The organism is Paenibacillus sp. J31P13 (assembly GCF_056269295.1).
This window is the reverse complement of record NZ_JBWDNR010000005.1, coordinates 288,357-346,027: the sequence shown is the minus strand read 5'-3', so window position 1 is coordinate 346,027 and position 57,671 is coordinate 288,357. Positions and strand designations below refer to the sequence as shown.

Here is a 57,671-nt window from a genome sequence, read left to right as displayed (position 1 = left end):
CCTCGGATTGATACGGAATCAAACATCGAACGCATGGCCGACGTTGCTGCTCCATCCGCACTATTTTTATCGCCTCTCCCCATCCAAGGAGCGGATGCGAGTGCCGCTAGCTCCGTTACACGCACAAGCTCTAATGCCAATTCTCTCTCCATTATTCAGTCTCCCTATAAACTCTTATTACGGAATAGTTGATTAGCGTACATCGTTGAGGTCATTTCCGTTATTTAATATGTATCATATATTTATATATGTCGCAATATATAATTGTCGTTTTTCATTAATTCATCATTAATCAACTCATTCAATCATCATATTGGATGTTTTGATCATTTATATGCAATAGAACGTCAAAGAGCGCTCCGCACAGGATAGGACCCGTTATGGAACGCTCATAGGATTCGTTATAGAAAAATGTGTACGCTATTGCGTTTATTCATAAATCTCAATTTCAAATAACGACGGTCCGTAAGGCGGAAGGCCTTTTTCGGTAACTAAAATACGCACGTATCTAGCAGAGGCACTGCTATCCAATATGATTTTTTCTTCCAGCTTGCCCCCCACCGTCAATTCTCTATTCAGAGCATGCACCGTCTTCCAATCTTCACTTGCATCTGAGAGATCACTGTCCGCTCCCGCCACTTGGATGTCAACTGCTTTTCCATAGGCGGTTTCCCACGTCAAAACAAGTCTGCTAATAGATTTGACACCAGTCAAATCTATGTACACCCATTCTGCTAAGTATGGAGACGTATTATTAATCGTCCAATTCGCAGACCATCTAGTATCCTTATTGCCATCAGTCAACAAGCTAGATGTAAAAACCCCGTCGAAACTTGATGCAAAAGCATTCTTATTCAGCGCCAAATTTAGCGTTTCCGGCTCTGGATGCGGGTTCGGATCAGGTCCTGATCCGGGGTCCGTGCCACCTCCGCCACCGCTGACCCATGTGCCGTAAGCCTCAAACTCCCATAAGGAATAACCGTAATTCGTACCTCTTCCTGTTCCATACATCCGAATATGTCTAGCCTCTTCCCCATTCAAATTAATACTGTCGATTCCACCGTTTCCGGCAGTTTCCGTGAACACATCCGTCCAATCATTGTCTCCTGGCAGCTCGACAGAAGATATCTGCAGCTTATAGGCTTTACCGAAGGCTCCCTCCCAATTGAGAACGACATGCTCCAGCTTATAAATGCCTCCTAAGTCAATGGCAATCCATTGCGGATCAGCTGCTGCCGACTCCCATCTTGTGCCGTTTACCCCATCAACCGCATTTGCCGCAGGTTGTGAGCCCGTTGAAGCCGTTGCTGTCTTATGAAGCGCAACATTCGCAGCAGCCGTCTTCACCTGCTGCTGTACTTGGCTAATCCCATAGCCAGTTGATGTGATCGCAATCGCATACGTTTTAATAGACGTAAATAAAGCCGCATCCAGCTTGATTTTACCCGCTTCTACCGTATAGCTGCTGTTAGGGATGGCTACGCCGTCAATGGTAAGCCCAGTGATAGCGTTACGCCATGTAGGCTGATCGGCAAAGGTCAGCTCAATCAGCTGCCCGATTTTATTTTCTGTCGTATCTGCCGTTAGCGCTGGCGGAGCCGCTACTTCACGAATGGAAACATTGTCGATAAAGATCGTATGCTCACCGTCTGGTGTGACAAATGCGCCATTCACAACATTGCCAAGTAAAAACTTCAATGTCAGATTAGCGTTGCTTGTCGGAAACAAGCTGCTCTTATAACTGGCTTCTGAATTTCCTGTAACATTAAAATGCACCGTTGACGTATTGTTGTAGCCCGTAAGCTCCACTGCAATGGGACGATCAACGGTAGACCATGCATTGAAGCTAAGCTCATAGGCTTTACCTGCTTCCAGCTTTATGCCGCTTTGATTTAATTGCGTGGACCAGCCGACAGGAACATTCCATTGCGGGTGCATGCCGCCGTTATAATAAATATCAATGCGAGCAACTCCGTCTTTTGCCTCGTATTTCGAATCACCGCCATCGCCAAACCAATGCTCCCAGCTAGCAGAACCATTCGTCATTCCGCCGTTCAACACAAGATTACCATCAGCAGAGAACATCAATTGTTTAACGCTTGCATTCCCAAAACCTGATGCCAGTACTTGTATCGCAAAGAGCTGATCACTTGTAAATACACTCTCATCAATAATAATGCCGCCTGCTTGAACGGAGTACTGTTCAACCGTCAATGACGCACCATTAACAGTGACCGTATGAATAGCTCTTCTCCAAGCTTCATTGTCTACGAACTGAATGTGGACGTCCTGACCTACAACATTTTGCGACGAATCCGGTATTAAGGTAGGCGGCCGCAGCACCGGTGCATCCTTCACCTCCAGCACGACATTATCGATGAAAATATCATGCGGGCTAGACACGCTTTTTACGGTTTTGCCCAGCAAAAATTTGAGTGCCAGACTATCATCAGCCGTCATTTTGAACGTAAATGCAAAATGCTGCATCGTTGATTCCAGCATCAAAGATCCCGAATAAAAACGTCTAGCATAAGTGGCATTTTCAAGAGCAACCTCAATATCGCGTGCTACCGTTGAACGGGCGTCAAAGGAAAGCTCATAAGTCATCCCTTTCGTTAAGTTCAGGGAAGACTGATTAAACATCACATTCCAGGCTTCGCCACCTGCATTCGTTACCGCTATTTTGGCGGCGCCATCCGTTTCAGTGAAGACTGCTGCTCCTCCCTGTGTGAAGGGCTCCCAGCCGTTTAGGCCATAAGAGAAGTCGCCATTTTTGAGCGGAAATAAATCGACACCTGTGAAATCTACATTCAGATTCGTCGTGCGAATAAGCTTGATATTATCCATTTGCACAGCCGCTTTATTTCCACCCAGCAGAATTTCTAGCTGCGCCTCCACATCCGTCACATTTTCCGGCATCGTAAAGGAAATTTTATAAGACTCTTCAGCTGTTGTTAAATTGATTGCATGCGGTCCTGAATATCTCGTTGAACCATCCTTACTAATGAGTTGTATCATTATCATACGGGCTGCCGACGCCTTCGCATCAAATGTCAGCTCATAGGAATCTCTTTGCAGCAGGTTGATCCCCTTCTGAATTAATCGTATCGACGCCTCGTTTGCTCCCCCATTTGAAATGACAGCATTTAGCTTTCTCGTCAGTGGATCAACGCTAATTTCAGCCCCAGCTGTATCCTGCACATCCGTATTCCAATAAAGCAGCCGATCCATCGTGCCGAGATCAAATCCGCCGTTAAAAATGTGATTACCATTATCGAGCGGTACTTTGGCAGCGTTCGGTTCATGTAGCTCCTCAATTTCTTCTAAGTGAACATTTCCGATCCACACATCATTTAGATTTTGACCAAGATTGAACTCTACTCTTGCAAGAGGATTGGTGTCAGCAGTCATCAGAAACCGATACTCATAATGGCCGACATCCTCCTTCAAGGAAGCCTCAAAGTTGTCGGAATAAATGCCCCAGCCGCTATTTGCGTCGCCGCCAAACTTAATACTCATGCTGCGCGGAGCAGATGCTTTTGCATCAAAGCTGATTTTATAAGCCTGCCCCTTCACAAGCGTCACATATTGAATAAGCTGCAGAGAATACGGCACATTGCCACCATTGGAAATATCAATTTTGGCATATGGCGCTCCATCACTTGTAACAACAGATACCTCACCTGCTCCGCCAAACTCAGCGCCGTGAACAAAGTTCCAATAGCTTAGATCGAGCACATTGTTGCTGGCAGTAATGTTCTTCACACCTTGCGAGTAGGAAGGGTCATAGATGAAATTACCGTTCACCGCCGCCTTACCGCCTTCTGGGAACATATCCTTCACGAGCGTTGGCTCGATAGGCAGCTTATATGGTCTGCCTGTCAGCTCATATGCGCGGACATAGTCGACTTCCATCTCTGCTGAGAGCATAGAAGCGTCAGGTTTGATGCCGCCATCGTAATTGCCGCCAACCGCTAAATTAAGAATGATGTAAAATTCCTTATCAAAAGGAGCAGGAAAGGCATATTTATCGGGTTGATCCGCTCCCCAGCTATGCCAATCCGTTAACGTCTGGAACAAATTCCCGTCAACATACCAGCGCATCTCACCAGGTTCCCATTCAACGGAGTAGGTGTGAAAGCCTGTAATATCTTCACCCTCAGGAAAATGATACTGTGAGCCTGTTATCTTGTTATTGGGAGCATTTTTCCCGTAATGAATCGTACCGTCAATCTCATTCAATACACGACCGCGAGCTTCCATAATATCGATTTCGCCCGAGGATGCCCAGCCGCCGTACTCGCTGTCCTTTGGCATCATCCAGAACGCCGGCCATAATCCATTGCCAGCAGGCAACTTTATCCTTGCCTCGAATTTCCCAAATGCTTTGCTGAAGGTTGGACTGGTCCAAAGTCGACCCGATGTATAATCCTTCCCGCCAAATGCGTCTTTCTTCGCTTCAATAACGAGTTTGCCGTTTTCAACCTTAATATTGTCTTTTTTATAATATTGCAGTTCGTTATTTCCCCAGTTGGCTACGCCATATTCACTGCCATTGCCAAGCTGATAGGCCCATTTATCAAGATTAACCCCATTTGTATCCAGATTCCCTCCGCTCTCATCAAATTCATCGGACCATACCAAACTCCACATGATTTCCGACTCCATATCTTGGGTAACTTGAGCGTTCTCATAACCTGTTGATTTAATGACAATGTTGTAGCGTTTGGCCGTTATAAATAAAGACTTATCAATTGTGAGCTTTCCTGAACCAAGGAGATAAGTATCCTCTGAAAGCTTTATCCCATCCACGAGCACAGCCGTTATCGCATTCCTCCATGCTTCATTTTCGGCGAACGCAATGTCGATGTCTTGGCCGATTGCATTGTCAGACGCATCTGGAGACAATACTGGAGGCATAGGAAGTGTTATGTTATTTTTGCTGCTAGCCTTCTCACCGCTCGCTTCCTTCGCTCCCTTAAGTTCCAAGCGAACATTATCAATGAATATGTCATGCGCTGTAGTCGGTGTACCCGTTTGTTTCCCCAAGAGCATTTTAAAGGTTGCTTCATCGTCCTTATCCATCGTAAATTCGAAGCTGTATGTTTGCGTTACATCATCAAGCTGCACACCTTCATTTAAGAAACGGAAATAGCTGCTATTCTCGACAATAGCCTCTATTCTTCGCGGTGTACTCGCTCTTGCTGTAAAGGATGCGATATACGTCTTGCCCTTCTTCAGAGCAAATGAGCCCTGCTGCAAAACAATATCCCAAGGGTTCACGCCCGTATTGGCGATAGCCGCTTTTAAAGCACCGTTATCCTCTGTAAACGCTGCGCTTGATGGTCCATCATAAACACCTTGAACGTGGGTGCTCCAATTCCCCATCTCATTATCAAAGTAACCATTTTTCAGCAGGAATGCTTTACTGCGCGCATCCTTAAGCTCTACACGAATATTATCAACATAAATATCATGCGCGCCCAGTGCAGCTGCTCCATCCAACTTGCCAAGCAGCAGCTTAAATGAAGCTGTACTATCATTCTGAATTGGCAGCTCGTAGCTGAACGTTTGCATGGTTGTCGTCAGCTGTACCTTCTCTGATAAATAACGGTTGTTATTCGCATCGATAACGATTTCCATATCCCGATTTTTGGATGAGCGTATGTCCAGTGAAACCGTGTAGGTATTTCCTTTGAATAGTTCAAAATCGGTTTGCATCAGCATGACGTCCCATGGATTATTGCCTTCATTAGCTATTGCCAGCTTCAGCTCATCATCCTGCACCATAAACTCAGCGCTTGAGCCCCAGCCGTCATAGCGCCCCTGCACATGCTCGCTCCAGCTTGTTTTCCCATTCGAGAAATCGCCGTTTTTCACTGGGAATTGATTAGCAAGCGCTAATTCGCCCATATTATTATTCGTTAAGCGAACCATCCGAATGTCATCCAAATACACATCTGTCTGCTGGCCGCCTAGCTTAAATACAAGCTGACCATTCACATCAGTAGGCTTCTCCATATTAAATAATAGCGTATACTCCTTCATCTCTGAGGTAAGGGCAATCGTTTCTGTATCAGAATAGGCCGCTCCATCCAGCTTTTGAACGCCAATTCCAATCCTTGCTGAGGATGCTGCTCTAGCTTTGAATGTCACCTTATACTCATTGCCTTCAATGAGGTTCATGCCATATTGCGATAGCTTAACTGCTTCTAGCTGACCACCGACATTATTAATAGAAACTTTGAGCTCTCGTTTCGTTTCATCTACTGAGGCAGTTGCGCTGCTGCCATCTAAATTCCAATAAGTCATTCGGTCTATACGACCGATATCGAACGTGCCGTTATAGACATGATTGCCGTTAAGCGGTTCCTTTGGATCATTATCATGTAATGAATCTGGCGCTTTGGTTTCTTCCACTCTTACATTTCCAAGCCAGATTGGATTGGTGCTAAGCCCGAGGTTGAACTCCAGCCTAGCGAGCGTATCCGTCTCCATTCCCATTTGGAATACCATTTCATAGGATTGAAGTGTATTTGAAAGTTTTGACTCTAATATATCTGAATAAGTGGTCCAACCGCGATTTTCTCCGCCGCCGAACTTGACCGTCATGTTTCGATTGGCATTTGATTTGGCGTCAAAAGTGAGCTTATACCATCTTCCTTTGCCGAGCGTCACATTCTGTATCAGTTGAACCGCATGTACGGCATTACCGCCTGCTGTAATATCTGCTTTTGCAAATTTCATTCCGTTTAAGGGTTCAACAGAAATATTTCCATTTCCTTGGAATGTACTTACATGAACAAAATTCCAATATTTTGTATCCAGCACTTGGTCAGGCTCTGCAATCGTTGTAAACAGCTCATTGTAGCCCATATCATGAACGAAGTTGCCATCAATTGGCGCCTTATAGGAATCAGGGTACGGCTCTGAATCAATAGTTGGCTCTGTCGGCGTTCTATAAGGCCTGCTCTCAAGATCATAAACACGAACGTAATCCACTTCCATTTTCACAGGCAGAATGTTTGGATCTGGTTTCCGTCCTCCGTCAAAATTACCGCCTACTGCTAAATTCAGTATCATATAAAACGGCTTATCGAAAGGAGCAGGGAAGGCATATTTAGCTGGTTGATCAGCTCCCCAGCTATCCCAATTATTTAGCTTTTGATAGAGTATGCCATCCACATACCAGCGAATTTCACCTGGCTCCCACTCAACGCCATACGTATGAAAATCCGTAATATCCGTTCCTTCTTCAAATTGATAGGAATCACCTGTCGATTTATTATTCGGCCAATTTCTGCCGTAATGTATCGTTCCGCCAACCTCTTTCGGCAAGCGGCCGCGCGCCTCCATAATATCAAGCTCTCCAGATGCCGCCCATACACCGTACTCACTATCCTTCGGCATCATCCAGAATGCAGGCCATATACCGTCGCCAACAGGCAAACTCATCCTTGCTTCGAACTTACCGTAAGTCTTGTCAAAGGTTGGTTCCGTATACAGCCTTCCTGATGTGTAGGACTTGCCTCCAAAACCATCATCTTTAGCTGTAATCGTTAATTTTCCGTTTGCAACGGAAATATTTTCAGCGCGGTAATATTGCTCCTCGTTATTTCCCCAGCCCTCCAGTCCATATTGTGAACCTGTACCCAACTGATAAGCCCACTTATCTAGATTGACTCCGTTAAAGTCAATATTATCGCCGCTTCCGTCAAACTCGTCATTCCATATTAGCTTCCATTTGTCCTCAGGCTGCTCTGGCCCATTCGTTGGCTCCGGAGTTGGTGTTGGTGTTGGTGTTGGTGTTGGTGTTGGTGTCGGTGTCGGTGTTGAATCTGGCGTCGATATCGGAGTTGAACCACCGCCTTGACCTGAGGATGAAGACTGTCCATTCGTCACAATACCGTGTTGAACAGAGGCAGTGGCACCCATTCCTAATTTGAACTCATTTAAAAGCGTATCAGAGCCTTTATTTTCGATTTGCCGTACGGTTCCTTTTACATTAAGCTTTGTCCCTGTTGCACCTGCCTCCACCTCTACCAAATCAACATTAGCATCCCCCTCAATATCGAGATCAGCTCCTGTTTCAATTGTTACCCCCTTCGTTTCTGTTTTTCCTGAAAATACGACGCGTACCTTGCCGAAAGCTTTATTTACCACAACCTTGTTAAGCTTCGTATTATGGAGATGGATGCTGTTCACGCCGCCTCCATTGATGTACACCGTTCCTTTTACATCCCCATCTGTTAAATAAACATCTCCTTCACCGATTCCCTGCGTTAGGAACAAATCTCCAGCGATAACGATGTCTTTCATTTTGACATCCGCCGTATTGACGACTACATTTCCGCCAATGTTCCATTTATCGTAGTTGCCCGCTGTATTCACTACCTCAGCTGCTAAGCGATCTAACAAAGCAATAGCTTCGGCACGTGTAATCGGGTTACGAGGTCTTAACGTTCCATCGGGATATCCGTTTATGTAATGGCCAGCCAACAACTGCTCAAGCGGCACCTTCGCAAAATCTTGTACCTTGTCATAATCCTTAAAGCTCGACAGTTCATTTTGGTCTGCGGATCGAAGCTTGAACAGCTCCGCTGTCATTTTCGCAGCTTCGCCTCTCGTAATCGGCGTATTGGGCTTAAACGTTCCATCAGGATAACCCGAAATAATACCAGATTCCTTCACTGCCGAAATATCCTTGCTGTACCATGCACCAGATGATACATCCGAAAATGACTGGTCCGTTTTCGCATCGAACTGAAAAACTGCATTAATCAGCTTCGTAAATTCAGCTCGCGTTACTTGACGATCTGGTGCTATGCTGCCATCTGGATAGCCTCCCAGCATGCCCTTTTCAATCCACTTTCGCAGTGTTTTCTCCCCCCAATGGGTCGAAGTATCTTCTGCACTTGCCGCCTCTGCGCTGACAACTGATAAGCTGCTTGTCAGCATCATGAAGACTAAAACCATGGAGATCAATCGTTTATTCATCCTCTTCAACTTCCTTTCTGAATGAGTATCCATATTGGTAACGCTTTCTTTAAGGTTAAAAAAATAGCCTGCCCCTTACAGCTCAATACTACAACTGCAACGCGACAGGCTATTAATTAGGTCATTTTTGCTATGACCTTCTTTGGATCACTTCTGATAATCATTATTTTACGCTGTTATACCAATCATTAACTTCCTTCGTAATTTGCTCGCCGCCCGACTTCTTCCAGTTCGTAACCATCGTGTCGAAGGATTCTACTGGTTGTTGTCCGTAAACGATTTTGTTAAATGTTTCGTTTAGCAGCTTGTTAAGAAGCTCATTTTTACTTTGCATCGTTTCAGTCAAAGGACCCATGTAGTAGTTTTTCATGCGAATTGAATTTTGGTCCATAACAACCTTCATCGCATCCGTATTTTCTTTAAGTCGTGTATTGAACTCTTGCTTCTCATATGGTGTAACCGGAGCTGCGCCGCCAGCAAGCTTAACATGTGTTTCAGCATACAAGGTCGGAATACGTGCGCCTTCATAAGTAAGCGTGTAGTATAGCGGCGGTGCTGTTTGATCCTTCAAGCCTGGGAAAAGATCTGGGTATTTAGCAATATCTGCTGTAATCGATCCATCTGGAAGTGTTGCGTAATCATAGCCTTCCGCGAAGCCCTTCTCAAATTCACTGCCAGGTTGCGGGTTAGCCATATTGTCGAAGAACCAGTTATAGTAGTGCAAAATAGCTTCTGGGTTTTTTGCTTTTTTGTTTACGAATACATAACCGTTTGCTGGCGGGTTGCCGCCTGCTGAACCGATTTTGCCATCAGGACCTGCAGGAATCGGATAAGCTTTATATTTTGCAGTAGGTACATTGTTCAGAAGGTCTGGGAAAGGCCATGCTGGAAGCCAGTTAGGACCAAACATAATGCCTGCCTCACCTTTTGTGAACAGCTCTGAGCCTGTTGATTCGTCAAGTAAAGCGGAGTCTTGTGAAATGTAACCTTTGTCCAGCCATTCTTTTAATTTTGAGAGCGCATCTTTTGCAGCTGGATTAATTGAACCATGCTCCAATGTACCTTCTGAAGTCAGATTCCATTGACCAGGCATTGTCCCGTGAGCACCGAATACGAAGCCGATGTCCGTCATCCAGTTAGCAAATCCATTTTTGAAGCCCGTTGCAAGACCAATTGTGTTCGCCTTATTGTCACCGTCTGGATCATTTTTAACGAATGCCTCCATAACCGCTTCCATCTCAGCAAGTGTCGTTGGCGCTTTCAAGTTAAGCTTTTGCAGCCAATCCTCACGAACCCACATCACGTGATCCGCATTGTAAGCGTAATCTAGAATCGGCAATGCCATTTTTTCGCCGTTGCGGCTAATTGGCAGCCATATTGTTGGATCTAGATCCAAGCCTGCTTTGTAAGTATCATTTGCATATTTGTCTACTAGATCGCCAATCGGCATAAATTGCCCGGAGTCGATCAGCATATTAACCGTTTCCATATCTCCGCGGTATGTTACAACATCAGGCATATCCTCGCCGGATGACAACATCAAGCGCAGCTTTGTTTTGTAAGCGTCATTTGTGTTCGTTACAACCCAATTGTATTTAATATCGATGCCGAGTCTTTCTTTGATCAAACGAGTGTGAACATTATCTTCAATGGATTCGCCTTCTTTGAAGATCGATCCGTTTTGGTTAAGTCCCCAAACCGTTGTTAATGTAATAGGTGTTGTATACTTCCCATTCTCGAAGCCATCCTTGCTCCCTTCTTCAACCTTAGCAGGCTCATTGCTCGCTTTGTTTGTTGCTGCAGGACTGCCTGTTTCTTTGTTGCCATTGTTTCCAGAGCATGCTGCGATTGTGAGCATAAATGATATTACCATTAAGATTGAAAGCCACTTTTTCATGCTTTTACCCCCGTAAGTTATATTTTGTAATTATTTACGATATTTGTTATATCGCTTGTTTCCAATATACAGCCCGTTTTCAAGCTTCGAAAGACCATAATTTTGTTATTGATACCTTTTTCTCGCTCTATTCCTTAACGGCTCCAAGAATAATACCCTTTACAAAATACCGCTGTAGAAAAGGATATACGAGTAAAATCGGCAATGTACCAATAAAGATTTGCGCTGATTTTACCGTCCGCTGCGAAATATGTTTTAGCTCATTCACATCCGGATTTATTTTATTAAAATCCTGTTGAACAATAATCGTTTGTAAGAAGGTTGATAACGGATATTTTCTATAATCTGTAATATATAACAATCCATCAAACCAAGAATTCCAATGTGTAACCATTGTAAATAATGAAATGGTTGCTAATGCCGGCATCGATATCGGCAAAAATATACTCCATAATGTTCGAAATTGTCCAGCACCGTCAATTAATGATGCTTCTTCCAGCTCTTTTGGCACTGCCCGGAAAAAATTCATGAGCAATACCATATTGAAAACGTTGATAGCACCTGGAAGAACAAGCGCCCAAATGGAGTTCATTAAATCCAAATTACGAATAAGCATGTACGAAGGAACAATACCACCACTGAACAGCATCGTAAAGAGGAAATACCACGTATAGATCGAACGGCTTTTAAATACCCGTCCATCCTTCGACAATGCATAGCCTGCCAAAATCATCAATGTCATACCGACTAGTGTACCAAGTGCCGTACGTTGAAGCCCTACGAGCAGAGCATTATGAAAATTATCATTATTCAACGTTTTCGCATAGGCATCGAAGTTTAGGCCGATAGGCCAAAGCTTAACCAAATTGGCGTTAGCCGGTGAGCTTGCACTTAAGCTGACTGCAAGAATATGCACGAGTGGAATAATGCAGGATATACAAATGACCGCCAGCAGGATGTAATTAAATATTGAAAAAGCTTTATAGCCTGATGTTTTATGATACATGCGCCTTCTCCTTCCTCTATTTCCTAGAAAATTCTATATCCTGCGTACTTGTAAGCCATCCGATAAGAGAACACGATCATAACCAAGCCGATAATAGATTTAAATAATCCAACGGCCGTACCGAAGCTATATTGACCATTCAAAATAGCAGTTCGATACACGAACGTATCGATAATATCGCCTTTGTCATAAACGAGTGCATTGTAAAGGTTGAAGATTTGATCGAAACCGCCGTTCAAAATATTGCCGAGCGATAGTGTTCCTACGACGACAGCAATTGGAATCATAGACGGTACCGTAATATGCATCGTCTGCTTCCAGCGCGTTGCTCCATCCACCTCCGCCGCTTCATAGAGAGAAGGATTTACACCTGAAAGGGCAGCGAGAAACACGATCGTGTTAAAGCCGAAGTTTTGCCAAATATCACTGACAACAACAGTAAAACGGAACCAATTTCCCTCGCCAAGCCAAAATACCGATTCTAGCCCAAGGGTGTTGAGCAATTGATTGACTATCCCCTTGCTGCCAAGCATGTCCGTAAGAATAGCCCCCAAGATTACCCATGAAATAAAGTGAGGAAGGTATACGAGAGTCTGAACGACTCGCTTGAACAATACTTTTCGAACCTCATTCAGCAAGATTGCGAACGTAAATGGAACGACTAAGCCGAACACAATTTTTAAACCCGAAATGATTAAAGTGTTCAAAATGACCTGCTTGCTGTCTGGATACTCGAACATAAAGCGAAAATGCTCAAGTCCTACGAGCTTAGAATGAAACATGCCATCATAGGGCTTAAAATCTTGAAAAGCCATGATCAGTCCGCTCATCGGCACATAAGCAAATATAAAGGTGATAATAGCCGCTGGAAGCAGCATTAGATGCAAGGGCCAAGTGCGACTAAGTACTTCTCTCGCTCTATTTTCCTTTTTTGGTTTTTGTTTATCGTCTTGCTGCAGCGGTTTTTTTAGCGCACTTTCCACTGTTCTGCCCCTTTCCAAACAAAATTTGATTTAAGTTTTATCAGCTCTCCTGTATGATTAATTTTATCAGCACTCTCTCCTGTTCTATAGACCACGATCTTTGGAAGCATGCCACTTTGTAGACTTATGTCTCCCTATTTTCAAAAAAAGAGAGGATATTAGCATGCGCTTACGCGAAAATACGTTTGCCAAAATGATTACGATCATCATCTTGTTACTCATTCCAATCATCATTTTGTATACGCTTTCTATTCGGACGAGCATTGATGTCATTACAGAGGAAATGAAATCTCTAAAGCAGAAGGACATTACTTTTCTAGCAAGCGAAATTGATAAGAGCGTCACCACACTGTCAACGCTAGGCTTTTTACTAAGCGAGGATATCCATATCCAGCAGCTGCAAAATCTCCATCTCATCGAGAGTGCTTACCAGCGAAATGACGAGAAGCTGCGAATTCTTGAGCGGCTTCGTCTGCTCAATGTCGCTCAGCGCTGGGATACACAATATAGCATCACAGCTCCAGCTAGCAAACAGCTCGTATCTACCAATACCTATCTATCCTATGATCTGGAATCGATCAAAAAAATACTTACACCGTCATGGAAATACGAGGAAATGACGATACAAAACATGAAACAGAATAGATTCGTACGCCACATCGTCAAGCCAAGAAGCAAGATTACCGATATAGAGAAAGCCGGAATTATCGTTGAAATTTCCTTCCCAGAGGAGCATTTGATCAAAGATTTGGACACATTCAAACTTGCTGGAAAGGGCGACCCCTTTCTCGTTCATTCCGATGGGCGCATGATTAAGAACAAGTCAGCCGACAAGGAAATGACCGCCAGTATAAAAACTTTACTTGAAAAAGTAACGGTTCAAGAGTCATCCAATCAAATTGTCACCATAAAAGGCAATGATTTTCTCGTCACCTCCGCCCATGTCAAAACACTTGATTGGTATTTGATTGACTATGTCCCGCTTGCTGATATTTTGAAGCCCATCGTCACGAGTCAAAACTTATTTTACGGTTCTGTCGGCTTGCTCCTTATAATGAGTTTGCTGGCTGGATATTTGCTTTACCGAAATGTTCAGCGTCCAATCGGCTTATTAATCCGAAGCGTTAAGCGGCTGCAGGAGGGCAACTATTCGGCAAGGATAACAGCAAACCCCAAAAATGAATTTACCTATTTATTTCAGCGCTTTAACGATATGGCTGCCAATACCGAGCAGCTCATCCAGAAGGTTTATGTTGAGGAACTTCGACGGCGCGAAGCAAATGTGAAGCAGCTGCAATCGCAAATCAACCCGCATTTCTTATATAACTGCTTTGCACTTATTCGCAGTCTCGCAAGACTCGATAAGAAGGAATCAGTCATGCGCATTGCCATGCATTTATCTACCTATTATCGCTATACGACAAGAGTTGAGAAGCTAACAGCAACGGTCAAGGAGGAACTGCAGCTGGTCGAAAGCTATTTAGAAATCCAGCAATTCCATATCCAGCATCTTTCCTATGAGATCCATGTGCCCGATTCCATGCTAAACGCTGAAATTCCACGTCTGCTGCTTCAGCCTATCGTAGAAAACGCGGTACTTCATGGCATTGAGCGATTTGACGGAGATGGGCTCATTACCATTACCGGAGAGAGCAATGACCGCTATCATACGATTATCGTGGAAGATAACGGGATAGGCATGACTGAGGAAATGCTGCGAAAGCTTGAGCTGAAAATCATCAATCCTCCTGATGAAACGAGCGGCTGTGCGTTATGGAATATCCGTCAGCGTATGCTGTTTCAATTTGGTCCGGAAGCGTCGATCAGCTTCCGTATTCGGGCAAAGGGCGGCGTTGCCGTTCATCTGTCATGGCCGCATGAAAACTATTCCAACTAGACTGAGCTATAGGAGCTGTTCGCTATGTATCAATTATTAATCGTTGACGATCAACCTGATCTTGTAGAGGATCTAGCAAGTAACTTACCTTGGCATACGGTTGGCATTGATTCCGTTTATCAAGCCCATTCTGGGCATGAGGCGCTCGAGATCATGAATACCACCCCCATTGATATTGTCATAACAGATATCCATATGCCCGGACTCTCCGGGCTCGATCTGATTGAGCAAATCCGAGCTTCTTGGAGCAATGTGAAATGTATTTTACTATCGGGATATAATGATTTTGAATATGCCAAAAAAGCGATGCAGCATCAAGCCAGCGACTATTTGCTTAAGCCTGCTGAGGACGAAGAGCTGCTGCAAGCGGTCAAGAAAGCTGCCCTGCAGCTGGAGGAGCATTGGAAGGCTATCAGCTCCCATCAAAGTGCCCTCATCTCTATGAGAGATAATCTGCCTATTCTTCAAAATCATCTGCTGCTGTCTCTTCTTCAAGGCCAGGTCTATAGCGAAGAAAAGCTATCGGAGAAGCTTGAGATGCTTAATCTTTCCTTTCGTCCGCAAGCACCCTACTGCCTCATGCTGCTGCGAATGGAAGATTACTTCAATGAGCAATCCGAGCGAGACATCTCCTTGCTTCAATACGCCGTTTGCAATATAGCAGATGAGATATTTTCTGATGAATACAAGCTTTGGCATACAAAGGACGAGCATGGCTACTTTGTCTTTCTTATAATGAGTAAGGCAGAACATGATCAAGACCGTTCCTCGATGCTTCATGTCATTGAACAAAAGGCAGCTCAGCTGCAACACTATGTGAAGCTATATTTGAAAGGTACGGTATCGCTTGTTCTTACGATGCAGGATGCATTCCCGCATGATGTGAGAGAGACCTATGATTTCTCTCTTATCAGCTTTAGACAGCGAATTGGAGGTGAAAGAGGGTTTTTATTGACGCTAACGGAGGAAGCACAGGCTGGGGAAGCAAATTCCTTGTCTCATTTATACAATCCTCCGCTGCTCATTCATTTGCTGGAGGCGGGACAATGGGACGCTATCGATACGAAGCTGAGCAATGTATTCGAGGAGCTGGAGCTGAAATGGGGAGAGTCGCATGAGCATATTTTGGAAACCTATTTCATGATCGTAAGCTCACTCAGCTTCTCCATACACAAAAACAAGTATTGGATGGCAGAAGTGATGGGCAATGAATTCAATCAACTGCTCAGCGGCCCTCATTTTCATACGATAGCACAGCTGCGATCATGGACAACGGATGTGTTGTCAACTTACAGAAATCACCTAAGCAGTAAAGTGCAGCACTCGCGTTCAAGCATGGTACAGAAGGTTCAAGAATATGTGTCAAACCACTTGGAGGATGCATCACTGCAATCCATCGCTACCCATGTGTTTCTTAATCCCTCTTACCTTTCGAAAATCTATAAGCTTGAAACCGGCGAAGGCATAAGCGATTATTTGTCACGACTCAAGATGGAGACAGCCGCGCATATGCTTCGAACGACGCCGGACAAAATATACGAAATTGCAGCCAAGGTCGGCTATTTGAAAACAAGCTATTTTATTAAAGTATTCAAGGATCGCTATGGCATAACGCCGCAGGAATTTAGAGACAGCTAGCCTTTGACTGGATAGTAGTAATAAACGCCATCAATAATCTTTGAAGAAATGCGACCGTTATTTTCCAAATAAAGAAGATGAGCAAGCGTCTCCGACATACCAAACCGTAAATTATGGGGATTACTTCTGAGTCGGCTTCCAAACTGAGTCTCGCACATGTTGAAAGCGGTGCGAGACTCCTCCTCTAGCCAAGCAACCATCCGGTCCAGCCTTCGCTCATGATGCTGCTGCAGTTCTATCAACCGATCAGTAAATAGTGTGAATGGATCGCGATGGCCAGGAAAGGCTAGCTTCACCTCGTATTGCTTCAGTTCTTCCAAGCTGTTAAGAAATGCTGCCAGAGGGTCTCCCTCCTCGCCGGGAACGACGCTCACATTAGGTGTTATACGGGGCAGTACTTGATCTCCGCAAAGCATCCAGCCGTTCTCCTGCTGGTAGAAGCAGAGCTGACCGTTCGCATGACCAGGTGCGTCAATCAATAGCCAGCTCCTTCCGCCAATTTCCATTCGGCTCTCAGGCTCTATGTAAGTGACGACTGGCTGCGGTGAAACCATAGCTGTAAAGGTGTTTAGATTTTCTCCGATTGACGCTCTTAAATCATCAGGCATCCCTTGCTCCTCGTAGCTCTTCAGCAGCTGCTCAGCGTATTGACTCTCAGAACCCCAGAGTCTCAGAATATAAGCGTGTGAACGACGGGATATAAATACCGGTGCTCCACTTCGCTCCTGGGCGTATCCAGCAAGACCAACATGATCAGGATGCTGATGGGTTAGGATAATACGCTTAATATCCGTCCACTTCAGCTCATGTTCTGCTAGTACCTCTTGCCATACGTCAATAGCCTCATCTGTTCGCAAGCCTGGATCAATGAGCGTATACCCTTCAGCTTCAGGAATGAGATAGCTGTTCACCCATTTTAGCGAAAATGGCAGTGGTACCTTTACTCTAATCCAATCATCAGCCCAAATGTCTGTATACGGTGATGCATTGGAATCTGATTGATTCTGTTGTTCTGTCATTTTTATATCGCCCTTCCTGTCATAATCATGCGCGGTGAAACCGATTCATCATAGCTTGAACCGTCATAGTGACCATAAACTTTCTCTAAGTGAAGTCCGCTTTGGGCTAGATGACGTTCAAACCATTCTCTTCGATACAATCTAACCCGCTCTAAATACTGTCTAGGCTTGTCCTGTGGATTTGGACTCGTCAGTGTGATTTCCTTCTGAACCCAACCATCTACAACGGAACGAACCTCTTCAATCAGAATGCCCGTCTCCTCATCACGCCTTTCGGAGTTTGGAACCAGATGTTGTTCCACATAAATAGGATTCAAGAAATCGATTAAGAAGGAACCGTTCTTCCGAAGCACTCTGCGAATATGCTGAAGCACCTTCACATTATCCTCTTCAAGCGAGAAATAACCAAAGGAAGTAAATAAATTGAAGGATGCGTCAAAGCTTTCCGTTTGAAACGGCAGCTCGCGCATATCACCTTGCACCCAATTTACAACTTGCTCCTGGTCTTGATAACGCGCTTCTTCCAGTAAAATTTCTGAAAGATCAATTCCGGTTACGCTAAAACCAAAGTCTGATAACGCAAGCGCATGCCTTCCCATGCCGCAGCCGATATCAAGAACCTGAGAATGTTGAGGCAGCTTTAGCCAATCAACCATTTTTTGAACTTCTTTATTAGCATTTTCCCAGTCGCGATGCTTATAGACGAGCATGTAATCCGAGCCAAAACTCTGTTCGTACCATGGTTTCATTCTCATGTACTCCTTCATATAAGGTCATTCTTTATGTATGTATAGGTTCGTTTCATTGTACTTGAATTAGTCCTTGCCCGCAAAAAAAGAATATACAAATAAATGGCGGTGACGTCTGCATTGGTGCAGAAGTCCCAGCCATTTCATCGTGAAGTATTTAATTTACTCGTATAAGCCTCTTCGTGTGACGAAGCTCGTCAATCGTTCCTGCTCCAATGCCGAACATAGCTGAGCGAAGCTCGAATTCGATGCGTTGAAACTGTTGTTGCAGCTGATCAAGCGATATTTCACTATTACTGTTAGCTGCTTGCGGCAGTAATACACGACCAAAGCCTGCTATATTTGCCCCAAGTGCAATAGACTTAGCTGCATCCACTCCGCTGCGAAGCCCTCCGCTGGCGATGATATTAGCATTTGGAAGACGCTCTCTAATTTCTATGATGCTATCTGCTGTCGGTATTCCCCAATCAGCAAAAGCTTCTGCCGCTTCTCTGAGAAGCGAATGATTGGAGCGAAACTTTTCAACTTGACTCCATGAAGTCCCGCCCGCTCCTGCTGCATCGATGAAAGAAACACCGGCATTAATCAGAACGGCTGCTGTATCGCCATCAATACCCCAACCAACCTCCTTAACCCCTACTGGAACCGAAAGAGATTTGCATACTTCTTCAATTGCAGGCAGCAAATTACTGAAATCAGTATCACCCTCTGGCTGAAAAACTTCCTGCATACTGTTCAAATGAAGCACGAGTGCATCCGCCTCCGCAATGTCAACTGCTCTGCGGCAGGAGTCTACACCAAAACCATAATTGAACTGAACAGCCCCAATATTTGCAATAACGGGGACAGTCGGCGCATCCTTGCGGATGGAGAAGGAAGCCGCCAGCTGTTCATTTTCAATTGCGGCCCTCATAGAACCGAGACCGATCGCCCAACCCCGCTCCTCTGCTACAATAGCCAAGCGGCGATTAATCGCACCTGCTTCGTCCGTTCCGCCCGTCATAGAACTCACGAGCAGTGGGGCTCCTAGTTGGCGGCCGAACCAATCTGTATTCAGCTTCACCTCTTGGAAGGATAGTTCTGGCAGCGCATTATGTTTGAAACGGTACCGCTCTAAGCCTGTAGTAATACCTACGCTATTCACTTGCTCCTGCAAGCAAATGCGTATGTGCTCTCCCTTGCGTTTCGCGGTAGCTGCTTGTTGTTCTTCTGTCATGCTTAATCCTCCCAAGCATTAACGGCTGATGCCGTTTAAAGCTATTTAGCTTGAATCTACTTCTCTATCTTTTCAATTCTGATATTGTTTAATAAGCTTCTCAGCAACAAGCTGACCGCAAAGCGTTACGATCGGCGTTCCGCCTCCTGGATGTGTCGTGCCGCCTGTAAACCATAACCCTTTTATGTCTTTGGCGCGATTGCCCGGCCTAAAAAAAGTTTGCCGCGCTCCATTCGATGAAATGCCGTAAATCGAGCCTCTATAAGCGGACGTATCTCGTTCAAGCTGCTCCGGCGTATAAGTGAGCATGATGTCCCCATGCTCTAAGCCTTCTATGCCATGTGCTGCTAAACGGCTACGTACTAGCATAGCATATTTTTCAGTTTCATGCTCCCAGCTCCATGTATTTGAGACATAAGGCGCATTTACAAGCACAAACAAGCTGCTTGCGTCCTCAGGTGCAGCGTCTCTATCAGAAACAGCGGTGTTGCAAACATAAATGGTTGGATCCTTTGGCGGCCTTAACGCTGTGAAAATGTCCTTGAACTCATCTTCATATCGCTCTGGATAATAGACAGTATGGTGAAGCAGCTGCTCGTAGGTACGACGAATGCCAATAAGCTGAACGAAGCCCGAGAGCGACGGCTCATAGCGTTTAATTTTTGCATTCGAAAAAGAGGGACGATGCTGGGGCTCAATCAATTTCTGATAAATGGTTAAAGCGTCGCCATTAGCAAGAACCACATCCGCTTCGAAATAACCAAGACTAGTATCGACGCCGCGAGCCACACCATTTTTTATATGAATCTGATTCACACAGACATTGGTCTCGATTATAACGCCCAATTCCTTGGCGAGTTTTGCAAAGGCTTCAGCGATTGCATAGGTGCCACCGCGTACACTATATATGCCAAGACTACTCTCTACATGAGCAAGCATGGCAAATATAGCAGGAGAAGCATAAGGAGATGCACCTACATAGGTTGCATACCTGCCTAGCATGGCTAAAGTATGGGGATGGCGAAAATATCGCCGAAGCAGCTGATGAAGTGTCGTTAGCGGCTTTACCTGAAGAAAGGCAAGAGCAAGCTTAGGATTAAGCTTCTCCTTCAAACCTAATAGTCTTCCCAGAAAATGTTCATTAGCAAGCCGATACAGCTTCTCAGATTCCTCACAGAATGCGCGATATGCAGCAGCATCTTCCGCGCTATAGCATGCTATTTGAGCAGCAGTATCGGCGGGGGAATCCGTTAAATCAACAATTGTCCCATCCGCAAATACATTGCGTGTTGCCTGCTGCAGACGTTCTATCCCCACATAGTCCTCCATGCGTCTGCCCGCCGCTGTGAACACATTTTCGAATAAGTGCGGCAGCGTAATCGTACTGGGCCCGCGATCAAAGCGATAGCCTTCTGCTGTTACTCGCTGCAGCTTTCCTCCAACAGTTCCCTGCTGCTCCACTACACGAACCTTAAAACCAGCATGAGCTAGTGTAATAGCTGCTGACAAACCTCCAAGCCCTGCTCCAATAATGATGACCGATTTATTTCCGATTTTCATCACTCATACGACCTCCCTTTCCAGACATAGCCCTTTCCGGATTTTGCTGATAGCCAGGAGGCAATCCCAATTGCAATGACTGCGCTAATACTGAATGGAATGAGAAATGCCAGCCAAGCCGGCTGTCCGCCTGCTCGATCAGATATCGCCTTAACCGCTGCTCCAAACAAATAGCCTATAAGTGCAGGTATGAGTAAAGAAGGCATCCATATAGCTGAAACTAGTGCCGCAATAGGCAGCACATACAGTAACCCATAAGTGAATAAGACGACAAAGAGGAGGAGCCCGCTTCGTCCAACGCCTGAAAAAATATTCTTTTTGTAGCCATTCCATACTTCATAAGCATTCCCGTACATACGCATAGAAACCTGTCTGCGAACATCAGCCAATACGACAGGATGACCAATCACCTTGACTGCACGCATGAGCGCAACATCATCAACCAAATGATCAAAATGAGCGGCATGACCGCCAGCGGCATGATACGTTTCACGACTGATCATAATCCATGCGCCATGTGCTGCCGAAAACCGAGGATCTGAAGAAGTTGAAACCAGCCTGATAGGCAGATGACAAGCAATCGTAAAGCCCATCATCGGAACAACCAGCTTCTCCAGCCAGCTGCCTGTTCTCTGAAAGGGAAAGCCAGTAAGAAGTCCTTTGCCCTGAGCAGATATCGCTTGGAGAACAACATCAATAGCTCCTGCCCGCATGGTAGCATCTGCATCAACGAATAAGAACCAAGCTCCTTGTGCTTCAGCAGAAAGCTGATGACAAGCATAAGCCTTCCCTATCCATCCGCTTGGCGGCTCAGAGCCAGCGATTAATCGAAAACGCTTGTCTTGCATAACAAATCTCTTCACTATAGATGAAGTATCATCCTGGGAACGATCATCAAGAATTATAATTTCTACAGCATGCTCATCCTTTAGGCATGTCTGAATGGCATGCAAGCAGCTAGCAATATTTCGCTCTTCATTGCGTGCAGGAATTAATATAGAGAGCTGCACGGCAGTCTTATTCTCAAAAACACCTTGGTTCCCTTGATATACAGAATCATAATAGAGCTTTTCAAAAGTAGGAAGTTGACGTACATTCCATGCTGCAAACAGCATCTGTATAAGAAGTATGAGTGCTACCGCCCAAAGAAGAATTTCCATTCACGCAGCCTCCTCTTAAAAGCGGTAAAAGCTTCACTCGTTGAATGACCGCCTTTGACAAGCACCTCAAAATGATCACTGGAATAAATCTCTCCACTGATACTTTGGGAACGATGCTCATCCAATTGGCGCTCCAATACAGCTTGCAAACGACTGGTGATCGCATGCTTAGGAAATTCATTCCATGTAGCGGTAATCGGTGAGCCTGCGAGCAGCGTCACTTCCGCCTTCTGATGGTGGAATAACGAATAATAAGCCGTTACGGGAATGACAACTGTACCTGGACATTGCTTCAGCACATGCGCTGCTCCATCCTTCAATAGGAGCGGACGCTCCTCTAAGTGATGAATGTCTCCCTGAGGAAAAATCCAAACCCGCTTGCCGGCATTTAGCAGCGATATGGTATATCGAAGAGAAGAAACCATACTTTGCGGCGTATTTTTATTAATGGAGAATGCACCCAGCTTGCGAAAAAAACGATAGTGCTCCATTTGCGCTTCATCCATCATGACATAATGATCACCTGCTGAGCGGGTGCGAAAAGCTTGGTATGCAACTAGACCATCCCACCACGAGCTGTGATTCATCACATACAGGATGCTGCGATCGGGATAGGGGTCCAATTCGCCCCCAAAACCTACAAAATGAAAATGTTTATGAAGCAGATAAGCTTCATTGTATTTTCCAAAAAGCCGATCAAACGATCTGCTCTTGTTTGCCTCGATCATAGTAGTGCAAGCCTCCCTCGAGGGCAATAATGACGATTAGAGCCATCAGGAATGGACCCCAAAGTCCGCTCTTGCAAGCCAACAATCCAAACATCGCATACATGCCTTGATACAGTCTTACCCCTTCCTTATAAAAGAAACCTTCTCCTACATTGGATTTTTCCTTTAGCGGATATAGAAAGGAGAGAAGAGCTGCTGTAATGAACCAACCAACAAAGTTTTGCAGCGGCACGCCGTAGTAAGCTCCGAAAGCTGCTTCATCATTCCAAATCCAAAACTCCTGCGCAAAGGCGACTGGATCTAATACCAAATCGAAGGCAACCGCGTAAAGCCCAACCTGTATTGCTCTCGTAAAATAACTCTTATTTGTAGACAGCAATATGGCGCTCGACATGACCCCGATCCAAGCGAAACCAATGGCAGCTGGAACACCGCCATTCCAAAACCGCAGCGTCTCACTATAAGCATAATGTCCAAAAGGCCACCCTGTCTCTGTTCCCACCCATTCAAGTAAAAAAGTAAATATGCCAATAAAGATTGCCCGCAGCATAAGGCTGTACTGAAAGCCGCCATTGGTTTGTTGTTCTAATGAGTAAGCGTAAAGCGCAAAAAACACGAGAAAAAGTCCATTGCTGAAGCCAAGCGGCTCTGGCACCATGTAGAAAAGCATAAGCAGCAAGCCAATAGCCATCCAGCACCAAAAAACATATCGGATAATTTTCATGAAACGGCGCTTTTCTTTTTGGGCTTGCTTGTCAGCGTGCTTATCCCGTATCGAAGCATCAGTTGATTGATAATCGATATTTTGGATAAGGGGGAGACGATAGCTCTTCGACTATATACGTCATAGTCATGCGCGGCCACTTCATCCAGTATCGCTCCATACATGCGAGCGGAAAGCTCTACGCAGAAGCCGCTCATGGGAGGATATTGATTCACATGATTCAGTCCTCTTGCAAACCATTTATGCGCAAGCTCCGTGAGCTCCCTTATCACATTTCTCCACTGGTCGTTTATTTCCCCATTCTCCCACATCGAAATGGAATACGAATGCCTCTCCAGCAGCTCCCTCGGAATATATCTTCTCCCTTTGATTTGGTCCTCGCCTACATCACGAACAATATTGACGATTTGCATCGCCTTGCCAATCCAAATGCCTGATTCCGTTGCCTGCTCATCCGGTGCGTCATGAAGAACAGGCAGAAGCATTTCTCCCACAGTTCCCGCGACTAAATAGCTATAAGCCTCCAGCTGCTCCATAGAATCATAATGCATCAAATGATAATCTAGGCGCTGCCCCTCCATTTGCCGAAGAAAAGGCTCCTTTGGGAGCGGAAATAAACCAAACAGCCAGCGCAGTGCCGGCCATATAAAATGTCCTTCTGCCGACTCCAGCTGTGTGAAGTGCTCCTCCAGCTCATCCAAAGTGTATGGTGAGCGATGAGGCTCATCAACAGCATCGTCGATCATGCGGCAAAAGGCATAGATTACATATACCGCTTCCCTGCGTGGACTTTGCAAAAAACCAAAGGCTTTATAAAAAGTAGTGGAACCATCACGAATCATGTTCTCGCAAGCTTTGAGCGTTCCCTTTAAACCGCTTTCCAAGTCCCCCACTCCTCTACCAAATGATTGACTAGCATTTTTGCACCCTGCATCACAATCGGCACACCGCCGCCAGGATGAATAGACGCCCCTACACTATATAAGCCTTCAATTTTATAAGGTGAAAATTGCGGACGGAAAGCACCTGACTGAGACCATGTTGGCGCAATGCCGAAGCTGCCGCCCATGAACCAGCCTTCATTTGCTCCGTCCTGCGGTGTTCTTATTTTTTTCCAAATGATTGCATCCATTAGACCTGGGAATAAACGTTCATCGGCATCAGCTAGCACACGATCCGCTAATTCGCTGCTTACTTTTTCCCAATCATAGGAGGAATGCGGCTCAACGGGGATCGGTGTTGGAATAAGCATGTACAGCACGGTTTCTCCAGGAGGCGCTGCTGCTTCATCGATTTCACAAGGATTAAATATATAATAGGCAGGCAATGGTTCATCCTCGTCCGGAAACCTTCGCTTAGCTGCTATCATTCGCAAGCTATCCATGAAAGAATCCGGCATCATAAACTGATGCGTCGTACGCTTCTCCCCCGTCTCCCATCTTTTGTTGAGACCGACATATATTAGGATACAGCCTGAAGAGGGAGTGAATTCACGTTTTTTGATAGGCTCTCTTACACCCTGCAGCATGGATGATAGAAAAGGAAAATCACCGTTATAAATAACCGTATTGCAATTATGTATCGTACCATTTTCAAGCTGCAGTCCCGTTACTGCTTCATTTGACGTCACGATCTGTCTAACTGCTCCCTCTTCCCCCTTATATACGCTCACATTTTCACGATAAAGTGCCCGCTCCAGCACATCTACAAAGCTTGCATACCCGCCTCTTAAATACCAAATCCCGAAGGCATGCTCCGCATAAGGGATAAACGTATATAAGGACGGTGAGCCAGATGGTAATCCACCAATATAGAGTGATTGAAGTGAGAAGGCATCGATCACATGCTTATCTCCAAAATAACTTTCAGCGACCTGCCTTACATTTAAATAAACGCGAAGCTTTGCAAGCAGCTTCATATTCTCCCATGAGAAAAAGGAACGAAGCTGCAAAAAAGGCCTCTCCAGAAAAGCGCTTTTCCCCTCTTGAAACACGGGCTCCATATCACGCATATAGCGCCTAAACTCCAGACTGTCGGAAGCAGATATCGTATCGAGCTCTTTGGTCATCCGATCCGTATCACTCCATTTTGTGAGCATTCGGCCGTCTGGATAATGAAAACGATACATCGGATCACAGCGCAGCAATTCGTATTCATCATCAGCAATGCCTGCTTCCCGCGCAATGGAACGCAGCATCTCTGGCAGCAAAACGATAGTCGGGCCTCTGTCAATTTGATAGCTACCGCTTTTCTCGAATGCTAGCCTCCCTCCAAGCTGCTCCTTCCGCTCATACAAGGTAACCTGCTTACCTGCTCTTGCTAGCAATAAAGCGCTTATCATTCCGCCAACACCGCCGCCAATAATGGCTACTGTCATGTCATTACCCCCTTTCGTTTCGTTGCAGTAAGCAGTTTCTTAATCGGTATGGAGCGACCATCACTATTGAGCAGAAGATTTACACTAATACGCGCTGATTCAAAAATCGTAGGCAATCCGCTTCCCGGATGTGTTCCACCGCCTACCAGATAACAATTCTCAGCATCCTCGAATTTATTATGGGGACGAAGCATCATCATCTGATCAATAGAATGGGCCATATTAAAGGCAGCACCCTTATAAACAAACATTGAATCTTTCCAATCCAGCGGTGAAATAACCTGTTCTTCTTCAATCCATTGCGATAATCCCTCGAGCTCCGGCTCGCGCTCCAAACGAGAAAGCACTCCTGCTCTTATGGTTGCCAAGACCTCCGCTGAGGACCAGTCCGTCTCGCCATCCATGTTAGGTACAGGGACAAGTATATAAAGTGCTGACTTGCCTTTTGGAGCTAATGTAGGATCCAATACACTTGGATTATGAACATATATAGATGCATCTCCACTTAACTTTCCCTGTACCATTTCTTTAAGATTAAGACTATAATCATCCGCGAACAAAACAGTATGATGAGGCATATCAATCTCGCGATTAACGCCAAGGTAGAGCATATAGGTTGATATGGACCACTTCAGCTTCTCTAGTCGTTCCGGCTTCCACTTCTTCAACTGCTGAGGCTGAAATAGCTTCGTGATCGCTGTCCCAAAATCCGCATTAATAATAACGTGATCTCCTGCAAGTGTTTCTCCATTTTCTAGTAAAACACCCCTTGCCTTGCGTCCATCCGTAAGCACCTGTTTAACCCCGGTCTGCATTCGAAGATCTCCGCCGTATTCTTTAACCACCTCGGCCATTGCTCCGCAAACTCGGTTTACGCCGCCAATGGGATGCCATAAACCGTAAGCATGCTCTATGTAAGAAAGAATGGTAAACGTTCCCGGACAATCCCAAGGCGACATTCCCAAATACTTCGATTGAAAAGCGAATGAATACCGAAGTCTTTCATCTTTAAAATAACGTGAAAGGCGTCCATATACATTCTCATGTAAATGCAGCTTTGGCAGCGCCCTTATCGTGTCCTTGCGAATATAATCGCTCAGCTTGGCAAACGGTCTTTGCAATAGAGGCATGACTCGATCAAACTTGTCGCCTTCCTCCCGCATAAAATCACGGTAGCCCTCCGATTCGCCTGGAAAAACAGCATCAATTTTCGCTGCTGTCTCTTCCCTATCTCTTGACGGCTCCAGTCTTACATCTCCAAACTGCAATCGGTATAAAGGATTTATCTCAACGAGCTTCAAATAATCATGCATATTTCGACTTGCCGATTGAAATAGATCTTCCAGCAAATGAGGCATCATAAGAAAGGTAGGTCCGCGATCAAAGGTATAATCCCCAAGTCTCAAGGCAGATGTTCTTCCGCCAACGAAGGATTGTTTCTCTAAAACCGTAACACGATATCCTTGTGCGCATAAGAGCATCGCTGCAGCTAACCCGCCTGGTCCAGCTCCGATAATGATTACACTTTTTCTACCGTCCAAATCTTCACCTCTCGTTGTACAAATATTATACATACATTATACATTTACGGTTAGATCCTGTAAACGAAAAGAAAGTGACCTACTCAAAAGCCCATAATCTTTATCTTATTAATGAATGGGCAATAAGTTGTCCAATTCTAAATGATTTTTTTGATCATTTATTTGAATTTTACAATCATTTTATATTGTTAATCCGTCGGAATTCATTTAAACTAAAGATAGCGAAACATACTATCAAGGGAGGCAATATCAATGGAAATCATCATTTTTGATACACAAAAAGAATTAGATGCTTATGCGGCAGATTTATTTATAAACACGGTAAAAAAGAAGCCAAACGCCGTTCTAGGGCTAGCAACAGGTTCGACACCTATCGGAATTTATGACAAAATAGTAGAGTCATACAATGAGAATAAGGTTAGTTTTAGCGAGGTCACAACTTTCAATCTTGACGAATATGTCGGACTGAAACCAGAAAATGATCAAAGCTATGCCTACTATATGAACAAGCATTTATTTTCACACATCGATATTCCTGCTGAGAGAACACATTTGCCAAACGGGATGGCGGAAAACATTGAAGCGGAATGTACTCGCTATGATGCCATGCTAGAAGCTCAGCCGGTTGATGTTCAGCTTCTTGGTCTTGGCCATAATGGACATATTGGCTTTAACGAGCCCGATATCAACCTCTCTGGCGGTACGCATTCTGTGAAGCTAAAAGACGAAACATTGGAAGCAAATGCCCGTTTCTTCGCTTCACTTGATGACGTTCCCCAGCATGCGATAACGATGGGCGTAGGTTCTATTTTGAAAGCTAACACGATTGTATTGGCGGTTCGCGGTGCGGACAAAGCGGAAATAGTAAAAGAAGCGCTGACTGGTCCTATTACAACGAACGTACCAGCCTCGTTGCTGCAAACACATGCTCGCGTCATTGTTTTGCTAGATCGCGAAGCCGGAAGGATGTTGGGTTAAATGACTCTAAGCTCTGCTAACTGGCTCATTCACAATGTGAACATCGTACTGGAAGATGGAGTAGTTACAGGAAGTGTTATTGTTGAAGAAGGAAAAATTAAAGCGATTATTTCGAAAAAAAACGAGGGAGTAGCTATTGACACAGCATCGTTCACATCAGTTGACGGTGGAGGCGGCTGGCTGCTTCCAGGGTTTATCGATGTTCATGTGCATGGCGGCTTCAGTGCTGACTTTATGGATGCCAATGAAGGAAGCTTTAATACGATAACAAAATATCATGCAGCGCACGGAACAACTGGCATGATGGCTACAACAATGACCGCTTCCAAGGAAGCTATTGAGGCCGTCTTGCAAGCTGTAGCGGATTATCAAAAAACAGATATGCCTTATACGTCATTATACGGCGTTCATCTCGAGGGTCCCTTCATAAGCGAGAAATGGCCTGGTGCGCAAAACCCTATTTATATTAAAGATCCTCAACTGGAATGGATGAAGGAATGGACAACCAAATGGCCAGGGCTCATCCGTCAGCTGACTCTTGCGCCTGAGAAGGACGGTTCGCTTGATACAATCGCCTGGCTCGCTGAGCAAGGCATTATAACGGCGGCCGGCCATACTGATGCAGTCTACGACGAGATTATTGCCGCTGCTGACGCAGGATTGTCGCAAGCTGTTCACACGTATAACGCCATGCGCGGTTTGCATCATCGTGAGCCCGGAACGCTGGGAGCTGTCCTTACAGATGAGCGCATAAAAGCCGAGATTATCGCTGACGGCATACATGTCCACCCGGCGGCTATCCGTTTATTGCTTGCAGCAAAAGGTACAGACCATGTTATTCTTATTACAGATGCAATGGCTGCTGCTGGTATGCCAAACGGTGAATACAGTCTTGGAGGCCTCGCCGTCAACATGAAGGATGGCGTTGCTACCTTGAAAGAAGGTAACGCGCTAGCTGGAAGCTGTTTGACAATGATTGGAGCAGTTCGATTTATATTAGAGCATACGAAGCTGTCCATCTCTGAAGTTAGTCGTATGGCAAGTGCGAATGCAGCCAAACAATTTGGTATTAGTGATCGTACAGGCTCCATCGCATTAGACAAGCAAGCGGATCTTGTCTTGGTGGATTCGAAGCTAAACGTTCAACAAACTTGGGTACAAGGACGGTCCGTATACGAGGCTAGCCTAAACTAATTGAAATACAAAAGACGGTATCTCCCATTGCTGGAGATACCGTCTTTTCTTATAACCCTTTAATCCGTTACATGCACAGATATGCCGAGCTCCTCTACTAATGCTGACAGATCCTCCGGGAGCGGAGCATCTGTTATCACACCGCGCAGCTCAGACAAGGCTGCAGTGGAAAATAGCGAGGTACGATTCGTTTTCGTATGATCGAACACTGCATAGGCAGCCTGAGAACGTTTAATAAGTGCTTTAGCAATTTGCGCTTCCTGCTCCGAGTAAGTCGTAATGCCGCCAGCTGCAGATATACCGTCTACACCAATGAACATTTTACCAATATTCAAGTGAGCTACCATCTCTTCGCCAAGCGGACCGCAAAGCTCAAAGCTATTGTGCCGCATAATCCCGCCGGTTACTACAACTTGAATCGAACTGCCTGCTAACTCCATCGCAATGTTTACTGCATTCGTTACAACCGTAATCCCTTTGCGTGACTTTAACATCTTTGCAATCAAAAAATTGGTCGTACCGCCGGATAAGCCAATGACATCACCTTCTTGGATCAAAGAGGCAGCAAGCTCAGCAATCCGCTCCTTCTCCAGAATCGACAGACCTTCCTTCTCTGAAAAAGGGAGCTCTCGCACCGTCCCCATGCCGTCATACATTGCTCCGCCAATTGTACGAATAACGGGCTGTTCCGATTCCATCTGCTCTAGATCACGCCGAGCAGTCGCTTCTGAGCATCCGAACCGTTCTACCATCTCCGAGATTGTAATGCGTCCCTGCTGCTTTAATAGCTGCAGTACAGCCTCTCGGCGGCGCTGTCCCTTAGATCCATATGCTTCACTCATTATTAACGCTCCACCCACGCTTTTGCAGATAACCGTTGATCAACAATGTCACGCTCTGGCAATGCTTCCCAATCTCCACGCATTTGTACGACAAGCGAGCCATTGATGCTAGCTAAGCGCACAGCCTCGATTGGTGACATTCCTCTCATAATTCCCGCTAGGAAACCTGCACAGAAGCCGTCTCCCGCACCAACAGTGTCCACAACCTGCTCAGCAGGGTAGAATGGCAAGCTGTCCTCTTTGCCGTTATCAAGCACGACTGTCGTGTCGCCTCTGCCTTTAATAATACTTACGGCCTTCAGCTTCGTTAAATGGCCCATAATGGTTTCATAATCATCCGTATCATATAGGAGCTTAAGCTCGTCCCAGCCCGGCAAAAAATAGTCCGCTTCGGCAGCGAGAGGCAGCAAGGTTTCTCTTGCTTCTTCAATGGACCAGAGCTTAAGTCGAAGATTCGGATCGAAGCTGATAAGCACACCCGCATCCTTTGCAATATCAATGGCGCGGCGCAGTGTTCTGCGGCAATCCTCGCTAAGAGCAGCCGTGATACCGGTTACATGAAGCAGTTTGGCATTGCGAATATAGTTCTCATCAAGCTGTTCTGGCACCATTTTGCTAGCTGCTGAATGCTTCCTAAAATAATGAACGGCCATTCTGCCCGCCACATGCTCACGGAACATCATGCCTGTAGGCGCATCCCCATGAAGCTGAGCGCGGGAAACATCTACCCCTTCGCCGCGCAGCGTCTTCACTATCATTTTGCCAAAAGGATCGTCGCCAAGTGCGCCGAACCAGCCGACTGAGGTGCCTAAACGTGCAAGTCCAATCGCGACATTACTCTCCGCTCCGCCAAAGCTTTGTTCAAGCGTCGCAGCGCGTTCAATGGACTTATGACCCTGCGGCATAAATAAGGCCATTGATTCGCCAAACGTTACAATTTGCGGTGATGATTCAGACACGTTATAGTCCCCCCGAGTTATAGGTATCGTTATTAGAATTAAGATTCAATCATAGGAAATTTCATCAAATAAATAATTACGATATAAAGAACAAAGATAATCAGGCTCATTACGCGTGCTTTGCTAATATGCGAAGTTGCGCTTTTACCTTCATTAATTGAAGAAACAACTAGTTTAAGCGGCTTGGACATAATACCGCCGATTGCTGCGATCGCAAGGAACAACAACACAACGATTATCATCCATGCTACTGTGTAATCACCTTGTGAAATCAAATAACCGCCAGTTATTAGCTGCAAAACAAGGAAATACTGCGCAATGCGATTAGCTGACAACAGACCGTCCGCAAGACCGCCTTGTCCAACACCAGCGAGCTTAGATGCTCTTCCAATCATAAATGGAAGCACAACATAGAACCCCATTCCAATTGCACCTAATAGATGCAGAAATACCATTACGTTATACATTTTGATTTCCTCCTGTTTTCATAGAGCATATTATATTACTCATTGTTTCCAAAAAACCGCATTACAAATAGTTTATCAGAAACAAGATTTATTTCAAATAATGATGCTCCAATACTGCAATATTTTCATCCATTTCCGTTCTTCTTTTACGGATTGTTCCCGAAATTTTCACACTTATAGAGTTTCCGTCTCTTTTTCCTTAGTCATGCTCCAATTTGCGATGGACTAGCTTTTCAAACCATACTTGGAAATGACCCCATGAATAGCAAAATAAGTAACCTCTTCAGGCAAGGCATCTTTAATCGGTCGAAGCTTCTCTATCCCAATCTCGTGAACCACTTCTGCAATTTGCTGCTCATACTCTAATGGGATGATTCGGCTCCAATCAAGCTCATGCCCTTCATCTGCACAGCGAATGAGATGTCCCTCTATCGTAACCTTGCTCATTCCTCTTTCCTTCGCAATCCAATCCGGTTCTTCTCCTGCTTGAAAATACTGAAGGGTAGTCAGGTGGCTTGGCTGTTCATCTGAAGAAGACGATGAGGCGGATCGTTTAGTAGAAACTACTGTATGTTCGCGGCCGCTGCCATCAGAAGCAGCTTGTCCACTAAAGGAAGCTATGAGTTCTATCAGTCCAGCTCCATACTTATCTGCCTTAGCTGCGCCTATACCTTTGACTCCTAATAGCTGATCTACCGTTTGAGGCTTTACATTAGCAATCTCCCGTAGTGTCGCATCAAAAAACAGCATAAATGGCGGTACACCTTCTGCAGCTGCTTTTTCTTTGCGCCATCCCTTAAGCGCCTCGAATAGTGGAGATGCTGCTCCAGCATCTGCGTTTGTCGTTCCCTTAACCGTTGCCCGAACACGCTGCATAATGGATTCACGGCCTTCTAAGACAGGGAGAGCATTCGCCGTCAATGAAACAACCGGATATTGGCCCTCACTGAGCTTTAAGAATCCTTCTGCAACAAGCCAATACAGCCAATCTGCTATTTCCTTCTCCGGCAGATGACGCATAAGACCATATGTGGATAAGCGATCGAGACCGAATTCAAGCAGCCGCTTGTCACGGGAGCCTTTAAGCACCTTCGCAACCATCGTCACACCGAAGCGTCCCTTCATTCGGCCAACGCAGGATAACGCCATCTTCGCCTCATCCGTGCGATTCACAGGCTCACTCTTATCGAGACAGCTGCTGCATTTGCCGCAAGCCTCTACGCCGGTTTCACCGAAATAATCGACGATAAACTGCTGTAAGCAGCGTTGTGTCCGGCTGTAATTCATCATTGTATGCAGCTTCGACAGTTGAATAGACTTGCGATCCGTATCACCAGTGCCTTGCTCAATCAAGAAACGTTGCACTTGCATGTCTGCTGGCTCGAACAGGAGAATGCATTCACTTTCTTCACCGTCGCGACCAGCACGACCAGCTTCCTGATAGTAGGACTCAATGTCGCTAGTCATTTGCCAGTGAAGCACATAGCGAACGTTGGGCTTGTCTATACCCATTCCGAACGCATTTGTAGCAACCATGACACGGATATCATCAAAACGAAATTTCTCCTGCGTCTCTGCACGTTCAGTGTCCGTTAACCCGCCATGATATTTTCCTGCTTGGATACCGCTGCGAATCAATCTTTCATAAACATTCTCAACTTCTTTTCGCGTTGCTGCATAAATAATGCCCGACTGTTCCTTGCGTTCTGCTATGAAGGGCTCTAAAAACTTCTTCTTATCTGCTCCTGTTACGACAGACAGTGATAAATTCGGTCTTGCAAAACCTGTAACGAATACGCTGGGATCACGCAGCTTAAGCATTTCAGCAATATCTATGGCTACCTCGTTGGTAGCAGTAGCCGTAAACGCCGCAACGAGCGGCCGATTTGTCATTCGTGCAATCCATCCTGCGAGCTGTCTATAGCTTGGACGGAAATCATGTCCCCACTGGGATACGCAATGCGCTTCATCAATGGCAATAAGAGGGATGGACAACTGCTCCGATAAGGACTGGAACATGGGCGCATCAAGTCTCTCTGGCGCTACATAAAGCAGCTTATATTCACCTGCCATAGCGTTACGCATGACCTCACGGTATTCTGCAGCACCGAGTGAGCTGTTCAAATATGCAGCAGAGACGCCAACACGCCGAAGCGCATCCACTTGGTCCTTCATGAGAGAAATAAGCGGCGAGATGACAAGCGATGTTCCCGGCAGCAGCATAGAAGGTATCTGATAGCAAATCGATTTACCGCCGCCTGTCGGCAAAATAGCGAGTGTATCTCGTCCATTCAATATGCCCGATATAATGTCCTCTTGTCCCTTCCGAAAGGAGTCATAGCCGTACACCCGTTTCAGTGCTTCTCTAGCCTGTTCGATCATCATGCATCCCCCCTAATTGTTCCTTATATAAAAATAAACAGAGAGAACCCTGGCAGTAATCTGTCAGGGTCCTCCCAAACGCATTTCTATGAAATGCTTATGCTTTTCAAAAAAATGTATTAGCCCGCGGTTACAATTTCGATAACGCTACGAACGGATTGTGCGGATTTATCAAGCGCTGCTTTTTCTTCAGCTGTAAGATCAAGCTCAAGCACCTTCTCGATACCGTTGCCGCCAATGATGGTTGGAACGCCCATGAACAGATTGTCATAGCCATATTCGCCTTCAAGCAATGCGATAACTGGAATGATGCGTTTTTTGTCCTTTAAGATCGCTTCAGTCATTTGAACAAGCGATGCTGCAGGAGCGTAGTACGCACTGCCGTTACCAAGCAGATTAACGATTTCGCCGCCGCCAACGCGTGCGCGTTGTACGATTGCTTCAATACGTTCTGTAGGGATCAGCTTCTCAATTGGGATACCGCCAACGTTGGAGTAACGAACAAGTGGAACCATATCATCACCATGTCCGCCAAGCACGAAGCCGCGAACATCTTCAACGGAAACATTAAGCTCTTGTGCAATAAATGTACAATAGCGAGCTGTATCAAGCACACCTGATTGACCGATTACACGGTTTTTAGGGAAGCCAAGTGTTTGGAAAGCTGCAAAGGTCATTGCATCAACCGGGTTGCTTAGAATGATAACGATTGAATTGGGGCTGGTCGCTTTTACGTTTTCGCAAACGGATTTCACGATTCCCGCATTCGTGTTAACAAGGTCATCACGGCTCATGCCTGGCTTGCGAGCAATTCCAGCTGTAATAATAACGACATCAGAGTCTCTAGTATCTTCATAGTTAGAAGTACCGATGATGTTAGCATCAACGCCAAGAACTGGAGTTGCTTCCAACATATCAAGAGCTTTACCTTTTGTCGGGTTTTCAAGCGGAGCGATGTCAACTAAAACGATATCGCCAAGTTCTTTTTGAGCAAGCATCAATGCAGTAGTCGCGCCTGTGAAACCAGCGCCTACAACTGTAATTTTATTTCTTCTAATAGCCATCTTGTTTAAAACCTCCCGTAACATAGCTTATTTTAAGGGGAGACCCCTTTGACCCCCGATTTACTGCTTTTCTCAAACCTTACTTAAAACCTTAATTGACCCTATTTTAACCCCAAAGAGCGTTTTCGAACCCACCTAAATCCTCCCTTCCAAGGGAGGACCCCGAGGCGCTGCGCCCTCTGGACACCTGCCAATTGGACAAACGAATACGTTACACAGACGCACCTGTGTAACTTTTCAGTAGGATCGCTTTATCCCTGCGGGACCGCTATAAGTGGGATAAGTGCATGTAATGGGCCCCTGCGGGACCAACATTACACTTAGGGTATAGGGCATGCGATGGGCCCCTGCGGGACCAACATCACACTTAGGGTATAGGGCATGCGATGGGTCCTTGCGGGACCAACATCACACTTAGGGTATAGGGCATGCGATGGGTCCTTGCGGGACCAACATCACACTTAGGATATAAGGCATGCAATGGATCCCTGTCGGGATCTACATTGCACACTGATTAAAGCGTAAAACGTAAAGAGTAAAGAGTGTAAGTAGGCTATCGATTTAAAATAAGGTTGACCCTTAGACTACATATTTTTGATGATTTCGTCTGCGAAAGCGGAACATTTAACTTCAGTTGCGCCTTCCATCAAGCGAGCGAAGTCATAAGTAACAGTTTTGTTGTGGATCGATGCTTCCATACCTTTGTAGATAAGGTCAGCAGCTTCTTGCCAGCCTAGGTGCTCAAGAAGCATTACGCCGGAAAGGATTACGGAACCTGGGTTTACTACGTCAAGATCAGCGTATTTAGGAGCTGTACCGTGAGTAGCTTCGAAGATAGCATGTCCAGTTAGGTAGTTGATGTTTGCGCCCGGAGCGATACCGATACCGCCAACTTGTGCTGCAAGAGCATCGGACAAGTAGTCACCGTTAAGGTTCAATGTAGCGATAACGTCAAAGTCAGTTGGACGAGTAAGTACTTGTTGCAAAGCGATGTCAGCAATTGCATCTTTAACGATCAATTTGCCAGCTGCTTCAGCTTCTTTTTGTGCTTGGTTAGCTGCGTCAGTGCCTTGAGCTTCTTTGATGCGGTCGTATTCGCCCCATGTGAATGTTTCGTTAGCGAATTCTTGTTCAGCAACTTCGTAACCCCAGTTTTTGAACGCGCCTTCTGTGTATTTCATGATGTTGCCTTTGTGTACAAGTGTAACGGATTTTTTGCCGTGTTTGATCGCATATTCAATAGCTGCGCGAACAAGACGTTTCGAACCTTCTTTGGATACTGGTTTGATACCGATACCGGAAGTTTCAGGGAAGCGGATTTTGTTCGCGCCCATTTCGTTTTGCAAGAATTCGATTACTTTTTTCACTTCTGCAGAACCTTCTTGATACTCGATACCTGCGTAGATGTCCTCTGTGTTTTCACGGAAGATAACCATGTCAACAAGCTCAGGACGTTTTACTGGAGATGGAACGCCAGTGAAGTAACGAACAGGACGAAGGCAAGTGTAAAGATCAAGCTCTTGACGAAGAGCAACGTTCAAAGAACGAATACCGCCGCCGATAGGCGTAGTCAAAGGTCCTTTAATTGCAACGATGTATTCGCGAATTGCTGTAAGTGTATCAGCTGGAAGCCACTCGCCGTATTGGTTGAATGCTTTTTCACCAGCAAATACTTCGTACCAAGCGATTTTTTTCTCGCCGTTGTAAGCTTTTTCTACAGCTGCATCAAGTGCGCGTTTCGAAGCTTTCCAGATGTCGCGGCCAGTGCCGTCGCCTTCGATGAAAGGAATAATTGGGTTGTTAGGAACATTAAGTACGCCGTTATCGATAGTAATTTTGTCGCCTTCAGTTGGTAGTGCGAATTTTTCGAATTGAGTCATGAATGTAAATCCTCCTTAGATTTTACTTGCTGATAAGCAAGTATGAATTCGTTATTTTTCGTGGAAAAAGAGAACGAACAGCTGTTCCTTCTCACTCATAACTTGTGTCCAATGAACGATTAGCGTTGTTCGATTGGAACATATTTCACATTGACTGGTCCAACGTAATCAGCACGAGGACGGATCAAGCGATTGTTTTCATATTGCTCAAGGATATGAGCGCTCCAGCCGGATAGACGGCTGATTGCAAAGATTGGCGTGAACAAATCACGTGGAATCTCAAGTGATGTGTATACAGAAGCGGAGTAGAAGTCAACATTCGGCTTCAAGCCTTTTTGCCCTGTAACCAACTCTTCGATTTTAATCGACATTTCATAAAGCTCCATATTGCCTGTCAACTTGCCGAGCTCACGAGACATTTTTTGCAAATGCTTTGCGCGAGGATCGCCATTTTTGTAGACGCGGTGACCGAAGCCCATAATCTTATATTTATTGGCAAGCGCGTTTGTAATAAAGCTCTCAACGTTAGCAGTTGAACCGATTTCTTCGAGCATTACCATAACAGCTTCATTCGCACCACCGTGCAACGGACCCTTCAAGGCGCCGATAGCAGAAGTAATACCGGAATAAATATCAGACAATGTAGCAACTGTAACACGTGCTGCAAAAGTTGATGCATTCAATTCATGGTCTGCATGAAGCACCAAAGCTTGATCAAGTGCTTTCACAGCTACTTCAGCAGGCTCATTGCCAGTAAGCATGTATAAGAAATTATAAGCAATTGAAACGCCTTGTTTAGGTGCAACAGGCTCTTTTCCTTCACGAATACGCGCAAAAGCTGCGATAACTGTAGGCAGTTGCGCCTGCAATTTAATCGCTTTTTGTTGATTCGATTCAGGAGACATATCATTTGCTGAAGCATCATAAAGAGCTAGGCTCGATACTGCAGTACGAAGCGCAGCCATCGAATTTGTACCTTTTGGATACAGTTTGATTTGATCGATTACGCCTTCCGGAATAGCTGCGTATTGATCAAGCTGCTTTTGCAGTCCGTCAAGTTCAGAACGATTAGGTAGTTTGCCGTACCAGAGCAGGTAAGCGACCTCTTCAAAAGTTGCGTTCTCGGCGAGGTCGTCAATATCGATTCCACGATATGTCAATACTCCGTCGATTATCGAGCTGATGGAAGATGCCGCCGCGACAATTCCTTCCAATCCCTTAGTTGCTGTCATCGTTATCTCTCCTTTAGCTTGGGTATAGTCAACATGAAACATTAAACATTAATAGTAAATGATGATCGTACTATTCTGCAATCATCTTTAATCATAAATGATTTTGGCAATTAAGTGAACAAATTGAGACATAAAAATGCTTTATCACCGTCATCAATTATTTTTTCGACTATTTTTATACATTTTTAGACCGCTTATGCTCCTGCCCCATTTTTCCCTGAATCGCAGCTTTTTAGCCTCTGTCTAAAACTATTTTTAGAGAAGCGAATATAGTGGTAAAATGTTCAAAAGAACAAACTATCGCCATACTAACCGCATCGGAGGCGCTACATGACAGGACAACGGATCGGAATAATAGATATAGGCTCCAACTCGGTTCGGCTCGTCGTATATGAAAGAACCGCTAATGGCGCGCATCGTGTCGCCGACAGCAGCAAACGACCAGCAAGATTAAGTGAACGAATAGATGAGAACGGCTTCCTTATAGGCACTGCACTGGATGATCTGATCGACACCCTTACCCATTTTACATTGATATGTGCACATAACCATACCGATCATATACGAGCTGTTGCTACAGCAGCTATTCGTAATGCAGCCAATCGTTCGGAAATTTTGGATCGCATCAAGAGAGATACAGGGCTCAGTATTGAATTGCTCTCAGGCGAAGAAGAAGCCTCATATGGTTTTCTCGGCATGATCAACTCCTTGAATATCCGAGATGGCTTCCTCATTGATATCGGTGGAGGCAGCACAGAGGTTTCCTTATTTCGCAATCGCGCCATCGTTCGCTCCGTCTCGTTTCCATTTGGCTGCGTAAGCTTAAATAAACGTTTCTGCTCCAAAGGTCTGCTTCAAGATGATGATCTAAAGGCGCTGGAAGCGCATGTCTTACAGGCGGTTCAAGCAGAGCCTTGGATTGCAGAAGCGCCGGGATTGCAGCTAGTCGGAGTTGGAGGCACCGTTCGAGCACTTGGGAAGATGCATCAAGCTGCACATAAGTATCCTTTTCCGCTAACGCATAATTACCCCATTTCCAGCGAGCATACCGAGGAGCTTTTTGGGCAAATACGCAGTCTGCCTCTAGACAAAAGACGCAAGCTTCCTGGCTTGTCCAAGGATCGTGCAGATGTCGTCGTTCCAGGAGTTGCTATACTGCGTGTCCTGTTTCGCATAACAAAGGCGGACAATTACCGCATTTGTGGAGCTGGCATACGAGATGGCTTATTCCATGCGACAAGGTTTCCAAACCATCCAAAGCTTGATGATGTACTGAAATATAGCTTAACAAATATAAGCGCCTTGCATCCCCAAGCGCCGAAACAGCATGTCATGCAAGTTAATCGACTTGCGCTTGAGCTTTATGATGTATTGAACAGCGTTCAACCATTGCCGCCTCAAACGAGAGTGCTAGTGAATACCGCCTCACAGCTTTTCCGTATTGGGGCATCCATTGATTATTACGAGTATGCGAGACATTCCTTTTACCTCATCATTAACTCACAGCTAAATGGTTTGACTCATCGTGAAATCATCATGACGGCTGCCATTGCATCCTATAAGAGCAAAGGCCGTACTCGTCAACAGCTTGCTGAGTACAAGGAATTGCTAAGGGAATCAGATCTTGAACTCATTTACAAGTTAGGAACGCTGCTTCAGCTTTCAGCTGCGCTTGATCGCACAGAAACACAAGCCATAGTGCAATTAAATGTGCAATTATTCGGCATTCAGCTTCTGCTGCGTCCCATTAAGCCAAAAAGCTCGCTTGCGGTTGAACGAAGAGAAGTAGATGAGCTTAGCTCTGAATTCAAAAAGCTTTGGGGTGTAAGTCCCATTCTTGATTATTCAGTTAAGCATGATCCTTCCAAGATGAAATAACTTTAGCCTCAAATTGACTGCGGAAAGGCTGTTTATTTTCGTTAGAAATATGCTCGTAAGTACCATTTGACTGTAATTCCCGTGCTTTTACATTATCATTAATGTTAAGATGAAGCATTTTAATTAATATTTGACGAAGATCATTATCAAACACCGGACACATCAGCTCGATACGTCTAGTCAGATTCCGTGTCATCCAATCCGCGCTGGACAAGTATACTTCCTCATCTCCGCCATTATGGAAGTACATGATTCTCGCGTGCTCCAAGAAACGGTCAACAATGCTTATCACCTGAATATTTTCGCTGCGGCCAGGCACTCCTGGCCTTAAGCAGCAAACTCCACGAACGATCAGCACTATTTTCACCCCGGCTTGAGAGGCTTCATACAGCTTGTCGATCATTTCTTTGTTCGAGATGGAATTCATTTTCGCAATGATTTTTGCAGGTTTCCCTGCTAGTGCATTCTCTTTCTCACGATCGATAAGACGATACAGCTTCTCCTTCAGATCAGAAGGCGCTACGCCAAAAGCTTTCCATTCATAAGGCGATGAATATCCCGTCACCTCATTGAACAGCGCCGATGCGTCCCCTCCGATAATAGGGTGTGAAGTAAATAATCCGATATCTGTATACAAAGTAGCGGTACTGTCATTGTAGTTACCGGTTCCGACATGGACATAACGACGCAGAGTACCTTGCTCTCGTCTTACGACAAGCAAGATTTTGGCATGCGTCTTCAATCCAACTAATCCATATACAACATGACAGCCTGCCTTCTCCAACTGACGAGCCCATGCAATATTTCGTTCCTCATCAAACCGCGCCTTTAGCTCCACAACCACGGTTACCTGTTTACCCGACTCTCCTGCCTTAGCTAATGCCTGGACAAGCGCAGACTGACCACTGACGCGATATAATGTCATCTTTATAGCCAGCACATCGGGATCATAGGCTGCCTGCATGACAAAGTCATTGACCGCTTCAAAAGACTCGTAAGGGTGATACATCAGTACATCACGCTGACGAATAACTTCAAACATATCATCCGTCTCGTCAAATTCTCGCGGATAGACAGGCTCCAGCTTCTCGTAACGCAAATTATCATAACCCGTCAACGCACCTGCAAACTTTATCATAAAGCTCAAATCAAGCGGTCCATCCACCTCAAATAAATTATCTTCAATTTCCAGTTCATCCCTCAGAACCTCGAGTGCATAAGGATGCATGCCCTTCGCTATCTCAAGTCTTACTGGAATGCCCCAGCGCCGGCGTCTAAGTTCCTTTTCAATCTCTTCGAGCAGATCCTCGGCGTCCTCTTCGTTCAGTGTAATGTCGGCATCGCGAGTCAATCGGAAAGGATTAACGGAGAAGGGAATATAACCGTTAAATAACGTGTCAATAAATTGCTCGATCAACACCTCCAACAGGACAAATTCCGTTTTTACGCTGTTGATTCTCCCTGGTACAGGAACAATTCTAGGTAATATCGATGGAACCTGAACGATGGCAAAAAGAGGCTCTTCCTCCTCGGAATCCCCTTTTTGCCTTAGCAATACGGCTAAATACAGCTCCTTCGTATGCACGAGAGGAAATGGTCTGCTTTGATCAACAGCCATTGGAGTCAGTACTGGAAATACAATTTCATGAAAATAATCAGAAACCGCTTTGGTCTGTGCTGCATTCAACTCATCAAATGAACGTATAAAAATGCCCTCGCGGCTTAAACCGCGCAATACTTCTCTGTAAGTACGATATTGATCATTAACCATTTGCGTTGCCCGTTTAATAAGCCTTTTCCAGAGACCTGCCGGCGTATAGCCAGTGAAGTCTATTTTGGTCAGACCCGCTCTCATCTGCATTTGTATTCCAGCAACTCGCACACTCATAAACTCATCCAGATTGCTTGTCACAATCGCCAAGAACTTAGCCCGCTCCAGCAAAGGATTATTTACGTCCTGCGCCTCTTGAAGAACTCTACGGTTAAATTCAATCCAACTCAAATCTCGGTTCACATAGTTGGACAACTGCTTAGTCATTTCTCACGCCTCCTGAAAAGTATGCAAAGCAAACTGGCTTTGTGAGCTTTTAAGCTACTTCTATTTATGTAAGAATATTTAACTCTATGCCTTCCAAAAGAAATGGCGATGAGTTTTCATAAGATAAGTCGTCTCATCGACCCATCATGTCCATTATGCAGGATGACTATTATTTCCACGTAAGTCTTTTGTTAAGAGAGTGTAAAATTAGAATCTTCCAATCTTAAAATTACCATTGCGCATTCTTTTCTCAATCCATTGCAGCATGAATAGACGATAGAACGGTCTTGTTACAGGGAACAACAATGTGACACCGATGATATCAGATAAGAATCCCGGAAATAATAACAGAAAACCGCCGGCAAGCACACAAATGCCATCCAACAGTTTAATGCCTGGAATTTGTCCAGCAGCCATTTGCCGCTGAGCTTCCGCCCAAACTTTACGCCCTTCGGCACGAGCCAAGTACGCACCGGCAACACCCATAACAATGAGAATCAAGAATGTATTCCAGCCGCCTATCCACTTTCCAACCTGCAAAATACCAAGCAGCTCCACGAACGGAACTACAATAAATACAGCTAACAGCCATTTGTACATGTTGACCCCTCCTAAAAAGTTTTGCGGATGCAAAACTTATCATCGTAAGCATAAGCTTAGTTTTGCGGATGCAAAACTTAACTTCGTAAGCATGTGCTTAGTTTTGCTAATCATAATTTAGCTTCGCAAGCTTATTTTGTGCGCATCAGCTCATATAATTCCGGCATGATTTTATTCATACGAGCAGGCTGCCATTGTTCATTTACCCATACATGCTTCGTTCCGCCTTCAACAAGTAACTCACCTGGTAATTCATCCTCTTGTGAAAGCTCAGCTGCATGAAAATCTGCTTCCGAAACCCTTCTAATCTGTGATTCAAAGGAAACGCGGACCGCTGATAGTTCGGCTATTCTTGTGCATACAAGCAAAGTATCATCATACCGAGCAGGCAGGAGATAGCGGCATTGCAAATCAATAACAGGAAGCAGCAATCCCTGCTCTTCGATTGATTTATAGTCATAGCCTGCATTCCTTATCCATTCAGTACGTCCAATTTCAAACCAAGTTACATAATTCCCGTGAAATACAACCCGCATTTGATCCGTTTCCTGATATCTGACACGAATCGGATGCATAAACCAGCTTGAAACCGTATGCATGTTATGTTCCCTCCACACTATTGCAATGATTAGCATATTCTACTGACCCATGGTTAACAAAAAGCGACGGTGCATTCACCATCGCTTTTTGTTTTGAACCCTATATAATTGTTATTTTAAGATTCTGTACAATTACAGAACTTTTGATTGACCGTGATAAATTACGCCTGTTTCGCCATAGATCGTTACTTCCATACCATCTTGAAGCATATCAGTCGCATTAGCAACACCTAGGATAACCGGTACTCCAAGGTTTAGGCCGACTACTGCTGCGTGGCTTGTGATACCGCCTTGCTCAGTAATAACAGCTGCTGCTTTTTCAAATGCAGGCATATATTCTTTGTCTGTAGAAACAGTCACAAGAATAGAACCTTCAGTTGTTTTTTCAAGAGCTTCTTGAGCCGTGCGTGCTACAACGATTTTACCAGTAGCTGATTGGCTGCCGATTCCTTGTCCTTGTGCCAAAAGCTCACCAATGTGGTGGATTTTGATTAGGTTTGTAGTGCCAGCACGTCCAACTGGAACGCCTGCTGTAATGATAACCGTGTCGCCCAAGCTTAGGAAGCCTGTGCTCATGCCGCCTTTTACAGCATTTTCGAACATTTCATCCGTTGTATCTGCTTCGGGACCCAATACTGCGAATACACCCCAGATGAGTGAAAGACGACGCAATACCTTCGCATCAGTCGTTACAGCAATGATTGGTGATTTAGGCTTGTACTTCGACACCATGCGAGCAGTGAAGCCGCTTTGCGTCGATGTGATGATTGCTTTTGCATTCAATTCAAGCGCAGAGTTTGCAACCGCTTGGCTGATTGCTTCTGTAACTGTTGTTTGCATTGCATTAGCTTGTTTAGTGAAAATCTCACGGTATTCCAATGAGTTCTCAGCACGCTCAGCAATACGAGCCATCGTTTGAACGGATTCAACTGGATATCTTCCGGCAGCTGTTTCGCCTGAAAGCATGATCGCGCTAGTACCGTCAAAGATAGCATTCGCAACGTCACTTGCTTCAGCGCGTGTAGGACGCGGGTTGCGTTGCATGGAGTCAAGCATTTGTGTAGCAGTGATAACCGGTTTACCAACAAGGTTACCTTTTTTGATCATATTTTTTTGAACGAGAGGAACCTCTTCAGCTGGAATTTCTACGCCTAGATCGCCACGCGCAACCATCAAGCCGTCAGATACTTCTAGAATTTCATCTAGGTTATCTACGCCTTCTTGGTTTTCGATTTTGGAGATGATTTGAATATGTCCAGCGTTGTGACGCTCAAGCAATTCACGAATTTCAAGCACGTCGCTTGCTTTCCGTACGAATGAAGCAGCAATGAAATCTACGCCTTGCTCAATACCGAAGACGATATCATTAGCATCCTTCTCCGTAATACCAGGCAATGAAATTTTCACGCCAGGAACGTTAACGCCTTTTTTACTTTTGATAGGACCGCTGTTTACGATACGGCAGATGATTTCAGTGCCTTTTACTTCTTCAACAGTCAATCCGATCAAGCCGTCGTCGATTAGAATAGTCGATCCGATTGTAACATCATTCGGAAGGTTGCTATATGTAATCGGAACTCGATTACGATCGCCCAAGATATCTTCTGTAGTAAGAGCTACAATTTCACCTTGATTCAGTTCAATAGGCTCTTCTTTTAGCTTGCCTAGACGAATTTCTGGTCCTTTTGTATCCAGCAATACTGCTACAGAAGTACCAAGTTCTTTGTTAGCCAAAGCAATATTTTTGATTCGGTTGCCGTGCTCTTCAAAATCTCCATGAGAGAAGTTAAGACGGGCAACGTTCATCCCAGCTTGAATTAGCTTTTTTGTGTTTTCCAACGATTCGCTCGATGGACCGATTGTACAAACGATTTTTGTTTTGCGCATGTTAAGTTTCCTCCGTTAAATACCTGATATTCTATTATACTGACTCTATACTGACATGACTTCCCACTGGTTGTACAGTAAAAATATCATTTTTACAAATAAATCATTGAATGGTCGGAGCTGCCTCTTGTGTTTCCACAACCGTATCCTGTTTAAAAGACTCGTCCATTGAAGAACTTGGTACTTCCGCTGGAACGGTCTCAGCAATTCGGAAATGACCAATTTTACGGAATTTATTGTAACGATCTTCGATCAGCTGTTCAGCGCTCATCGGGATAAGCTCTTGCAAATGATGCCATAGCTTCTCCTTAATTTGCTCAGCTTGGAACTCTAGATCTCTGTGGGATCCGCCCTGAGGTTCTGGAACGATATCCTCAATAATACCAAACTGGAGTAAATCCTTCGCCGTTATCTTCATCGCTTCTGCAGCTTGATCTGCTTTGGAAGCATCTTTCCATAAGATAGATGCTGCACCGTTTGGAGAAATGGCAGAATAAATCGCATTTTCCAACATCAATACACGGTTTCCAACGCCTAGCGCCAATGCGCCGCCGCTTCCGCCTTCGCCAATAACAATACAAATGATAGGCACACCGAAACCGGCCATTTCCCTCAAGTTGCGCGCAATCGCTTCCGACTGGCCGCGCTCCTCGGCCGTTTTACCTGGATATGCTCCTTTTGTATCGATAAACGTGATGATAGGACGTTTGAATTTGTTTGCTTGCTCCATGAAACGAAGCGCCTTGCGGAAGCCTTCAGGATGAGGACTTCCGAAGAAACGAGCAATATTCTCCCGCGTGTCCTTGCCGCGCTGGTGACCAATGACAGTAACAGGTACACCATTAAGCTTGGCCAATCCACCAACGATAGCTAGATCGTCTGCAAACAGACGATCCCCATGTAGCTCCATGAAATCGGTAAACACCGTTTGAATGTAGTCAAGCGAGGTCGGACGTTGATGATGTCGCGCTAAGTGCATTTTTTGAGCTGGAGTCAGTTCGTTGTACAAATCCTCTTCCATTTGCTTGCACTTCAACTCTAATGCGACAATTTCTTCAGTGAAATCAATGCCTTTCTCAACGCTAAGGCTTTTCAGTTCAGTCACTTTTTGCCGCAAATCATTTAGCGGTTTCTCAAAAGGTAGCTCACCCGCCATTGGATGTTCCCTCCTTCACGCAATGCATGTCAAGCAGCTTTGCTAAAGTAAGCTTCAAATCTTTGCGGTGTACAACCTTATCCAATTGACCATGCTGCAAATTAAACTCAGCCGTTTGGAAATCATCCGGCAGCTTCTGACGAATCGTTTGTTCAATAACAATACGACCAGCAAAACCAATCAATGCGCCAGGCTCGGCCAAATTGTAATCGCCCAAGCTGGCAAAGCTCGCTGAAACCCCACCTGTAGTAGGATCGGTAAATATTGAAATATACAAACCTCCAGCGCCTTGGAATTTCGAAAGCGCTGCACTTGTTTTCGCCATTTGCATCAAGCTTAATATGCTCTCTTGCATCCGCGCTCCACCTGAAGTGGAGAAAATAAGAAGCGGCAGCTTCTTATCATGAGCCGCTTCTATTGCTCTTGTAATCTTCTCACCTACGACAGATCCCATACTGCCTGTGAAAAAATCAAAGCTCATAACGGCTACGACAACCGGAAAACCGCCGATCATGCCTTCTCCAGTTACAACAGCTTCCCGCAACGAAGATTTGCTCTTCTGCTGCTCAAGCTTGCTGGCATAGCCAGGGAAGGAAAGTGGATCGACGGATTCCATATCCGCGTCGTATTCAACCAAATGCCCGTCATCGAGCGTAATGGCAATTCGCTCCCATGCGCTTAACCGATAATGATGGCCGCATGATGAACAAACCTTTAAATTCTTTTCCAATTCTTTGCTGTACTGAATCGTGCCGCACTTGGAGCACTTATTCATTAAGCCTTCCGGAACTTCTCTCTTGCGAGGCTCCGAAGGAATTGTTGCATATTTCTTCTTTGTAAATAAATCTTTTATTTGCACGTGTGACACCTCTCAAGGCGCAATAGTATAGAGCAGTTCATCCTCATGGACGCATAATGGAGTTAAATACTTCTTGTACTTCCTCCAGTTCGCCTGATGGAACAAGTATCTCGTATTGCTGTTTGGACAGATTAACGGGGCGGATCTTCACCAAAAACCCTTCCTCCGTAAGCCGCTTCTTGATGTTATCTGCGATTTTTGCTGTTGGTGCGATATAAATGACCGTCCACATCATGGTACCTCCTGAAAACTTTGCTACCGCAAAGTCCACTTACTAAGCATAGCTATTCCCGGTAACAGGCCATATGATCTCATAATGATATCATATTCATGGGGAATCCGGCAAATCATATCGGATAGCTTTTGGGTCCTGATGTGCAATTCGAGCAGATGCAGCGGCAGCCAAACCAGCAACAATATCGTCCAAAAATACATGAATGTGCTCGCCTTTCACATTCAATTGGCGAATAATACCGGGTTTAACTTTATCCAAATATCCGAAACTCGTCAATCCAATCATGCCATAAACATTTGTAATCCCGAGTGCAAGTGTCTCATCAACACCATAAAGCGACTCGTCTGTTTCCATTATAGATTGCAGAGGTTCAGGCAGTAAACGCTTCTCTGCTAACTCATCAAGGGCAATACCCGTATACATAACGTATTGAACTTCTCTTTTTCCCAAAACCGCTCTGACGCTCTCCTCGCATTCCTCCATCGTCAGGTCCGCATTATAAGGACGCTGCAGCGAAAATACGATTTCTGTTATGTGCGCGACGGTTACTCCTCTTTGCAAGAGCATGTTCTCAATTCCTGTCATAGCCCCATCCCTCCCATAACTGCTTGTACGGCTGTCTCAAAGACAGGGCGAAGCGACCTTGTGATATACCTATATCTCTTGGTCAACTCCGCTTGTATCTCTAAACATATGCGCCGTACGTCGAAGTCGTGCATACGAAATACAAAACTTCAAGAGTTTTTGTGAAAGGTTGGTTATGCAGGCTTTTGTCACTTGACTATAATGGTGCCTTCTCCCAGCAATTGCTCAATAGAAGCAATTAGACGAGGCGACGGTTTTACTCGATAGTTTTCACTTAAAGCCACTGGCTGCTTTCTCTGTTCATAGACCAGCACCGTATCATGCTCTCCGAGATGTCCTGAAAGCAGCTCCTTTAACTGATTCAGTGTATGCTGTTCCTCATTAGCTGCAGCAATCTTGATATAAACGCGTTGGCGTTTTATTTCTGGAGCCGCTTCCTTATTTGGACCAGCTAAAGCTCGCGGATCCCCGCTTTGATTTTCCCGCTTTACACCGGGCTCATTTCGAGGATTAGAGAGGCTTTGCGCATTAGGGGATGTCCCTTTTGATGCAGCAGTACCCGTACCGCCAGCGGCTGTTCGTGCAGCACGTGCTTGCGCTTGCTTCTGCAAACGACTTACTTGTGCTGCAAGATCCAATTCTGAATTTCCTATTGGAACAATGTCTTCAACGATAAGCTTGTAATCATCTTCTTGCTGCTGGACGGTTGCCTGAACGATGACTAAGCCGCCTTTTTCAAGCTTATTTCCAATTCGTTTCCAAACTGTCGGGAAGACGACAGCCTCGACCCTCATAATGCGATCCTCCAGCTCAAGAAAACCCATCGCTTGACCTTTTTTACTCGTGAAAGGCTTCAATGATACGATCATGACACCTGCGATTGCAATGGCGCCATCCTTAGCATCACTTAGCTCCACAAGCCGGTCGAGACCCAGCGGCTCGAGGTATTTCTCCGCATCGTCAAGCGGGTGACCAGACAAATACATGCCGAGCAAATCTCGTTCAAAATCCAATTGCTGCGCAATCGTATAAGGACGTATATCTGGAAGCTCGACATCCCAATTTTGCACCTCATCAAAGCCAAACATCTCAATTTGAAGCTCTTCGCGTTCCTTGCGCCATTTTACGGCTGCTTCCACCGTTTCTTCCAAAGCCGCAAGCAGCTGGGCACGATGACCCGGAAGCGTATCACAAGCTCCCGCTTGGATGAGCGACTCCAGTACCCGCTTATTCACAACGCGCAAATCAACTCTTTGGCATAGATCCAGCAAGCTCTCAAAAGGCCGCTTGCTCCGTTCCTTCTGCAACGCTTCTATGGCTTGAGTACCTACATTTTTGATTGCAGCTAGACCGAAACGAATGGCCTCTCCCGTAGGAGTGAAGCTAACGCTGCTCTCGTTCACATCAGGCGGCAGAACCTCCATCCCCATTCGGCGGCACTCATCCACATATTCGGCTGTCTTGCGCTGGTTCCCTGTTACTGACGCAAGCATCGAAGCCATAAACGCTACTGGATAATGAGCCTTCAACCATGCCGTCTGGAATGCGAGTACACCATATGCTGCTGCATGTGCTCGCGGGAAGCCATAGTCGGCAAATCTTACGATCATATCATAGACATGATTGGCATCGATTTCCGTGTAGCCCTGCTCCAAGCTGCCTTTAACAAAGTGGGCACGTTCTTCATCCAGCACCTCACGTTTTTTCTTAGATACTGCACGACGGAGCAAATCTGCTTCACCAAGCGAGAATCCCGCCATGAGCGAGGCAATCTGCATAATCTGCTCCTGATAAACGATAATGCCGTACGTATCCGCAAGTACGCCTTCCAAAGATGGATGCGGGTATTCCACAGTCACAATGCCATGCTTTCCTTGGATGTATTTAGGAATGAATTCCATCGGTCCTGGGCGATACAAGGCTAGCACGGAGACAATATCTTCAAATTCAGACGGCTTCATGTCCTTTAATACACGACGTACCCCAGCAGATTCCAGTTGAAAAATACCAGTCGTATCGCCCCGTCCGAGCATTGCATAAGTCTCTGGGTCACTGTCGCTTATCGTACGAAAATCAATCTCTCTTCCCGTGAGCTCCTTTACCCATTTCAAGGCTCTCTCCAAAATGGATAATGTCCGCAATCCCAAAAAGTCCATTTTGAGCAGACCGATTGCCTCTAGATGCTCCATTGAGTACTGCGTGAGCGGTATGGAATCGCTCCCGCCGCCTGACTGCAGAGGGGCATAATAGGTAAGCGGCTCCTGTGAAATGATGACACCGGCTGCATGCGTAGAAGCATGTCTAGGCATTCCTTCTACCTTCAAAGCCATACGCAGCAGGGCAGCGGTCTTCGGCTGGCGCTCACTCGCTTCACGGAGCTCTGTGCTAATGCGAAGCGCTTCCTCTAGCGTAATATGAAGCTGGTTTGGAATAAGCTTCGCTGCACGATCGACCTCTTGGAAAGGAACGTTCATCGCTCGTCCAACATCGCGTACAGCCGCCTTCGCAGCCATCGTTCCGAAAGTAATGATTTGAGCTACATGCTCATCGCCATATTTGGCTGATACATAAGTAATAACCTCATCACGTCGCTCATCATTGAAGTCGATATCGATATCAGGCATTGAGATTCGCTCAGGATTCAAAAAACGTTCAAACAAAAGCTTATATTTCAACGGATCTACATCTGTTATTTTAAGCGTATATGCAACCAAACTGCCTGCCGATGAGCCCCTGCCAGGGCCAGTGCGAATACCACGTTCATGCGCAAATCGAACGAAATCCCATACGATTAGAAAATAATCACTGAATCCCATTCTATCTATGACAGAAAGCTCATAATCCAATCGCTCCTGCGCCTTCTCGCGATAGGCAGCATCAGCCGCCCATTCGGGCAGTCCGGCATACCGTGCGATCAAGCCATCCTGACAAAGTGTCTTTAAATAATCGGATGAGCTCATTCCAGCAGGAACCGGCTTGAATACAGGGAGTGCCGCTCGACCGAGCGTCAGCTCGAAATGACATTTATCCGCAATTTCTACTGTATGCTGAATTGCCTCAGGTACATGCCGATAGAGAAGCGCCATTTCCTCCTCACTCTTCATATGCAACTGATTCGTCGGCATTCGCATACGATCCGCATCGTCAACCGTCTTACCCGTTCCGATACACAGCAGCACATCTTGAACTTCCGCATCCTCAGGATTCAAGTAATGAACATCATTCGTTGCAACCAGCTTGATGCCAGTCTCCGCTGCGAGCTTAATCATCTCGATCGACACTTTTTTCTGCTCCAGCATGCCGTGATCCTGAAGCTCCAAATAAAAGTCGTCTCCAAATATATCTTTATAGCGCAAAGCAGCGCTGCGAGCCTCGTCTAGTCTATCATGCAGCAAATGCTGCGATACTTCTCCTCCTAGACAGGCGCTTAAACAAATGAGACCCTCTCCATATTCCCGAAGCGCTTCCATATCAACGCGCGGTTTATAGTGGAATCCTTCTAAATGAGCAATAGAACTAAGCTTCATCAGATTTCGGTAGCCTGTTTCATCTTTGGCAAGCACGATAAGATGATAAATCGGATTATCCTTGCGGGTTCCTTTCTCAAAGCGTGAGCCCGCTGTCAGGTATAATTCGCAGCCAATGATAGGCTTAATACCATTTGCCTTGCAGGCACGATAAAAAGGTATGGCGCCGTACATAACACCATGATCAGTAAGCGCGAGAGCCTTCATGCCAAGCTCAGCTGCTCTTGCAGTCAGGTCGCGGATTCTTGCGGCGCCATCGAGCAGGCTATATTCACTGTGGACGTGCAAATGCACGAAGGATTGTTTGTTGTGACCGCTCATCGCATCCGTTCCTTTCCGCATTCTATAAATTAGTTAGTCCCATTTTATCATAATAGAGCAGGACACGCCCATAGAATGGTAGCAGAGCCTACTTGCTCTCGTAAAATAGAACTTTTGTTAGAGGAGGAAGGGCGATGAACTATTTTTTGTTCAAAGCAGGTCTAGATTTTTTTATAGCTTTAGGTGTCGTTGTGGGCGGTTCTACACTAGCGGGGATTGGCTCTGTATTTATGCTTATGCCACCTGCAACTACGATGATTGAAACAGCCGCAAGACTTAAAATATGGGCGATTGTCGCAGCGATAGGCGGGTCAATAGATCCTATTCGAGTCATAGAGAGCAACATTAATGCAGGCCACTTATCACCAGTCGCACAGCAGGTTTTTATAATCATTATTGCTTTTCTTGGGGCACATCTTGGAACGGAGCTCATTCGTCTCATTTGCAAGGGAGCTACTTAAGCGATGCGAATACCGCCATTCGAAAGATATGTAGTGGGTTTGCAATTTGTAGGGGCATTAGTGCTTGGAATGATTATTGGAGCCATTATATATAATTCGATCTATATGGCACAGTTCGAGGCATTGATCAACTTAAAGAGTGAGCTTGAGGTAAAGCTTGAGCAGTATGAGCAGGATATCAAACACCTGAATCAATTCAAGGATCAGCACACGGTCATCAAAAGCGTGCTTCCAAGGATTGAGAAGGGATCTGGTCAAAATTCAGATCGACCAAAGCTTGATCAAGAAACGATAGCTGTACTTATAAAACGAATAAAAAAAGACTTGAGCAGCTTTATCGGAAAAAGCATTTACGAGATCGATTCTGATGCACAGTTCGCTCGCAATCTGCTTGAGACGAAAATTTATATGGATGTCAATAATAAAGACTATACGATCGAAGTAAAGACCGTGTTAGTCGTCGATAATGTTCTGCATGTTTGGATTAATGTTCTTAACTATACGAAGCCGCCTACCTAAGCGAATACTCGCGTTTCATGGTACAATAGAGTCTATGTATTCACAATTTTTGTGCTGCTCGTACATAATAAGCAACTTACCTTAAAGGAGCTATTCACTCATGAACATGGATCAACTCTTGCAATGGCTGCTAGCGCCATGCATCCTCATCACGCTTATACTCTCAGTCGTATTCAGCTTCAAATCACGCCGTTCCGCCGATGCTAGAACGCGAGGCATCTTCTCTGCTCGAATGAACATCAGCATGGGCGCCATGCTGCTCTTTATTTCACTCGTTCAGTTATTTCTCTCGGGCGAGTCTACTCTTCGTATAGTCATCGGCGCTATATTTATGGTGCTAGGCGTATTTAATCTATTTGCAGGACTCCGCAACCTCAGTTCCTACTCAAGAGTTAAAAACTAATTCGCATTTACAATCAATAAGGATCTATCATTTGGGCCGTCATCATCGCCTTGGCGGCCAATCCTTGCAAATCAAAAACCTCAATTTCCAGCTTCGTAAATTTTCGACTCAGCTCAAGTGCGCGTGGTGTAATCGTAATCTCGCTGTCAATTTGAACAGGTCTAACGAAATAAGTCGTCATACTCTCAAGCAAATAATCCCTCTTTGCCGTATCTCGAATCATTCTACGTGCCGCCTGTGTCATTAAAGTCGCAAGCAAGCCCTCCGAGACCATTCCGAGCGCACCTGACATTTGCGGTGTAATCGTCCCCTTGTAAGCAATTCCTAGCGTTTCCTGCCCATTCATGCCAGTATCTGACGCAGCCATAAAACCTGTCCACATCAAATCCTCGAATGTTTCACCGGATTCAGGCTGTTTGCCTGCAAAGCGCATAGCATCCAGTACTTCTTGTCTCGTAATGACACTAAGGAGCTTTCGATGACGATCAACAATAGGCAATAGATCTATTCCCTCAGCAGCCATCGTATGCGCTGCCGAAGTAACAGTAATGTTCGGAGCAGCCGTAATGGGATGCTTCGTCATCAGTTTATCTATCGTGCTTTCATCAGGTGACCCAACCGCATCCTTGGCTGTCATCATCCCTATGACCTTGCTTCTATCATCAACAACCGGAAAACGTGAATAGCCGGTCTCACGCGACAATTTATGAAAGTCTAAAATCGTTTGACCGGAGTGCAGGACATCTGCGGGACGACTAAACGTTACGATATCTTCAATAAGCATAATTTTCCGTTTAATTAATCGATCATACATGGCGCGGTTAATCATTGATGCAACGGTAAACGTATCATGCCTCGATGAAAGGATTGGAAGTGATCTTTCATCGGCAAGCTGAATGACTTCCGGGCTTGGCTCAAAACCGCCCGTAATCAAAACGCCTGCACCCTGCTCCAAAGCGCAAATGTGTGCACTTACACGGTTACCTACGATAAGTAAGCTGCTCTCATCGATATAACGAAGCATGGCATCGAGCTCCATGGCGCCGATTACAAATTTATGCAGTGTTTTATCGAGTCCGCTAGCTCCGCCGAACAGTTTGCCCTCTACAATCTCCGCTACTTCGCCAAAGGTGAGCTGATCAAGCGCCTCTCTGCGTTTTCGATCAATTCTAACCGTGCCAATACGTTCCTTTGTACTGACAAGCCCTGAGCGCTCTGCCTCTTTAAACGCTTTATATGCTGTACCCTCACTGACAGCAAGTGCCTTGGCAATAGAGCGTACCGATATTTTTGTACCAATTTTTAGGCTTTGAATATAATTTAAAATTTGTTCATGCTTCGTGGCTGTCTCACTGCCTGGTCCAAGTAGACTCATTGCTATTCCTCCGTCCAATAAACCTTACTCTCTCTATTATAGGAGATAGTGAGTAACAAGTCATGTTCCCTCGGACGTATAAGAGAGGTTACAGCTTCCACTGCAGATCAACCGTCTCAACCTTTAGATTGGCATCAAGCATATTGTCACCTATGCCTTTAAATCTCCATCTCTTGAATAACAGCTGAATAGTTTGCACATTGATAGCGTCCATTGCGCCCGTTACGATAAAAGATTGCCAATCATACTGAATGGGAACAGGGTAGCGCAGTGATTGAATGAGGTGATTTTCAATTTCTATCCCTTGTGCAGGGATTTCTTCATATATATTGGAAAATAAAAAAGAGCTATGCTCGCTGAATGGTCTTGAAATTGCATCTGACTTGAGGTTAATTACATATTCAACAATTTGTGTGTGCGGATTCACGCGGCAGCTGAAAAGTCCATTTGCTGACACGGCTTTGTTAATGCGATGGGATAATCGAAAATGAAATCGAACGAAAAAAGGAACATTGCAATAATAGGCTCGGACTTTTCTAAAAAACTCAAACTCATCTACCACTTCCCCCAACCCTCCTTGCATCCAAGTTCACTCAGTTGTACCCCCTATCATTTCACGGATAATTGGTAAATTAGACCTATATAGGTAAACATGCTATTAGTATGATACTTTTTTACACAATTATAGTAAATAACCCATCTATTAGTCAATGACTATAGTCACTTAAAATAATATACTCTATAGAATGTTGTTGATGAATCAGGAAAGTTCTATCGTTAGTCTGAGGTGACAAAATGAGTGAGGTTGCAGGGTTTATAGGAGAGAATATTCGTCTTTTGCGCAAACAAAGAGGACTTAGCCAAGAGCAGCTCGCTCTCCGCGCTGAAATAAACGCGTCCTATATGGGACAAGTTGAACGTGGACAAAAAAACCCGACAATTGACGTGCTCAGCAAAATAGCGGCGGCACTTCAAATACCAATTGAGCAAGTCGTTAATCCCAGCACAACGGTGGCTCCGAATAATAAGGATCATAGTTATGTTGACAAAATAGCCCATCAGCTTAACGGATTAACCTTGAAGGAACAGGAAGCCGTCTACAAATTCGTCAAACAAATTGTGCAATTTAAAGAATTAAATTAAGCTCGAGGTTAAGCATCTATTTACATAAAGAAGATCCGCCAAGAGCATTCCCGGCGGATCTTCTTTGCTATGAGGTTGATGGCAGCTTGCCATTTATCCACGTGACTTCTTACCTTCAATAACCTTTTGTACGAGCTTCCGCTCCCAAAGCTGCGCCTTCTCCCGCTTGATCCTTGCGAGCTCCTTACGCTTCTCCTCTGTCATTAGAAGCGCATTGACATGCGCGGCTATAATGACAAGCGCAAAGCCAATCCAGATCATACCGAATGTACTTGACCAATCCCAAGGCGCATTTAGTTCAAGTCGCGGCAGCGCATAAAAAAGCATTGAGAGCGCGATGAGCAAATATAAAATAGGACGGCCTTTACCCGATAACATTCTCCTCAACTCCTTCAAAGAATCATAAGCGGCGGCTAACCATCTTGTCCGCATTACCATCCTATGAAAGCCCTTAGAGGAATATGCTTATCCTAGTCTACAATTGCCTTCAACACATCCGACATGATGCGGTTGACATCCTCGAAAACGACGGCAAAGCGCCGTTCAGACTCAAGAAGCTTGCCGATCAATGGATTTTGCGTAATAACTTCATATTGCTTGCTCATCTTCTCCATGTCCTCAGCAGAAGGCTCTTCACCCGCCATCATCTTTTGCTGCATAAAGTTTTGTCGCTCCCGGAAATCATCCAACAGCAGCTTTGCTTCAGGATCCGCATCTGCAGCCATTTTTGCTTCCTTAAGCAACCTCGCTTCCTCACTTTCTTTGAGCGCTTTGGCTAATTCATAAGCTTTATCATATATATTCATAATCTCTCTCCATTCACTATTTTTTTAGTTATACATATGTCTAATCATACTGCTTAAAAGCAAGCTAAGCCAACCTCACTGTGGAATAGCTCATGAAAACAAGAAGCAAGGTGGGCTCATTCTGATTCACACGTAGGTAGATGTCCTCATATGATGAAGTAATTCGTGTTATACACCTAAGGCCGCTTACCTCTTATCGTCATCCTCCTGCTTGGAAGGAGATTTATGATGCTCAAATCGAAAGTAGCCGTACAGGTGATCAGCTCTGGCTTGCTTCCGGAAGATACGCTAATGCTTGGTGAAACACTCGTAAAACAGTGGAAGATTCCTCACGGTCAGCACATTCGCCTGAAATTTGGTGCCTTTTCACAAAATGTGAAGATTATTTCTGTAGCGAAATATGACGGAATGAGGATCAGCCAAAGCTTAGCTAGAAAAATGGGATTGACAGGCGGAGCATCCATCCGTCTGCATTACAAATCAGGTGCGTCCACCCTATTGTTAGGTCCGTTAATCGGAGTGCTCGTTAGCCGCGATTATCCGCATATGCCTGATAAACCATTTGGCTCCATCACTATGTTTTGCAAAGAGCTTGTCGAAGCCTGTACGGCGCAAGGCGCGTATGTTTATTTTTTTACGCCGAATCAAATCGGCAGCAGTCTTGATATCGTTGACGGATGGATCTATTCAGATGGCTGGCAAAAAGTCAAAATGCCTGTTCCAGACGTGGTCAACAATCGTCTAACCTCACGAAAATTGGAGAACAGACCCAGCGTACAACATTTTATG

At 45.2% G+C, this 57,671-nt stretch carries 45 protein-coding genes (2 of these 45 cut by a window edge); 10 read left to right on the top strand and 35 right to left on the bottom strand.

The features are described from left to right. From glpX to AC0YOD_RS18805, 5 genes are all read right to left on the bottom strand, one after another. Positions 1-152: the start of a class II fructose-bisphosphatase gene (gene glpX, locus AC0YOD_RS18825; RefSeq protein ID WP_475800864.1), read on the bottom strand. Its footprint begins 820 nt before the window's first position; only the first 152 of its 972 coding nucleotides appear in the window; it begins with the start codon at positions 150-152; the stop codon falls past the left edge of the window. Between the two features lie 277 nt (positions 153-429). Then, complete coding sequence (locus AC0YOD_RS18820) at positions 430-8,997, bottom strand: carbohydrate binding domain-containing protein (protein WP_475800863.1); 8,568 nt, start codon at positions 8,995-8,997, stop codon at positions 430-432. A gap of 163 nt (positions 8,998-9,160) precedes the next feature. Further along, positions 9,161-10,894 (bottom strand): extracellular solute-binding protein, encoded by a 1,734-nt coding sequence (locus AC0YOD_RS18815; RefSeq protein WP_475800862.1) that lies wholly within the window; start codon positions 10,892-10,894, stop codon positions 9,161-9,163. A gap of 127 nt (positions 10,895-11,021) precedes the next feature. After that, positions 11,022-11,900 (bottom strand): carbohydrate ABC transporter permease, encoded by an 879-nt coding sequence (locus AC0YOD_RS18810; protein WP_475800861.1) that lies wholly within the window; start codon positions 11,898-11,900, stop codon positions 11,022-11,024. Positions 11,901-11,923: 23 nt separating this feature from the next. Further along, entirely contained in the window at positions 11,924-12,778 is an 855-nt protein-coding gene (locus tag AC0YOD_RS18805; RefSeq protein WP_475801031.1) for an ABC transporter permease, read from the bottom strand. Between the two features lie 268 nt (positions 12,779-13,046). On the opposite strand from AC0YOD_RS18805, the gene AC0YOD_RS18800 reads away from it, so the two are divergent. Both AC0YOD_RS18800 and AC0YOD_RS18795 read left to right on the top strand, forming a co-directional pair. After that, positions 13,047-14,780, top strand: a complete 1,734-nt coding sequence (locus AC0YOD_RS18800) for a sensor histidine kinase (protein WP_475800860.1) — start codon at positions 13,047-13,049, stop codon at positions 14,778-14,780. A 24-nt stretch (positions 14,781-14,804) separates the two neighbouring features. Beyond that, positions 14,805-16,418, top strand: a complete 1,614-nt coding sequence (locus AC0YOD_RS18795) for a response regulator (protein ID WP_475800859.1) — start codon at positions 14,805-14,807, stop codon at positions 16,416-16,418. Here AC0YOD_RS18795 and AC0YOD_RS18790 read toward each other — a convergent pair. From AC0YOD_RS18790 to AC0YOD_RS18745, 10 genes are all read right to left on the bottom strand, one after another. Next, on the bottom strand, positions 16,415-17,437 hold the full coding sequence (locus tag AC0YOD_RS18790; RefSeq protein WP_475800858.1) for an MBL fold metallo-hydrolase: 1,023 nt from the start codon (positions 17,435-17,437) through the stop codon (positions 16,415-16,417). The two genes, AC0YOD_RS18795 and AC0YOD_RS18790, sit on opposite strands and share 4 nt — an antisense overlap. A 2-nt stretch (positions 17,438-17,439) precedes the next feature. Then, on the bottom strand, positions 17,440-18,186 hold the full coding sequence (locus AC0YOD_RS18785) for a class I SAM-dependent methyltransferase (protein WP_475800857.1): 747 nt from the start codon (positions 18,184-18,186) through the stop codon (positions 17,440-17,442). A 157-nt stretch (positions 18,187-18,343) separates the two neighbouring features. Further along, complete coding sequence (fni, locus tag AC0YOD_RS18780; RefSeq protein ID WP_475800856.1) at positions 18,344-19,402, bottom strand: type 2 isopentenyl-diphosphate Delta-isomerase; 1,059 nt, start codon at positions 19,400-19,402, stop codon at positions 18,344-18,346. A 72-nt stretch (positions 19,403-19,474) separates the two neighbouring features. Beyond that, the gene (locus tag AC0YOD_RS18775; protein WP_475801030.1) at positions 19,475-20,962 is read right to left on the bottom strand and encodes a phytoene desaturase family protein; all 1,488 of its coding nucleotides are present in this window, start codon (positions 20,960-20,962) and stop codon (positions 19,475-19,477) included. Next, positions 20,962-22,122, bottom strand: a complete 1,161-nt coding sequence (locus tag AC0YOD_RS18770; protein ID WP_475800855.1) for a glycosyltransferase family 2 protein — start codon at positions 22,120-22,122, stop codon at positions 20,962-20,964. The genes AC0YOD_RS18775 and AC0YOD_RS18770 overlap by 1 nt, the downstream gene beginning before the upstream one ends. Further along, entirely contained in the window at positions 22,098-22,850 is a 753-nt protein-coding gene (locus AC0YOD_RS18765; RefSeq protein ID WP_475800854.1) for a lysophospholipid acyltransferase family protein, read from the bottom strand. The genes AC0YOD_RS18770 and AC0YOD_RS18765 overlap by 25 nt, the downstream gene beginning before the upstream one ends. After that, on the bottom strand, positions 22,819-23,574 hold the full coding sequence (locus AC0YOD_RS18760) for a carotenoid biosynthesis protein (protein WP_475800853.1): 756 nt from the start codon (positions 23,572-23,574) through the stop codon (positions 22,819-22,821). The genes AC0YOD_RS18765 and AC0YOD_RS18760 overlap by 32 nt, the downstream gene beginning before the upstream one ends. Beyond that, complete coding sequence (locus AC0YOD_RS18755; protein ID WP_475800852.1) at positions 23,571-24,458, bottom strand: phytoene/squalene synthase family protein; 888 nt, start codon at positions 24,456-24,458, stop codon at positions 23,571-23,573. The genes AC0YOD_RS18760 and AC0YOD_RS18755 overlap by 4 nt, the downstream gene beginning before the upstream one ends. After that, positions 24,443-25,951, bottom strand: a complete 1,509-nt coding sequence (locus AC0YOD_RS18750) for a phytoene desaturase family protein (RefSeq protein WP_475800851.1) — start codon at positions 25,949-25,951, stop codon at positions 24,443-24,445. Before AC0YOD_RS18750 ends, AC0YOD_RS18755 begins: the two co-directional genes overlap by 16 nt. After that, positions 25,948-27,492, bottom strand: a complete 1,545-nt coding sequence (locus tag AC0YOD_RS18745; protein ID WP_475800850.1) for a phytoene desaturase family protein — start codon at positions 27,490-27,492, stop codon at positions 25,948-25,950. The genes AC0YOD_RS18750 and AC0YOD_RS18745 overlap by 4 nt, the downstream gene beginning before the upstream one ends. A gap of 252 nt (positions 27,493-27,744) precedes the next feature. On the opposite strand from AC0YOD_RS18745, the gene nagB reads away from it, so the two are divergent. Next, positions 27,745-28,470 carry a glucosamine-6-phosphate deaminase gene (gene nagB / locus AC0YOD_RS18740; protein WP_475800849.1) on the top strand — a complete coding sequence of 242 codons (726 nt, stop codon included), beginning with the start codon at positions 27,745-27,747 and terminating at the stop codon, positions 28,468-28,470. Further along, on the top strand, positions 28,471-29,664 hold the full coding sequence (gene nagA, locus AC0YOD_RS18735; protein WP_475800848.1) for an N-acetylglucosamine-6-phosphate deacetylase: 1,194 nt from the start codon (positions 28,471-28,473) through the stop codon (positions 29,662-29,664). A 59-nt stretch (positions 29,665-29,723) separates the two neighbouring features. Here nagA and AC0YOD_RS18730 read toward each other — a convergent pair whose 3' ends face one another. From AC0YOD_RS18730 to citZ, 7 genes are all read right to left on the bottom strand, one after another. Beyond that, complete coding sequence (locus AC0YOD_RS18730) at positions 29,724-30,506, bottom strand: DeoR/GlpR family DNA-binding transcription regulator (protein WP_475800847.1); 783 nt, start codon at positions 30,504-30,506, stop codon at positions 29,724-29,726. A gap of 2 nt (positions 30,507-30,508) precedes the next feature. Next, a complete protein-coding gene (locus AC0YOD_RS18725) occupies positions 30,509-31,465 on the bottom strand; it encodes a sugar kinase (RefSeq protein ID WP_475800846.1) in 957 nt (318 codons plus the stop codon). Between the two features lie 38 nt (positions 31,466-31,503). Next, the gene (locus AC0YOD_RS18720; RefSeq protein WP_475800845.1) at positions 31,504-31,932 is read right to left on the bottom strand and encodes a hypothetical protein; all 429 of its coding nucleotides are present in this window, start codon (positions 31,930-31,932) and stop codon (positions 31,504-31,506) included. A gap of 225 nt (positions 31,933-32,157) precedes the next feature. Then, on the bottom strand, positions 32,158-34,314 hold the full coding sequence (gene recQ / locus AC0YOD_RS18715) for a DNA helicase RecQ (RefSeq protein ID WP_475800844.1): 2,157 nt from the start codon (positions 34,312-34,314) through the stop codon (positions 32,158-32,160). Between the two features lie 119 nt (positions 34,315-34,433). Further along, positions 34,434-35,378, bottom strand: a complete 945-nt coding sequence (gene mdh / locus AC0YOD_RS18710) for a malate dehydrogenase (RefSeq protein ID WP_475800843.1) — start codon at positions 35,376-35,378, stop codon at positions 34,434-34,436. 584 nt (positions 35,379-35,962) lie between these two features. Continuing rightward, the gene (icd, locus tag AC0YOD_RS18705) at positions 35,963-37,258 is read right to left on the bottom strand and encodes an NADP-dependent isocitrate dehydrogenase (protein WP_475800842.1); all 1,296 of its coding nucleotides are present in this window, start codon (positions 37,256-37,258) and stop codon (positions 35,963-35,965) included. A gap of 119 nt (positions 37,259-37,377) precedes the next feature. Continuing rightward, positions 37,378-38,490 (bottom strand): citrate synthase, encoded by a 1,113-nt coding sequence (gene citZ / locus AC0YOD_RS18700; RefSeq protein ID WP_475800841.1) that lies wholly within the window; start codon positions 38,488-38,490, stop codon positions 37,378-37,380. Positions 38,491-38,820: 330 nt separating this feature from the next. On the opposite strand from citZ, the gene AC0YOD_RS18695 reads away from it, so the two are divergent. Continuing rightward, complete coding sequence (locus AC0YOD_RS18695) at positions 38,821-40,368, top strand: Ppx/GppA phosphatase family protein (protein WP_475800840.1); 1,548 nt, start codon at positions 38,821-38,823, stop codon at positions 40,366-40,368. On the opposite strand, the gene ppk1 is transcribed toward AC0YOD_RS18695, so the two are convergent. The 9 genes from ppk1 to AC0YOD_RS18650 form a co-directional block, all read right to left on the bottom strand. Then, positions 40,340-42,406 (bottom strand): polyphosphate kinase 1, encoded by a 2,067-nt coding sequence (gene ppk1, locus AC0YOD_RS18690; RefSeq protein ID WP_475800839.1) that lies wholly within the window; start codon positions 42,404-42,406, stop codon positions 40,340-40,342. The two genes, AC0YOD_RS18695 and ppk1, sit on opposite strands and share 29 nt — an antisense overlap. A 207-nt stretch (positions 42,407-42,613) precedes the next feature. Next, positions 42,614-43,006: an FxsA family protein gene (locus AC0YOD_RS18685; RefSeq protein ID WP_475800838.1), complete on the bottom strand. Its 393-nt coding sequence runs from the start codon at positions 43,004-43,006 to the stop codon at positions 42,614-42,616. Positions 43,007-43,137: 131 nt separating this feature from the next. After that, positions 43,138-43,605, bottom strand: a complete 468-nt coding sequence (locus AC0YOD_RS18680) for an acyl-CoA thioesterase (protein WP_475800837.1) — start codon at positions 43,603-43,605, stop codon at positions 43,138-43,140. Positions 43,606-43,737: 132 nt separating this feature from the next. Next, positions 43,738-45,492, bottom strand: a complete 1,755-nt coding sequence (gene pyk, locus AC0YOD_RS18675) for a pyruvate kinase (RefSeq protein ID WP_475800836.1) — start codon at positions 45,490-45,492, stop codon at positions 43,738-43,740. A 103-nt stretch (positions 45,493-45,595) separates the two neighbouring features. Further along, positions 45,596-46,648, bottom strand: coding sequence for an acetyl-CoA carboxylase carboxyltransferase subunit alpha (locus AC0YOD_RS18670; RefSeq protein ID WP_475800835.1), 1,053 nt, complete (start codon positions 46,646-46,648; stop codon positions 45,596-45,598). Then, a complete protein-coding gene (gene accD / locus AC0YOD_RS18665) occupies positions 46,638-47,507 on the bottom strand; it encodes an acetyl-CoA carboxylase, carboxyltransferase subunit beta (protein ID WP_475800834.1) in 870 nt (289 codons plus the stop codon). Before accD ends, AC0YOD_RS18670 begins: the two co-directional genes overlap by 11 nt. Before the next feature lie 43 nt (positions 47,508-47,550). Then, positions 47,551-47,739 carry a glutamate decarboxylase gene (locus AC0YOD_RS18660; RefSeq protein ID WP_475800833.1) on the bottom strand — a complete coding sequence of 63 codons (189 nt, stop codon included), beginning with the start codon at positions 47,737-47,739 and terminating at the stop codon, positions 47,551-47,553. A 96-nt stretch (positions 47,740-47,835) separates the two neighbouring features. Then, on the bottom strand, positions 47,836-48,327 hold the full coding sequence (locus AC0YOD_RS18655; protein WP_475800832.1) for a phosphatidylglycerophosphatase A family protein: 492 nt from the start codon (positions 48,325-48,327) through the stop codon (positions 47,836-47,838). A 188-nt stretch (positions 48,328-48,515) separates the two neighbouring features. Beyond that, positions 48,516-52,175, bottom strand: a complete 3,660-nt coding sequence (locus AC0YOD_RS18650) for a DNA polymerase III subunit alpha (protein ID WP_475800831.1) — start codon at positions 52,173-52,175, stop codon at positions 48,516-48,518. A 134-nt stretch (positions 52,176-52,309) separates the two neighbouring features. Between AC0YOD_RS18650 and AC0YOD_RS18645 the strand changes: the two genes are divergently transcribed. From AC0YOD_RS18645 to AC0YOD_RS18635, 3 genes are all read left to right on the top strand, one after another. After that, positions 52,310-52,636, top strand: coding sequence for a YtrH family sporulation protein (locus tag AC0YOD_RS18645; protein ID WP_475800830.1), 327 nt, complete (start codon positions 52,310-52,312; stop codon positions 52,634-52,636). A 3-nt stretch (positions 52,637-52,639) separates the two neighbouring features. Further along, a complete protein-coding gene (locus tag AC0YOD_RS18640; RefSeq protein WP_475800829.1) occupies positions 52,640-53,155 on the top strand; it encodes a sporulation membrane protein YtrI in 516 nt (171 codons plus the stop codon). 100 nt (positions 53,156-53,255) lie between these two features. After that, the gene (locus AC0YOD_RS18635; protein WP_475800828.1) at positions 53,256-53,558 is read left to right on the top strand and encodes a YtpI family protein; all 303 of its coding nucleotides are present in this window, start codon (positions 53,256-53,258) and stop codon (positions 53,556-53,558) included. 13 nt (positions 53,559-53,571) lie between these two features. Here AC0YOD_RS18635 and AC0YOD_RS18630 read toward each other — a convergent pair whose 3' ends face one another. Further along, complete coding sequence (locus AC0YOD_RS18630; RefSeq protein WP_475800827.1) at positions 53,572-54,933, bottom strand: DRTGG domain-containing protein; 1,362 nt, start codon at positions 54,931-54,933, stop codon at positions 53,572-53,574. A gap of 88 nt (positions 54,934-55,021) precedes the next feature. Further along, positions 55,022-55,495 (bottom strand): hypothetical protein, encoded by a 474-nt coding sequence (locus AC0YOD_RS18625; RefSeq protein ID WP_475800826.1) that lies wholly within the window; start codon positions 55,493-55,495, stop codon positions 55,022-55,024. 233 nt (positions 55,496-55,728) lie between these two features. On the opposite strand from AC0YOD_RS18625, the gene AC0YOD_RS18620 reads away from it, so the two are divergent. Next, the gene (locus AC0YOD_RS18620) at positions 55,729-56,076 is read left to right on the top strand and encodes a helix-turn-helix domain-containing protein (RefSeq protein ID WP_475800825.1); all 348 of its coding nucleotides are present in this window, start codon (positions 55,729-55,731) and stop codon (positions 56,074-56,076) included. 93 nt (positions 56,077-56,169) lie between these two features. On the opposite strand, the gene AC0YOD_RS18615 is transcribed toward AC0YOD_RS18620, so the two are convergent. Continuing rightward, entirely contained in the window at positions 56,170-56,454 is a 285-nt protein-coding gene (locus AC0YOD_RS18615) for a hypothetical protein (RefSeq protein WP_475800824.1), read from the bottom strand. A gap of 92 nt (positions 56,455-56,546) precedes the next feature. Continuing rightward, positions 56,547-56,882: a YlbF family regulator gene (locus AC0YOD_RS18610; protein ID WP_475800823.1), complete on the bottom strand. Its 336-nt coding sequence runs from the start codon at positions 56,880-56,882 to the stop codon at positions 56,547-56,549. Positions 56,883-57,110: 228 nt separating this feature from the next. On the opposite strand from AC0YOD_RS18610, the gene AC0YOD_RS18605 reads away from it, so the two are divergent. Then, positions 57,111-57,671: the 5' end (the start) of a YheC/YheD family endospore coat-associated protein gene (locus AC0YOD_RS18605; protein WP_475800822.1), read on the top strand. 810 nt of this gene lie beyond the right edge of the window; 561 of the gene's 1,371 nt are visible here — the first part of the coding sequence; its start codon is at positions 57,111-57,113; its stop codon lies off the right edge, out of view.

Coding starts and splice junctions, on each gene's coding strand:
- AC0YOD_RS18765 (WP_475800854.1), bottom strand. CDS start 22,850: ATGATCGAGGCAAACAAGAGCAGATCGTTTGATCGGCTTTTTGGAAAA.
- mdh (WP_475800843.1), bottom strand. CDS start 35,378: ATGGCTATTAGAAGAAATAAAATTACAGTTGTAGGCGCTGGTTTCACA.
- AC0YOD_RS18730 (WP_475800847.1), bottom strand. CDS start 30,506: ATGAGTGAAGCATATGGATCTAAGGGACAGCGCCGCCGAGAGGCTGTA.
- fni (WP_475800856.1), bottom strand. CDS start 19,402: ATGACAGAAGAACAACAAGCAGCTACCGCGAAACGCAAGGGAGAGCAC.
- pyk (WP_475800836.1), bottom strand. CDS start 45,492: ATGCGCAAAACAAAAATCGTTTGTACAATCGGTCCATCGAGCGAATCG.
- AC0YOD_RS18645 (WP_475800830.1), top strand. CDS start 52,310: ATGAACTATTTTTTGTTCAAAGCAGGTCTAGATTTTTTTATAGCTTTA.
- AC0YOD_RS18795 (WP_475800859.1), top strand. CDS start 14,805: ATGTATCAATTATTAATCGTTGACGATCAACCTGATCTTGTAGAGGAT.
- citZ (WP_475800841.1), bottom strand. CDS start 38,490: ATGACAGCAACTAAGGGATTGGAAGGAATTGTCGCGGCGGCATCTTCC.
- AC0YOD_RS18640 (WP_475800829.1), top strand. CDS start 52,640: ATGCGAATACCGCCATTCGAAAGATATGTAGTGGGTTTGCAATTTGTA.
- AC0YOD_RS18790 (WP_475800858.1), bottom strand. CDS start 17,437: ATGACAGAACAACAGAATCAATCAGATTCCAATGCATCACCGTATACA.
- AC0YOD_RS18800 (WP_475800860.1), top strand. CDS start 13,047: ATGCGCTTACGCGAAAATACGTTTGCCAAAATGATTACGATCATCATC.
- AC0YOD_RS18635 (WP_475800828.1), top strand. CDS start 53,256: ATGAACATGGATCAACTCTTGCAATGGCTGCTAGCGCCATGCATCCTC.
- ppk1 (WP_475800839.1), bottom strand. CDS start 42,406: ATGACTAAGCAGTTGTCCAACTATGTGAACCGAGATTTGAGTTGGATT.
- AC0YOD_RS18670 (WP_475800835.1), bottom strand. CDS start 46,648: ATGGCGGGTGAGCTACCTTTTGAGAAACCGCTAAATGATTTGCGGCAA.
- AC0YOD_RS18805 (WP_475801031.1), bottom strand. CDS start 12,778: ATGCTGCTTCCAGCGGCTATTATCACCTTTATATTTGCTTATGTGCCG.
- AC0YOD_RS18820 (WP_475800863.1), bottom strand. CDS start 8,997: ATGAATAAACGATTGATCTCCATGGTTTTAGTCTTCATGATGCTGACA.
- recQ (WP_475800844.1), bottom strand. CDS start 34,314: ATGATCGAACAGGCTAGAGAAGCACTGAAACGGGTGTACGGCTATGAC.
- AC0YOD_RS18720 (WP_475800845.1), bottom strand. CDS start 31,932: ATGTATAACGTAATGGTATTTCTGCATCTATTAGGTGCAATTGGAATG.
- nagB (WP_475800849.1), top strand. CDS start 27,745: ATGGAAATCATCATTTTTGATACACAAAAAGAATTAGATGCTTATGCG.
- AC0YOD_RS18750 (WP_475800851.1), bottom strand. CDS start 25,951: ATGACAGTAGCCATTATTGGCGGCGGTGTTGGCGGAATGATAAGCGCT.
- AC0YOD_RS18760 (WP_475800853.1), bottom strand. CDS start 23,574: ATGAAAATTATCCGATATGTTTTTTGGTGCTGGATGGCTATTGGCTTG.
- AC0YOD_RS18695 (WP_475800840.1), top strand. CDS start 38,821: ATGACAGGACAACGGATCGGAATAATAGATATAGGCTCCAACTCGGTT.
- AC0YOD_RS18775 (WP_475801030.1), bottom strand. CDS start 20,962: ATGAAAATCGGAAATAAATCGGTCATCATTATTGGAGCAGGGCTTGGA.
- AC0YOD_RS18615 (WP_475800824.1), bottom strand. CDS start 56,454: ATGTTATCGGGTAAAGGCCGTCCTATTTTATATTTGCTCATCGCGCTC.
- AC0YOD_RS18680 (WP_475800837.1), bottom strand. CDS start 43,605: ATGCATACGGTTTCAAGCTGGTTTATGCATCCGATTCGTGTCAGATAT.
- AC0YOD_RS18815 (WP_475800862.1), bottom strand. CDS start 10,894: ATGAAAAAGTGGCTTTCAATCTTAATGGTAATATCATTTATGCTCACA.
- AC0YOD_RS18610 (WP_475800823.1), bottom strand. CDS start 56,882: ATGAATATATATGATAAAGCTTATGAATTAGCCAAAGCGCTCAAAGAA.
- AC0YOD_RS18660 (WP_475800833.1), bottom strand. CDS start 47,739: ATGTGGACGGTCATTTATATCGCACCAACAGCAAAAATCGCAGATAAC.
- AC0YOD_RS18785 (WP_475800857.1), bottom strand. CDS start 18,186: ATGAAACCATGGTACGAACAGAGTTTTGGCTCGGATTACATGCTCGTC.
- nagA (WP_475800848.1), top strand. CDS start 28,471: ATGACTCTAAGCTCTGCTAACTGGCTCATTCACAATGTGAACATCGTA.
- AC0YOD_RS18650 (WP_475800831.1), bottom strand. CDS start 52,175: ATGAGCGGTCACAACAAACAATCCTTCGTGCATTTGCACGTCCACAGT.
- AC0YOD_RS18655 (WP_475800832.1), bottom strand. CDS start 48,327: ATGACAGGAATTGAGAACATGCTCTTGCAAAGAGGAGTAACCGTCGCG.
- AC0YOD_RS18630 (WP_475800827.1), bottom strand. CDS start 54,933: ATGAGTCTACTTGGACCAGGCAGTGAGACAGCCACGAAGCATGAACAA.
- AC0YOD_RS18685 (WP_475800838.1), bottom strand. CDS start 43,006: ATGTACAAATGGCTGTTAGCTGTATTTATTGTAGTTCCGTTCGTGGAG.
- AC0YOD_RS18770 (WP_475800855.1), bottom strand. CDS start 22,122: ATGGAAATTCTTCTTTGGGCGGTAGCACTCATACTTCTTATACAGATG.
- AC0YOD_RS18620 (WP_475800825.1), top strand. CDS start 55,729: ATGAGTGAGGTTGCAGGGTTTATAGGAGAGAATATTCGTCTTTTGCGC.
- icd (WP_475800842.1), bottom strand. CDS start 37,258: ATGACTCAATTCGAAAAATTCGCACTACCAACTGAAGGCGACAAAATT.
- AC0YOD_RS18810 (WP_475800861.1), bottom strand. CDS start 11,900: ATGTATCATAAAACATCAGGCTATAAAGCTTTTTCAATATTTAATTAC.